The sequence below is a fragment of the Bacillus sp. GbtcB14 genome, assembly GCF_019091205.1.
GTDB classification, from domain to species: domain Bacteria; phylum Bacillota; class Bacilli; order Bacillales; family Bacillaceae_G; genus Bacillus_A; species Bacillus_A cereus_AG.
Genome location: NZ_JAGXJT010000004.1, coordinates 536882 through 594552 on the forward strand (window position 1 = coordinate 536882; position 57671 = coordinate 594552).

Sequence of the window (57671 nt, forward strand, 5' to 3'; positions counted from 1 at the left end):
CATTGCTGTATTCTTACCGCTTGGGCTAGTAAAAGGTATGATTGGTGAAATGTTCTTACCATTTGCCTTAACTATTGTCTTCGCTTTATTAGCATCGTTACTAGTAGCAGTTACAATCGTACCAATGCTAGCTCACTCTTTATTTAAGAAAGAGAGCATGAGGGAAAAAGAAGTACATCATGAAGAAAAACCAAGTAAATTAGCAAACGGGTATAAACGCATACTTGCATGGGCTTTAAATCACAAAATTATTACATCAAGTATCGCTGTCCTTCTATTAGTTGGTAGTCTTGCACTAGTGCCAATTATCGGTGTAAGTTTCTTACCATCTGAAGAAGAAAAGATGATCATTACAACATACAACCCTGAACCAGGGCAAACGTTAGAAGACGTTGGAAAAATTGCAACGAAAGCTGAGAAGCACTTCCAAGATAATAAAGACGTCAAAACAATTCAATTCTCATTAGGTGGCGAAAACCCAATGAGTCCTGGTCAATCCAACCAGGCAATGTTCTTCGTGCAATATGATAACGACACGAAAAACTTCGAAAAAGAGAAAGAACAAGTCGTTAAAGATTTACAGAAGATGTCTGGAAAAGGCGAATGGAAAAACCAAGATTTTGGAGCAAGTGGCGGTAGTAATGAAATTAAACTATACGTTTACGGAGATAGCTCGGAAGACATTAAGCCTGTCGTAAAAGATATTCAAACTATCATGAAAAAAAATAAAGACTTAAAAGATATAGACTCTAGTATTGCAAAAACGTACGCAGAGTATACTTTAGTCGCAGATCAAGAAAAACTAAGTAAAATGGGTCTAACGGCTGCACAAATTGGAATGGGACTCTCTAATCAACATGATCGCCCTGTTCTGACAACAATTAAAAAAGACGGTAAAGATGTCAATGTATATGTAGAAGCTGAAAAACAAAATTATGAAACAATCGATGACTTAACAAATCGAAAAATTACAACACCACTTGGTACTGAAGTGGCTGTGAAAGATGTTATGACTGTAAAAGAAGGTGAAACTTCTAATACAGTGAAACACCGCGATGGCCGCGTTTATGCGGAAGTAAGCGCAAAACTAATATCTGATGACGTTTCAAAAGCATCTGCCGCTGTTCAAAAAGAAGTAGATAAAATGGATCTTCCTTCGGGCGTAGATGTTTCTATGGGCGGCGTTACAAAAGATATTGAAGAATCATTCAAGCAACTTGGCTTAGCGATGTTAGCTGCGATTGCCATTGTATACTTCGTTCTTGTCGTTACATTTGGTGGTGCTCTTGCACCATTCGCAATTTTATTCTCGCTACCATTTACAATTATCGGAGCTCTTGTTGCCTTATTAATCTCTGGCGAAACGTTAAGTGTCTCTGCGATGATTGGTGCGCTTATGTTAATCGGTATTGTTGTAACAAACGCAATCGTGCTTATCGACCGCGTTATTCATAAAGAAAATGAAGGTCTATCAACACGTGAAGCTTTATTAGAGGCTGGTGCTACACGCCTTCGCCCAATTTTAATGACTGCAATTGCAACAATCGGGGCTCTTATCCCGCTTGCATTAGGATTTGAAGGTAGCGGCTTAATTTCTAAAGGCCTTGGTGTAACAGTAATTGGTGGATTAACAAGTTCAACGTTATTAACACTTCTTATTGTTCCAATCGTTTATGAAGTATTAAGCAAGTTCAAAAAGAAAAAAGAAAAATAACAAAAAAATAACCTCGCTAACTGCGAGGTTATTTTTTATTTCCAAACAAGATTAGGAAATCACCATAACCTTCTTTTTCTAATTCCTCTTTTGGAATAAATCGAAGAGCTGCGGAATTAATACAGTAACGAAGACCATTTGGTCCTGGACCGTCTGGAAATACGTGCCCCAGATGTGAATCTCCTTCCTTACTTCTCACTTCTGTACGCGTCATATTATGACTCACATCCATTTTTTCTTTCACACTTGCTGACATAACTGGCTTCATAAAACTAGGCCATCCACACCCGCTATCAAATTTATCTATAGAAGTAAACAAAGGCTCACCTGAAACGATGTCTACATAAAGACCTTCTTCTTTATGATTCCAATACTCATTTCGAAATGGTGGTTCTGTACCATTTTCCTGTGTTACATAAAACTGCATCTCATTGAGTTCTTCTTTTAAATGAGTATTATCTTTTGGCCAATGTTGTTTAATAAACGCATCTCGCCCTGAACCCTTACGGTATAACTCGTAACGAAATGTGTTTTTCTTATGATATCCTTGGTGATATTCCTCAGCCGGATAAAACGTAGTAGCTGATAATATTTGGGTCGCAATCGGCTTTGAAAAGCGTCCACTCTTTGCAAGCGCTTCTTTTGAAGTCTCTGCTTTTTTATGTTGTTCTTCATTATGATAAAAAATCACCGTTTCGTAAGACTGTCCGCGGTCGTGGAATTGCCCACCTATATCAGTCGGATCAATTTGTCTCCAATATATATTTAATAACTCTTCATACGGCATTTTATTTGCATCAAATGTAATTTGCACTGCCTCATAATGCCCCGTCGTTTCCGAGCATACTTCTTTATACGTTGGATTCTCTCTATGACCACCTGTATAGCCAGAAACAACCTTTATAATTCCTTCCATCTCTTCAAATGGCGAAACCATACACCAGAAGCACCCTCCAGCAAATGTAGCTAACTCTACCTTTTCATTTACAGCCATTATTTCACCCCTATTCTATCTTCTGCTTACAGTATGGCATAAAAAACATCATGTTATAAAAGAAAAAGCATCGAACATCGATGCTTTTTCTTTACTTCACCTTGTTTTTTTCCAAGTCCTGCTCCATTTCATCACTTGTCACATCTAAGACATCTAATAAGAAAATGAAGATTGGAATACCGATAATTAGTCCCCATACACCTAAGAAGTGTTCTGAGAAGATTAATACCATAAATGTATAGAAAATCGGTAAATTTGTTTTTTGCGACATAAACTTCGGATTTAGCACGTAACTTTCAAGTGCATGAATTACTGTTACGATAATTAAAATATAAACAACGTACATAATACCGCCGATATTGTAAGCAATCATACAAAGCGGGAATAACGAAATGATAACCCCAGCTACTGGAATTAAACCGAGCAAGAAGATCATTAACGCTAAACCTAATAATTGCGGAAATCCTAATATCCATAGTGCAATAACGGATAAAACACAGTTAACAACTGCAATTAAAAATTGTGCTTCGATTACTTTTCCGAATGAACGTGCAAATTTCTTACCGAAGTACTCAATTTCAGTATAGAAAATTGCAAGTCGGCTTTCTTTAAACTTTGCAGTAAAAGCAACGATACGAGCTTTCTCCAATAAGAAAAATAAACTTAAAATTAAAGAAAGTAACACTTGAAGGCCAAATTTCCCAACATTCGTAATCGATTTATACAAAATGTCAACGCCTTGTCCTACATATTTCGAAAGTTCCATATGATTAACAGCATTAACTGCATACTTAATTAATTCACTATCCGGTGGGTTTCTTAAAAATACGTTAAATTGATAAATCAATTGTGAAATTTGTATCGTTAATACTGGTAAATATTTAAATAGCGTAATAGCAATTCCACCAATTAACATTACATATAGAAATGCTATAATAATTTTTCGGTTAATGGGCATGAAATGATCTAATTTGCGGGAAATAAACTTTTGGAATCGATCCATTAAATACGTGAGAATAAACGTAATTAAAATTAAATTCAACATACTTTGCAGCCCGTATAACACGAGAGCAAGTATTACTAATACGAGAAACCTCTGAAATCCTTTGCTTTGAAACAGGTTTTTTATTTGCATAATCGACGAGTACTCTCTCCTGTCCTATAAAGTAAAACGTTAATAAGTAGATTTTTTCTCTCTTCTCTACCTTTAATTATTTATTCATATAAAGATTTTTACAAGCTTATTATAGATCTCCCTTAGCAGATCCTATAGTAGCTTACTTCTTATTTTACAATACAATGACCTAATTCAAAACGTATTCTACACAGTATTAATGAAGATTTAAGGAAACTTACATTTTATTAAAATAGGTCTTACCACTACTGTAACATAAAAAGCAAGCTATCAGTAGAAATCTGTCCTACAAATAGCTTGCTTTTCTCATTTTTTAAGTAAGTTTTACTAGCCAATGAATGGCATAAACATCGGTATGACAACTACAGTTACAACCCCTACTACTGTTACAGCAATACTTGCCATAGCTGCCTCTACTTCACCCATTTCAATTCCTACTGCCACTCCTAATGCGTGACCTGCTGTTCCAAGTGCTAAACCTTTTGCAATTGGATGCTTTACTCTAAATGTTTTTAAGAATAATGCTCCTAATGCGTATACAATAACCGCGTTAAAAATAACTGCAAACGATGTAATTGCTGGTATACCACCAATACTTTCAGAGATCGGTAACGCAATTGCTGTTGTTGCTGCTTGTGGTAACATTGAATTCATTACCGCTGTATCTAGACCAATTGCTTTTGCAACAATGAACACGACAATTACTGAGCAAATAGATCCAACCACAATAGCCGATAAAATTTGCCACCAATATTTTTTTAACTTGTCCACTTGTTTATATAATGGAATTGCAAACGCGATTGTTGCTGGTTCTAAGAAGAAACTAATCATTTTTCCGCCAGTATTATATTCTTCAAAAGTAAAGTTACCTACTTTTAGAAAGACAATCCCTAATACCATCGCTACGAATAATGGTGTGAATAAGAAGAATCCTTTTGAATGCTTAAATAATAATGTTCCGATTCCGTATGCAATTAATGAAACTACGATTCCGAAATATGGAGTCATTGTGCTTGCCATGTTCATTCCCTCCTAACAATATATACTAAATTGGTTACGCAACTTTTCCGTGCTTGCGTCCTTTATTTACTACTTTCAATTCTTTCGTATCTTCTATTTCTTTGTCATCTTTTCCTAAAATGAATTGTGCAAATAACCCTGTTACAGCGAGTAAAATAATTGTTGCAACAACAATTACAGTTAAAATTTGTACAAAATATTGTCCCATTACACCGAGAGAATTAATAACCGAAATACCTGATGGAACGAAAAGGAATCCGATAATACCTGTTAAAGCTGTTCCGAGTGATTCAACTTGTTCCAATTTAATAACTTTTAAACATAATAAGCTAAATAGAATAACTAATCCGATCACTGATGAAGGCATCGGAATTGGTAAATGTGTTGCAATAATATTAGAAACTAACATAATAGCTGAAAATATGAATGCTTGTGATAAGAAACTATATACTTTTTTCGTACTCATTTTGGCCACCTCTTTCGATTTGGTACCTTAATTGTATAAGATACAAACAAAACTGTAAGCGTTTACATAATAGAACGTCAAATATACAAAATTAGTTACAGAAATAGGCAGATGAAATACAAAAAGCTACTTCTTAAATACGAAGTAGCTTTTTGAGTTCTTTTGCATATGTACGGCTAACAGGTACTTTTGATCCTTCTTTCATAATTAAATTATATGTAGAATTGAACCATGGTTGTATTTCTGTAATATGATTAATATTTGCAATAAAACTACGATGGACACGCATAAAACTTGCTTGCGGCAACTTTTTTTCCAAAATGACAAGTGTATCGTGTGTTACATATGTTTCTCTCGTCGTTTTTACTGTCACCTTTCCGTCTACAAGTCCTACATATATAATATCTTCAATATTCACAAGTACAATCGATTCTTCAATTGGTAATGCTAATTTATGCATCTCGGTCGTTACGTCTATACTCTTTACTTCTTGTTTTGTTTCTAATTTTATTTGTTTTTGCTTTTTATATTTCTTTAATGTCTGTACGATACGTTCTTCATCAAATGGCTTTAAAATGTAGTCTAACGCATCTACTTCAAATGCTTGCAATGCATATTGATCATAGGCAGTAGCAAAGACAATTGCAGGGGGATTTTTCATCTTCTTTAATATATTTGCGATTTCAAATCCGTTATCATCAGATAATTGAATGTCTAGGAACACAATATCTGGCTTGTTTCTCATTAATTCCTCTAATGCATCCTCTACACAATCCGCCTCACCAATTATCTCTACTTCTTTCGTTTGCTCTAATAAATATTTCAATTCATCACGCGCTAACATTTCATCATCAACTACTAATACTTTTAACACTCCGTTTTTCCTCCCCTACTTTTTTCGGAATTACAAAGAGGATCTTTGTCCCTTGCTCTAATTCGCTTTCAATTTGAAGCATTGTCTCTTTCCCAAATAACCCGATAAGTCGTTCATTAATATTATATAAAGCCGTTCCAGTCCCTTTCTGTGATGGAACTACCATTTTTCCTAATTGTCCGAGACGTTCACTCTCAATCCCTTGTCCATTATCTTGGACTTCAAAATGCACCATCCCCTCCTTTTCAAACACATGTACCTCAACTTCGCACACTGGCTGCTTTTTCGGAAAAGCATGGCGCAATGCATTTTCAACTAATAGCTGCAGTACAAATGGTGGAACTAAAGTCGTCTTTAACTCTTCCTCAATGTACATCTTCACTTCATACTTATTTGGGAACCGTGCTTGTTCCAATGATAAATATGCATGTACATGGTTTAATTCTTGTTCTAGCGGAATCAATAACTGACGTGCCCCTTGCAAATTACAACGAAAATACACGCTAAGCTGTAATAATAACTTCCTTGCTTTTTCTACATCTGTTCGGCATAAAGCTGATACTGTATTAATCGCATTAAATAAAAAGTGCGGGTTAATTTGTGCTTGTAATGCCTTTATCTCTGCATCTTGTAATAATTTGCTTTGCAACTCAGCTTCACCTAATTCAAGCTGCGTGGAAAATATTTTTGCTAACCCTTCTGCTAGTTCCTCTTCAACACGACTTAACTGGTTAGGGTTCTTGAAATACAGTTTTAATGTCCCTATCGTATTTTCATGTGACGTTAATGGAATAACAATAGCTGCTTGCAGAGGACAGCCTTCATGTTGGCAATTAATAACCTCACGTGATTTCGCTTTCATTATTTTCCCTGTATGTAAAACCTCTTTCGATAAACCTGTTATTAAACTGTGTGAAGGAATATGATGATCTGATGCTAATCCAACGTGAGCTAATATTTTCTCTGTATCTGTTAAGGATACCGCATCTGTTCCCGTAAAACGGTGAATAATTTGTGCCACATGTTTACAAGACTCTTCTGTTAATCCTTGGCGAAAATATGGTAATGTCTTATCAGCAATTCGTAATACCTTATGTGTTTGCAAAGCTTTCGCATTTTCTTCCTGGCGTAAAATAGCTTGTATCATAGAAAGTAAAATAAAACTTCCGAAACTATTTACAAGGATCATTGGTATCGCAATTGTTTTCACGATACTAATTCCATCCTCTACGATTAATAGGATCATAATCATTTCTAAAGAAACGATAAACACGCTTAAAACTGCCGAAAACTTAGGCGTAATTGCACGATTATATTTTTTAAAAATGTATCCAATATACCCCGTTATAACACCTGCTAAAATTGACGAGATTGCACAACTTAGCGCTGTCGTCCCACCAAGCATATAACGGTGAATACCAGCAATCGATCCTACTCCAATTCCGACGATAGGACCACCAAGCAATCCACTAATCCCAACACCCATAATACGTGTATTCGCAATTGTACTCGATGATGAAACACCTTGTAGCCAATTTTCATTCATAATTGTATTCCCTGCAATTTCAATTCCCGTGTAATTACTTACAATTGTAAACACTGAAAAAATACAAATAAGCTTAAGCTTATCTACATATCCATCTTGTCTATGAAGAAGGCGCCTGAACGTTTTAATATGAGAAAGTAAAAATCCTAAAATAACAATAAGTCCGACACGTTCAATCATCATAAGTACTAAATTTAGCATCTGTGATTCATTCCTTTTTATATGAGTTAGTTTTATTATGGGAAAATAATGAAGTGGGCGTCAAGGAGAATGAAGTATCTTTTGAAATATTTTACACATAACAATACACTCTTTATTTGACAATCTAATAGAAGAGTGCTAAAAATAAGGTAATATAATACAGTCCTTTAACCCAACCCCGTGAGGTTGAGAAGGAAGTCGGAATATACTATACGTATGGTCTTTTTTAAGGATACGTATGCTTTTTTGGCCTTCTCATCATATCAGGTGAGAAGGCCTTTTGTTATTCTTCCATAGCGACTGTAGAAGAAAATAAGGAGGAGTAATGATGAACGTCACTACTGATGTACAATCAACAACAGAGGAGACGAAAGAGAAAAGATATAAAACATTATTTGGCTCTGCGCTAGGATATGCAGCAGAAGGTTTAGATATGTTGCTCTTATCTTTCGTACTCGTCTACATTTTAAAAGAATTTCATTTAAGCCCTGTTGAAGGTGGAAACTTAACATTAGCTACCACAATAGGAATGCTAATCGGGTCTTATTTATTTGGATTTATTGCTGATTTATTTGGGCGTATCCGTACGATGGCCTTTACAATCTTACTATTCTCACTAGCAACAGCACTTATTTATTTCGCAACAGATTATTGGCAATTATTAATTCTTCGCTTTTTAGTTGGAATGGGAGTTGGTGGTGAATTCGGGATTGGGATGGCCATCGTAACTGAAACCTGGTCTAAAGAAATGCGTGCTAAGGCGACATCCGTTGTTGCACTTGGATGGCAATTTGGCGTACTAGTCGCTTCACTCCTTCCAGCATTTATCGTCCCGCATTTCGGATGGAGAGCTGTTTTCTTATTTGGACTCATTCCCGCTTTACTAGCTGTCTATGTTCGCAAAAGTTTAAGTGAACCGAAAATATGGGAACAAAAACAACGATACAAAAAAGAATTGTTACAAAAAGAAGCTGAAGGGAATTTAACAACTACTGAGGCAGAACAACTAAAGCAAATGAAAAAGTTCCCACTTCGAAAGTTATTTGCCAATAAAAAAGTAACGATAACAACAATTGGTCTTATTATTATGTCATTCATCCAGAACTTCGGATATTATGGAATTTTCACATGGATGCCAACTATTTTAGCAAATAAATATAACTACACTTTAGCAAAAGCGAGCGGTTGGATGTTCATCTCTACGATCGGCATGCTAATTGGAATTGCGACTTTTGGTATTCTAGCCGATAAAATTGGTCGCCGTAAAACTTTTACAATCTATTATGTCGGTGGTACTATATACTGTCTCATTTACTTCTTCTTATTCACAGACTCAACATCATTGTTATGGGGAAGTGCATTGCTTGGATTCTTTGCCAATGGCATGATGGGAGGATTCGGAGCAGTTTTAGCTGAAAACTATCCTGCTGAAGCTCGCTCGACAGCAGAGAACTTTATTTTCGGAACAGGACGCGGTTTAGCTGGATTTGGGCCTGTTATTATCGGCTTACTTGCTGCAGGTGGAAATTTAATGGGAGCACTATCTCTCATCTTCATTATTTATCCAATCGGTTTAGTTACAATGCTACTATGTGTCCCAGAGACGAAAGATAAAGTATTAGAATAGATTGAAACTGTACAAAATATGATCCCCTTCGAGAAAAGTAGTTAAATAAATAGTAAAGAGGAAGCATCTCAAATGAAATGCTTCCTCTTTTTATATAACTACAATTATTTATTTTGATTTACTAGCTTTTTGGAACAAGAAGGAAGTTTTCTCTTCTTCTTTTACAATACCTTGTTTTAAGGCTAATTCGCCTGCAACTTTAGGCGCGAGCCATAGCATTGGGAATAACAGAATGGATACTGGGACAGCTGTTACTACGATGAATGATTGTAATGCGTTAATACTTCCCTCACCCATGTATAAAAGAATTGCTGCAACTGCTCCCATAATAAGCGACCAAAAAACTCGCAAGCTAATTCTAGGATCTCCATCTCCAGTCACTGCCATTGAAATCGAATAAGCCATTGAATCTCCTGTTGTTACTACAAATAAAATTGTTAATAAAAGAAATGCAGGTCCAATAATATTAGATAGTGGCAGTTGCTCTGTAATTGCAATCATAGCCGCTGGCATACCAGATTCACTTAATGCGGTCGAGATAGAACCAGGATTCATTAACTCATAAAATACACCCGATCCTCCCAAAATCGTAAACCAAAACGTTGTAATAATAGGTGCAATAATTCCAATTGCAACGATAATTTCTCGGATCGTTCTTCCTCTTGAAATACGGCTCACTAAAATTGCCATCATCGGTCCGTATCCAATAAACCATCCCCAGAAAAAGATTGTCCATGACCCTAACCAACCTGTATCACCACGATATGTGCTCATTGGAATAAATTCATTTATATAAAATCCAAACGAAGAAACAAATGAATCAATAATAAATCCACCTGGTCCAAACAGTAATACGAATACCATTAATAAAACTGCTAACCTAACATTTAAATTACTTATAATTTGGATCCCTTTATCAATTCCCGTTACCGCAGATATAGTAGAAACAGCTACTACACAAACAATAATGGCTAATTGAGTAGTAAACACATCAGGAATGTTAAACAATGCTTGTAACCCATAACTTGCTTGTAGTCCTAAAAATCCGATTGGACCAATTGTACCTGCAGCTACCGCAATAATGGCAAATACATCGATCATTGTTCCAAGCCAACTCTTTCGCAATTTCTCTCCAAAAATAGGATATAAAAGTGTTCGAGGTTTTAACGGCATACCTTTATGATAATGTCCGTACATCATAACTACCGCACTAATTGTACCTAAAATCGTCCAAGCGAGGAAACCCCAGTGCATATAGCTTTGTGCTAAAGCAGGCATTACCGCTTCTTTCGTTCCAGCAGTTATACCTTCATGTATTGGTGGAACCGTCATCAAATGGTACATCGGCTCTGCAGCTGCCCAAAAAACGCCACCTCCGGCAAGTAATGTAGACATAATAATAGCGAGCCATTTTGTCGTACTAATCTCAGGTTTTTCTAGCCCCCCAAGTTTAACTCTCCCATATTTTGAAAACGCCATGCACATTGCCACAATAAATGTACCAATTAATAAAACCTGCCAAAAGGCACCAAAATATTTAATTGAAGCTGCAAAACTGCTATTAATGACTCCCTCTACGTAACTTTTATTTAAAATAACTGCAATTACAAATAATAAAAGTGAGCCACCACTAATAAGAAATACAGGCCAATCCGTTTTTCGACTCTTCATTCTCATTTACACTTCCTCCTTCCTCAGCAATCTAAAAAAACAACTTTATTATGTTTTATCGTTTACACCCAAAACATAATGATTATATAAGCATAATAATTCATCGATTTTCTACACACTTATGTTGTCCCTAAAAATATGCTAAATCCCTTATTTAAAAGAAAATTTCTATTCCTATCACATAAAAAAGCAAAACAAAAGACCTTATATTTCTATAAGGTCTTCGAAACAGAAATTTGATTATAACATAAGGAACTCCTTGGTTCAAAAAGCTCCTTCCAAAAATAACCGAGAGTAAAGGCTTCCATTTGCTACGTAACAGTAATTAAAAAAAATTATATTTTGCATAAAAAACTATACTAAATATCATTTATGAAAGAAATTCGGCTTCAAAATTTCATTTGGATACGGTTTATGATAAATATGAGTGGTAGCTGGTGACAACGGTGGAATGAGCCACACCCAATTGCCTGTTACAACCCGTCCACATGCTGCTTCTTGCTTCTCGAATTGTTGAAATTGTTGTGCAGCTGTATGGTGATCCACAATACTAACTCCTTGTTTTTTGAAGGAATGTAAAACAGCTACGTTTAATTCAATTAATGCCTTATCTTTCCATAACGTACCGTTTCTCGATGTATCTAACTCCATCATCTCCGCAACAGCTGGAAGTAAATTATAACGATCATGATCCGCTAAGTTACGAGCCCCAATCTCGGTTCCCATATACCATCCATTGAACGGAGCTGCCGTATAGGAAATACCTCCAATTTCTAAGCGCATATCTGAAATCATTGGAACCCCATACCATTTTACCCCAAGCGACGAAATCGGGTATTCTGGATGTTCAATTGGTACTTCTTTCACTTCTTCTTTTGGAATATCTTTATATACAGGTGCATTTCCATCTATAGAAAACACAAGTGGTAATACATCGAAATTCGTACCTTCTCCTTGCCAGCCAAGTTCCTGACAAAAATCCGTAAATGCAGCGGCATGAGAGTCACCAATTACTCCCATTTCTGTTTTATATCCTGCATATCGAATCAATTGGTGATTATAAATTCGTATATTATTTTCTTCACCTTGATATTGCTTAAAAATCGTAATTGTCGGTTTAACTTTTCCGTCGTTCGTTGCATATTTAATATGATGAATTAATGCATTATATACACCTTCCTCATCATTTACTTCACGTGCATCTAATATGTGCATCTTACTCCAGAATAGTCTTCCGATACATCGATTACTATTGCGCCATGCCATTCGAGATCCATGAACAAGCTCTTCAAATGTATGCTCATACGTACCAGTTTTCTCTATCTCAACTTGAATTTCTTTCATGCGCTCTTCTATGAATTGTTCTTTATTCAGCTCTTTATAGCAAATCGTAATAAAATGACTCGCTTCCTCTATTAATTGTTTCGTTTTACTCATAAACGATCTCCTTCTATTTCAACAAAACGTTACTACTTTACAGTATAAGCAAAAAGAATAAGAGTCACAAATGAAAGTCGAAGTGTTACTTTTATTGTAATATTTTTCAGAAAATTAAAGAGATTACTATTGACTTGTATGAAAAACAGGTGTATTTTTGACTCAGGTAAAGTATTTTTACCTAGACCAACTTTTAGAAGAAAGGAGGGAATGTTATGTCTTCATTTCAATTGCCAAAGCTTTCATATGACTATGATGAACTAGAGCCATATATCGATAGCAACACGCTTTCTATTCATCATGGGAAGCACCATGCGACATACGTAAATAATTTGAATGCCGCTTTAGAAAACTATACGGAATTACATAATAAATCTTTAGAAGAATTACTATGTAATTTAGACACTTTACCAAAAGAAATTGTTACAGCTATCAGAAATAACGGTGGTGGACATTATTGTCATAGTCTTTTTTGGGAAGTAATGAGCCCGCGAGGTGGCGGCGATCCCAATGGAGACGTTGCAAAAGTAATTGATTATTATTTCAATACCTTTGACAACTTAAAAAATCAGCTGTCCAAAGCAGCTATTAGTCGTTTTGGAAGTGGATATGGATGGCTTGTCCTTGATGGTGAAGAACTTACTGTTATGAGTACACCTAATCAAGATACACCTTTGCAAGAAGGTAAAATTCCATTACTCGTCATCGACGTATGGGAACATGCCTATTATTTAAAGTATCAAAATCGGCGTCCAGAATTTGTTACCAACTGGTGGCATACAGTGAACTGGGACCGGGTAAATGAAAAGTATTTGCAAGCAATTCAATCACAAAAACATTAGTCGTGCGTATAAGGTAAGTTTGGTAATGTAAAATTAGTATTGTCGAAATCCTCCAGAATCCCCCGGATTGCCACCGGGGGATTTATGATTATTTCATTGCATGTATGTAATAACGTAATACTTGTTCTATTTCTATTTTCAACTCTCGGAACCGGTATCCTAATTCACTAGCTTTTCCATTATGTAATGTACAATTAATAACTTCATTATACGGCGCTACATTATCTCCTACTTCTTGAACGAGTGCTTTTATTCCCGTATTTTCTTCTATGAAATGAATAATTTCTCTAGTAGAAACTATCCCGTTGCTACAAGCATTAATTGGTCCTTCTATGCTTTCTGTCCCGCACCAGGCTAAAAACCCCCCCGCTGCTTCTTCATGTATAAATGACAACTCTCCATCTACATGAGTCACCGCGACAGGTTCTTGCCTCACAATATGTTCAACGTAAAATTGTAACCTTTTCGTATAATCGTTTTCTCCAATAACAACTGGAAAACGCACTGCAACGACTGGGAATGTTGCTTGTTGAAATAAAACCGATTCGGCTAATCGCTTGCCTTCACTATAATTGAAGCCATTTCTATCTCCATACGTAATAGCATACTCGTACGGATTAAAGTTCTCTTCTAACAAGCCTATCGCTGGCTCGTAAACAGCCATTGAAGATGTCATAATATACTTCTTTGTTTTTCCTTGTAACACTTCACATATTATCTTCGCTGCATTCGAGCTATAGCATAAATTATCGTATACGATATCATAACTTTTATCTTCTAGACGCTCTGCTAGTTGTTTTTCGTCTTCTCTATCTACAATAAATCTTTTTACCGTACTTCCAAAACAATCTTCCGTAATTCCTCTCGTCGCGATCGTTACATCGTGTCCATCTTGCAAAAGAGCTTCTACTAAATGTTTACCAAAAAATCTTGTTCCCCCTAGTACCAATACTTTTTTCAACTTCATCATCCCCATTTTGATAAATTGTAAAATACTACCTCTATATTATAAATGCTAATATATAAAAAGCATGGAATTAGTTTAACGATTCCATGCTTTTCTACAGAAAATATATTAACGTACTCGATATTTATAAATACAATAACAGAAGTATAAAATGGAAATTACGGATACATAAACCCATAGTTCATATACGAATCCCTCTCCCCATACTCCCATAAAATAAAAGAGTGAAGGCAATGTCAATGTTACCCATGATTGTACAAAAGCAATTCTGCCAAGGTATTGATTAATATTCTTTTTTTGCGCATTTAACACAAAGAATAAATACCAAAGTAATGCCCACATAAACCATGTTAACGCATTAACAATATCATGGAATTGAACAAATGAAACGACCATATAGAATAAAGCAATAATTGCTACCCACATACAGAACCAGCCTAGCCCACTACTATCCATTCCTTTAATAAACGTAACGCCTACATATAAATAAGTTAAACCAAATAAAAAAGTAGCTGCATATGAATATACCGTCCAATTACTTTGATCAGAAATCATAATTAAATAAAACGGTATAATAATTTGTAATGCCCCTACAAATAAATTAAAAACACCTGCGCTTTTCATCTCTACTTTTCCCAATATAACAAGACTATTTAAAAATAAAGCTGCACCTGAAAGTAATAATCCTACGTAACCCATATATCCTCATGTGAAAACCTTACATTTTCACACTGTCCCTCCCCATCTTGTAAAAATTATACTATTCCTTATTCTCTTTCTTACTTACAACTACATACAAAGTTTTTTCGAAAATAAGTCAGACTTCCTACCTTAAAAAACGATAAAAAAATCCCTTCGATACATGTCATACAGTAATCATGTCCATCGAAATGTATCACATAATAAAAACGCTTTCAATAATGTGTAACGCAATCAGAAAGCTAATAGGATTATTTGATTATAAACGCACTTTACCAATGATACAAGTACTGGAATATTATTCAATATTTCATTTTTTATTTCTATAAAAAATTACTAGAATAATGCATTTTCCCTATCTCATTCTATCAATGATCTGCATAGAATATTGTACAATCATATTAAATTAGAAAGGTCTGATATTTATGCCTCTTCATTATCCACATCAATCTGTTATTCATTCAACAGGTGTATTAACAAGAGAGCCTGCAACAGTTTCAGCAGTAATAAACATTGTAAATTTAGATGCATATTACGCACACTACGTAAATATAGAAGTGTGGGATTGGTCTAACTATTCTAATCCTGTAAAATTACCTGTACTAATTGGTGAAGATACAGTAGTAGAATTCCCCTACCTTTTACAAGGCAACAACCTAGCAGTATTTTATGCTAATTTAGATGAAGCTATTAATTTGTATGAAATTCGTATTTCTTATCCTACTCACTCCAATATTATTGCAAATTGTTTCGGACGAAGCGTACCGCCTTATACAAGCCAAGAAGGTAATACAGTATATCATAAACAACTTGTTCGCATTCATTAAAGGTCTCTTTTTCCTATCAACAATTTATAAATACATTCAATGGAGACGATTCTATTGAAATACTATGGTCAGTAATATTTCATTCATTTCTCTTTCCTAAAATGAGCATATTACTGACCTCAGGTAACATCATAAAAAACAGAATTCATTATATACATACAATAAAAATAAAGTATCCTATAAAAGAATACTTTACTAACTACCCTAAATCATTTGATAGCCATTTTTATTATTTACTTGCCATCTCCAAGAATCTACACACATCTCTTCTAACCCATATTCCGCTTCCCATCCTAATTCTCGTTTCGCTTTAGATACATCAGCGAAACAGATTGCTACATCACCAGGACGACGCCCTATCACTTTATAAGGTATTTTTTTACCCGAAACCTTTTCAAAAGCCTTTACCATCTCCAATACACTATACCCTTTACCTGTGCCAAGATTATATGCCTCTATTCCTTTCGTCTCAAGTACTTTTTTAAGTGCCTTTACATGTCCTTTTGCAAGGTCAACAACGTGAATATAATCACGGACACCTGTCCCGTCTTTTGTTGGATAATCGTTTCCGAATATATTTAGCTCCTTTAACTTGCCTACCGCCACCTGCGTTACATATGGCATTAAATTATTCGGAATCCCATTTGGATCTTCTCCAATACGGCCACTTTTATGTGCTCCAAATGGATTGAAATAACGAAGTAACGCAATACTCCATTCATCATCAGCTTTTGCTACATCACGCATAATTTGCTCAATCATTAATTTTGTTTGCCCATACGGATTTGTCACACTTAGCGGAAATTCCTCTGTAATTGGTGATGTTTTTGGAACTCCATATACAGTTGCAGATGAACTAAAAATAAATTTTTTAACATGATGTTTCTGCATCACATCACATAGTATAATCGCACTTATTATATTATTATAATAATATGTAATAGGAATTGCAGTCGATTCCCCTACTGCTTTAAATCCAGCAAAGTGTATAACCGCTTCAATGTTATTTTCCAAAAAAATCTCATTCATTTTTTCACGATTTAAAACACTTTCTTTATAAAATTCAAATTGTTTTCCTGTTATTTCTTTTACTCGGTTTAAAGACTCGATTGAACTATTTGAAAGATTATCTACGACTATAATTTTATAATTATTATTTAATAATTCTATACACGTATGACTACCAATATATCCTGCTCCACCCGTTATAAGTATCGCCATATATAGAGTCCCCCACTTATTATTAATTATAAAATTTTATAACCTCAATACACATCTATCCTACCACAAAAAGACTGATAATTTTAAAAATTTTTAAATTATTTTTTATATAAAAAAGAGCCACATAACCTTTACGTTATGTAACTCTTCAACATACATATGTGTCTATGTATTTATTTATTAATCAAGAAAAATAAAAATCACTCGGAAATTTCATATGGTTAAATTACATAGCAATATACACTTAAAAAGTGGGCAAGGCTTCCCAATAACACGAACACGTGAAAAATTTCATGATGCCCCATATGTTTAAACTCTAACCATTTTGGCTTTGTTCCATAAATAAATCCACCAATTGTATAAAGAATACCTCCAAACACTAGAAGCACGATACCTCCTGCACTTAGGTTAGCAGCCAACGGTGCAAAGAACAGAACAATTAACCAGCCCATTGTAATATAAATTGCTGTTGATAACCATCTCGGGCAACTAAACCAAAACATTTTAAAAACAATACCACAAATGGCAGTTGCATAAACTAAACAAAATAATAATAAACCGTTTGCGGAATGTAATGTAATTAAACAAAATGGTGCATATGTACCTGCAATCAATATAAAAATCATAGAGTGATCAAGCTTCCGAAAGAAATAAATAACACGTTCACTGGCTACAACGCTATGATATACAGCTGATGCTGTATACAGAACCATCATTCCGATGCCAAACAAAATAACAGCTGTAATTGCCGCAAAAGATGGCGTCTTAATAGAAACTTTTACAAGCATAGCTAATAATGCAATAAATGATAATACGGCTCCTCCCAAGTGGGTAAAAGCATTAACCGGTTCTCTTATATAAGCATTCATATATACACCCCTCATATAATTACATGTAGTTTTGATAACTACATGTAATTATATACGCATTATTATTAGAGGTCAACATTTACAATTCATTTGTTTCGTAATACCATATTTAGAGATACACTAAACATTATGCTCCACTAAGTTATAAAAGTGAGGGGTTCTACGTGGAAAATATAAATAAATTGCTTGAAACATTACATTTAGAAAAAAATATTACGCTTGAGGATATTCCAAATGTCGACTTGTATGTAGACCAGGTTGTCCAATTATTTGAAAATACTTATGCAGATACAAAAAGAACCGATGATGAAAAAGTATTAACAAAAACAATGATTAACAATTACGCAAAAGGTAAACTATTTATTCCAATCAAAAATAAAAAATACTCAAAAGAGCATATGATTTTAATTAGCTTAATTTATCAATTAAAAGGGGCCCTTTCCATTAATGACATAAAAAGCTCCTTAGCAAATATAAATGAATCCTTATTAAGCGATGATTCATTCGAATTAAATACGCTATATAAAGATTATCTTTCCCTTACCGAAAACAACGTCGAAAGCTTCACACAAGACGTAAATAACCGTATTTCAGAAGTAAGTGAGATTTCTTCCTTAGAAGATCCGAACTTAGAGAAATTTTTATTACTAACATCATTTGTGTCGATGAGTAATATGTATAGACGCTTAGCTGAGAAATTGATCGATGATTTAGAAGAAGCCTAATAACTATAAAACGCTACCTACTTTTAGGTAGCGTTTTATAGTTATTAGAATGAACTTCAACTATCCGAATGATTGTAGTATTTTAGAAATTATATTTTCTAAGTATCCTCTCCTGTTTATTTTTTCTATTGGGATTTTACTATTTCAATAGAAAAAAGCACATTCTGCATATTAGCAAAATGTACCTCCCCTTAAAATTATAATTTTTACTGTTTCTTTATTAGCAATTCAAAGCGATCATAATACTCTTTTACTAATAATTTACACATAGCGTAGAAAATGAAAACATTAATAATAACAATGAACATTCCCATATTCGTATTAGATCCCGCATACAGAACCATTACTATATTTAAAAAGATTGTTAACGTTAATCCTAGTGCTATTCCTGTCCACTTCATTTCATATATTAGTAAAAAGATGACAAATACTAATGCTGGGAAAGCATATCTCTCATGCATTTGCGTAGGTAACATAAAGAACGCAAAACTTATAAAAGTCGCTGCTTTTAATAGAACTGCCGTATTCATCTGACGATGGAAAAAGACATATAAACAAGTTAATGCCGCCGCAATAGACAAGAGTATTAATCCAACTGTTTTCAATGTAATATGCGGTAAAATTTGAATAGTATCCACTGTATTAGGATCCGTACCAATCGCGTAATACCAAATATTCATAGCAAATACAGTTACTGTTGGGAATGTACCCACCGCATTTAAATATGCTTGTTTTAACATCGTGATAAATGTTCCATGCGCTGCGAAATACAGGCCGAATATTAATAAAGGAATACAGAACCCCATTACAAATTTGGTTAATTGCTTGCCCTCTTTTTTTTCCCAAATGATTTTTAAGAAATACATAGCAAACACAGGCGCAATTACGATTGATTGGAATTTAGCTAGTAGCGCTATAGCGTAAATAGCACCAGACCAAGTTGGCTTAGACATTAGTAATAAAATAGAACTAACCATCAATATACTATGTAGCATATCTACTTGACCCCAAATAGTCCCATCCACTATAACCGCTGGGCTAAATGCAAAAAATGTTACTAATGCTGCTCTCATAATCGAATTGTCTATCCTTTTAGAAACTATAGCAAAAATAATTATAGCTACTACTTCAAATATAATGGATGGGACTCGAATTAAAACACCAGCAGCATCTACGTATATATTAAAAAATGACAATATTACTCCATAAATACCTAAAAGAGCTAAGAAAAACGGTGGGTAGTTTACTAAATCCCCATGTGCATACACATCACCTAATCCATATTTACCTACCGTATTCATCCAATCCACGAAAAATAGTTGATCTCGTTCATATCCTTCTAAATGAAATGCTAAATATATACGTAATAACAAAGATGCAACAACTACTACAATCAAATAAAAATGAAGCCATTTTAAACTCCACCTATCTTGAGTAAAATTCATTTAATAAAACACCGTCCTTACTTTTTATAGCTTACAACAATTAAAATTGATTTACTTATATAGAAATATACCCCTAAATGAATTAACAATTTCCCCATTCAATGGTAGAAAAAATTAAATAAAAATACTAACATACAAAAAAACAATCGTCAATCACGTATTAGTTAAAGTCCATTCAAATTGTCCGCTCTATAAGTAATCCTCAAAAAAATATCCACCTTTAGAGTGGATATTTTCATTTATTTAATTGCTTCATGAACTTTTAATTGTTTACCTTTTATCGTTGTATTTCTCATAACCTTTAAAACAAGTGGCCCTTTTCCGTTTAATATTTCAACATACGAAACATTATCTTGTATTGTAATAATACCTATATCATCAGCAGAAACACCTTGAATTTTAGCAATTGTACCAACAAAATCTACCGCCCTAATTTTCTTTTTCTTTCCGCCATTAAAGTACAATTTCATAATGCCTTTGTTTAGGTCTGCATTTTTATCTTTCTTTATAATTGGTTTAGCATATATCTTTTCTTCAAATACTGCTTTCCCTTTTATAACTTCTTCTTTTGAAGGTGCCAGTTCCTTTGGAATTTCAAATCCGATATATTCCTCAATCTCTTCTAAAAATCTATTTTCATAAGGCGTTATAAATGTAATAGCTTTTCCATTATTACCAGCTCTTCCTGTTCTTCCAGTACGGTGCACATAGCTTTCTTTTTCTAATGGAATGTCGTAATTAATAACATGTGTAATATTATCAATATCAATTCCTCTCGCAGCTACATCAGTTGCTACTAAATAACGGAACTTTCCTTTTCTAAAATCATCCATAACTTCAAAACGATCTTCCTGTACCATACCACCGTGTATTTTGTCACAAGGATAATTAACTCGTTTTAGCTGTCTATATACATGGTCTACGTTTTCTTGTGTACGACAAAAAATAATACAACTGTCTGGATTTTCAATCATAGTTACATCCTTAAGAAGTGAAAGCTTCTCTTCTTCCCTAACTTCAAAAAGGGTATGTTCGATTTTATCTGTTGTAATCCCAGCTGCTTTAATTTCAATATGAGTTGGTGCATTCATATATGTACGAGATAACTTTTCAACGTCTTTCGGTAGGGTTGCTGAAAATAGCATTGTCATTCTTTTTGTAGGTAATTCATCAATAATTGCCTCTACTTGATCAATAAAGCCCATATTTAGCATTTCATCTGCTTCATCAATCACTAAATATTTCAATCGCTCTAAAGAAAGGGTCCCTTTTTCAATATGATCCAACACACGTCCTGGGGTCCCCACTACAATATGCGTCTTTTGCTTTAACTCTAATTTTTGACGTGCAAATGGAGATTTACCATAAATTGCAGCAGCTTTAATTCTTTTGAATCGTCCTATATTCGTAATATCTTCTTTCACTTGAACAGCAAGTTCCCTCGTTGGTGTTAAAACTAATGCTTGTGGTTTATTCTCTTCCCACTCTACCATTTCACAAAGTGGTATTCCGAACGAAGCCGTTTTTCCACTTCCCGTTTGCGACTTTACAACAAGATCCTTCTTTTGCAATGCAACTGGAATAACCTCTCCTTGCACTTCTGTTGGATGCTCATATCCTAAACCAGTAAGTGCTCGTCTTACTTCTTTACTTAATGCATAATTACTAAAGCTTTTTTTACTCATATATTAACCTCATTTGATTTTTATATTTAACCTATTATGTTCTTCATACCTCACTTTAGACTATAGTAAGATACTATATTAATCCACTGTTTTCAATTCGGTTCAATCTAAATTTATCTAAGTATAACTTTAAAATAGGAAAGGGCAGCCTTAATAATAAGTCTGCCCCTTCTATACTATATTCATTTTTTACGGAACTAATTTTTTCACAACTGGTATTCTTTGCAATACTAACGTGATTATCAGACTAAGAACAATTGTAATCGTTACATTAATAGGTATTGCCAATATTGCATGTACACGCTCATTTACCTTAGGGAAAACCATGTACAACAAGTTATTTAACAAGAAGAAGTGAAGAATATAGATTCCAAGGCTTGCTTGATTTATAAAACGGAATAACAATGGTAATTCTCGTTCTGACTTTTGGAAAGCATATTTGAAAAATACAAATAATCCAATTGCCATCAGTACAACACCTGGTGCAAAATATCCGTACCAAAACTGCTCTAACTGTCCATTTGCTTTTACTGTATAGTAATATGTAATAAAGAATGTACTAATAAATCCTACAAGTCCTCCAACGTACGAAATATTTCTCCATTTTTTTGAAATATCGTAATTAGATAAATAATAACCAAGTAAGAAATACCCTACATAATTTGTAACGTAAAATAATTCAATGTTAAAGTTGATAGGATAATAATATTTCACTAAATTGACTACAACAGACGCATATAGCCATAAAATTAAAAAGTACTCTATCTCTCTTTTTTTAGCGTTCTTCACAAATATTTTCAGTAAAGGTGTAATTAAATATATCCCTACAATCATGTATAAGAACCATAAATGTCCACCAATAGTATCCGTTAAAAAGTGCTTTATCCCTTGCTTTAAAGATGCCGGGAAATATCCTGCATATGCTCCATATGTATAAAATATAGCGCTCCAAGCTACAAAAGGTATAATCACTTTACTTGCACGCTTCTGTAAAAATTCCCCGACTGAAATATCTTTCGTTCCTTTTAACAATAAAGCTCCACTAATCATCACAAAAATCGGGACACTCGCACGTGAAATCGATTCAAATAAGTTACCAGCCATCCAGCGTGATACGTTATTTGCATCTAACATAGAAACATAACCAGCAGAAACGTGAATTGTAACCACTGCGATTGTTGCTAATACACGCAACCAATCCATATATACTAAGCGCTTCATTAACAGCCCTCCTAAATTTACCTATTTAACTTTTCTTTTCCAAACATAATTTTACATCAAATAATGCTATGTTTAAACACATTTTAGTTATATGAACTTACAACATAGGCGGCTAAATTTTAATTTTAAAATATAAACATGAAAACCTTTGACTTATGGGTGAAAATAATGTAAATTATCTTTTGGACGAACATTTTTAAACAAACTGAATAAAATATTCGTATTTTAGGGGTGTAAATGATGGAAAACGTATTCGACTATGAAGATATTCAATTAATTCCTGCAAAATGTATTGTAAACAGCCGCTCTGAATGTGATACAACTGTCACTTTAGGTAAACATAAATTTAAATTACCTGTCGTACCTGCAAATATGCAAACGATTATCGATGAAAGAATCGCAACTTATTTAGCTGAAAACAATTACTTCTATATCATGCATCGTTTCCAACCAGAGAAACGTATCTCATTCATTAGAGATATGCAATCACGTGGATTAATCGCTTCTATTAGCGTTGGTGTAAAAGAGGACGAGTATGAATTCGTACAACAATTAGCTGCTGAGCAGCTTACACCTGAATACATCACGATTGATATTGCACACGGCCATTCTAATGCTGTAATCAACATGATTCAACATATTAAAAAGCATTTACCAGAAAGCTTCGTTATTGCTGGAAACGTTGGAACTCCAGAAGCGGTAAGAGAATTAGAAAACGCTGGTGCTGACGCAACAAAAGTTGGTATTGGACCTGGTAAAGTTTGTATTACTAAAATTAAAACAGGCTTTGGTACTGGTGGCTGGCAACTAGCTGCACTTCGCTGGTGCGCAAAAGCTGCAAGTAAGCCAATTATCGCTGACGGTGGTATTCGTACACACGGCGACGTAGCTAAATCTATTCGATTTGGGGCGACTATGGTTATGGTCGGTTCTCTATTCGCTGGTCATGAAGAGTCTCCAGGGGAAACAATCGAAAAAGACGGCAAACTTTATAAAGAGTACTTCGGTTCAGCTTCTGAATTCCAAAAAGGCGAGAAGAAAAACGTTGAAGGTAAGAAAATGTTCGTTGAGCATAAAGGTTCTTTAGAAGATACTTTAATCGAAATGGAACAAGATCTTCAATCTTCTATCTCTTATGCTGGTGGAACAAAATTAGATTCAATTCGTACTGTAGATTATGTAGTCGTGAAAAACTCTATTTTCAACGGTGATAAAGTATATTAATTTTTAAATTTAACTCGAAGGACAAGCATTTTTATGCTTGTCCTTCTTTTTCATATATAGAAATGTAAAATATTTTTATTTTACTGAATTTTCTAGTATCATGTTTTTAGATACTTATAATGAGGGGGATATAACAAATGAAAAATGTAATTGAGAAACGCCATATTCGCGCAGAAGTCCCTACTGAACTAACATGGGACCTCTCTGATTTATTCGAATCTGATAAAGATTGGGAAACTGCATTACGTGTATTAACAGACGATATAAAAAAACTTGATGCGTTTAAAGGACAATTACATACTAGCCCCACTACCTTATTACATTGCCTACTTTTAGAAGAAGAGCTTTTAATGAAGTTAACAAAACTATACTCCTATGCAAATTTAAAAGAATCAACTGATCGTACAAATCCAGTTATTCAAGCGAACTCTTCCAAAATTTCTGCTTTATGGACGAAAGTACATACTGCACTATCCTTTATCCATAATGAAATCCTCTCATTCGATGAAGGAACAATTGAAAAGTATTTACAAGAAGAAACAAAACTCGAACCTTTCCGTAAATCATTACTAGACATACTCAAAAAAAGGCAGCACACGCTCTCTCCTGAAACAGAAGAAGCCCTTGCTGCACTTGGCGAAGTACATAATTCTCCATACAAAATTTACGGTATGACTAAATTAGCCGATATGGATTTTACCTCCATACAAGATGAACAAGGAAACGAACTCCCTGTATCATTTGCATTATTTGAAAGCAAATATGAGTTCTCTCCAAGCGCAGACATACGTAGACAAGCATACTCATCATTTGTCTCCACCTTGAAACGATATAAAAATACAGTGGCAACAACATATGCGACTGAAGTAAAAAAACAAGTAACACTCTCTCGTTTACGCAAATTTGAATCTGTTACTCATATGCTTTTAGAACCTCAAAAAGTTCCACTTGAAATGTATAACAATCAACTTGATATTATTTATAAAGAATTAGCGCCTCATATGCGCCGTTTTGCAGATTTAAAAAAGAAAGTATTAGGACTCGATCAAATGCTGTTCTGCGACTTACATGCGCCTTTAGATCCTGAATTTAATCCAACCATCACATACGAAGAGGCTGGAAAACTCATTCAAGACTCTTTACAAGTATTGGGCGATGAATATGGTTCCATTATCGAAAAAGGATTTAAAGAGAGATGGGTCGATCTTGCAGATAATGTAGGGAAATCAACAGGGGCATTTTGTTCAAGTCCATATGGTTCCCATCCATACATTTTAATTACATGGCAAAATACGATGCGTGGATGCTTCACATTAGCCCATGAATTTGGGCATGCTGGTCATTTTTATTTAGCAAATAAAAACCAGCGTATTATGAATGTACGTCCATCTATGTACTTCGTTGAAGCACCATCTACGATGAACGAATTACTATTAGCCCAGCATTTATTAGCGACAACTGACGATAAGAGAATGCGTAGATGGGTAATTCTGCAACTACTCGGCACATATTATCATAACTTCGTTACTCACTTACTTGAGGGAGAATATCAAAGAAGAGTATACACGCTGGCAGAAGAAGGCGGAGCACTTACAGCTACAACTTTAACTGAAATAAAAACAAATGTACTTTCTACATTCTGGGGAAATTCTGTAGAAATTGACGAAGGCGCTGGCTTAACTTGGATGCGTCAACCTCATTACTATATGGGCTTATATTCTTACACCTATTCCGCAGGCCTCACTGCATCTACTGCGGTAGCTCAAATGATTAAAGAGGAAGGGCAACCTGCCGTTAATCGCTGGTTAGATGTACTTCGCGCTGGTGGTACAATGAAACCACTTGAATTAATGAAACATGCCGGAGTAGATATGTCAAAACCAGATGCAATCCGTAAAGCTGTTTCTTACGTTGGTTCCTTAATTGATGAATTAGAACGCTCTTATCAAGAATAAAAAATAAGCCCTCGCTTTATGAGGGCTTGTTTCATATTTATTTTCCAAATCTTTTACGGTATCCACATTTCCTGCATAGCTCTTCGACTGCAACTCTTTTCGAAAATCCATCGACAATATTTGTTGCTCTTTCACCTTCTATAATATTAGAAAATGAGTCATTATTAATATTCCCAAGGTTAATAATCCCCTCACCATCTAAACAACAAGGAATAACCGTTCCGTTCGCTAAAATACCTGCTTGATTTCGAAGACCATGACAGAATCCTTTTCCATCATCCTCTTCTTCATGTAATGCCGGCCACTGGAATTCATAGTCTTGATTAATAAAGACACGTTCCGCAATTTTTATACCTTTTCCTGGTGTAAGCTTCTCTTCGATTTGATAAGATAGACCAAACTCATTTTCAATGATAGATAATAAATCTCTATTTTTCTGGATTTCAGCATTCGTTTTATTATCTTGAGTTAAATTCCATAACCGTAGTGAAACAATTAAATCCGATTGACTTGTCGCCTCTCTAATAAAGGAAAGTATACTTCTTACATAACCCTCTTTATCTTGCGAACCTGGATGCCCATCAAAACTGTGCAGTGAAAAATTCATTTGTCTTAACGCAGGTTTATTTAACAGTCTATGCCTTCTCTTATTAATTAACGTTCCGTTCGTTGTAATATTAACTTTAAACCCTTTTTCATGGCTTAAATCTAACAATTGATCTATTTTTGGATGGAGCAATGGCTCACCCTTCACGTGCAAATAAATGTAGTCTGTGTGAGGTTTAATTTGGTCTAATCTTTTCGCAAAATCCTCCACAGAAATGAATTGCTTCTGCCTTTCCGTCGGCGGACAAAAGCTGCACGCAAGATTACATACACTCGTAATCTCCAAGTAAAACTTTTTAAACTTCTTCACCTTTAATTCCTCACTTCTATGACTACTTATACTTTTTTCCTCTTCATATTACATCACACTTTTTTAGAAATAGAAACATACTTATTTCAGGAAATAAAAGTTTACTACATAAAATACTTCTTTAACCTCTTTTTAATTTCCAGAAGTTGCATATAACCATCATGTTTTCTATCTTTAATCTCTTGAATACCTCTCTCAAGGATTTCTTTCGCTTTCTCTTCTTGCCCTGACATCATATAAAAATCACATACTTTTTCATAAAAAATAATCGGACTTCTTGTAGCATACTCTGCCGCAGTATTCCAATCATCAATTTGCGAATAATAGGGAATCCCAATATTCATTACATTCCCTACAAACACACTAAATTCCGTTTTATCACATTCTGAATTCGTGAGCTTCCAGTACTGGGCCTTCCCTTTCCATTCTGGAATATTCCACTCTGCATCTCCAGCTATTGCATCATTGACTGGTCTATCTCCCCATTGGTCTTTATACCATTTTGCATACTTTTTTGACGTAACATCCCACATAGTCCAAAACTCACAATAATTTTCAGAGTTCCATGTACTGAGCGAAAAGCTAAAGTTTAGTTCAAAGTCACCTTGTTTACGAGAAAATTTAGGTACACTCTTAGCATAACGAAAGCCCAATCTTTCTAGTTCATCCACTAAAAATTTTTCTATATGTAAACTTAGTAGTTGTTTTGGCTTCATACAGTTCCCCTATTACATATTATGAAATATAGAAAACGGCCACATCTGTAGCCGTTTGAATGTACTATTACTATTTATGATACGGTTCACCACGATTAATACGAAATGCCCTATACACTTGCTCAAGCAATACTAATCGCATTAATTGGTGTGGTAATGTCATCTTTGAAAAAGAAAGAGATTCATTTGAGCGCTTCATTACTTCTGAACTTAGTCCAAGTGATCCTCCAATTACAAATGCAACTTTACTCTTTCCATATGTAGCGAGACGATCTAAGCTTACTGCAAATTCTTCTGATGATTTTTGCTTTCCTTCTATTGCTAACGCAATGACATGCGTATCGTCAGAAATTTTATCCAGTATACGTATACCTTCTTTTTCTTTTACAATTAACATTTCTGCTTCACTTAAATTTTCTGGTGCCTTTTCATCCGGCAATTCAATTACTTCTACTTTTGCGTATGCAGATAATCGTTTTAAATATTCTGCTATACCTTGTTTTAAGTACTTTTCTTTTAATTTCCCAATTGAAATAATCGAGATATTCACATTTATTCCCCACCTTACAAACACGTTATCCACAGGACTTATCCACATATCCACAAATGTTACCCACATATTGTGTGAGAATCTGTGTTCGATACAACATATGTCGCCTCGTTTTGACAAAATTCACATGTTTTTTTCTCTTTTTTTGAGTTATCCACATTGTTGATAACCGGCGCGACTTCACACTCATCCACAATAATATCTAAAGCTAACTCAACATGCTCTAAACAACAAGGTAAATCCATATTCTTCACCTCACTTTTCTACAATAGAAAACAGGAGGTAGGCCCTCCTGTTTTTAATACTTTTGAATGCCTAGTTTAACCGTTGTTGTTGCTCGTTTTGTACCACGATAAAACGTAAGAGTCATTTTATCATTAATTTTTTTATCATATAAGGCCGTACGGAATCCGATAATATCGCGAACCGGTTTTCCATCTACTGCTACAATCACATCGTGTTCTCGTAAACCAGCATCTACACCTGGCGAAGGACTTTTCACATCTAAAATGCAAACTCCCTCTGTTACATTGCCTGGTAGATGCAATGTTTTTGCCCAATGGTAATTTGGAATCTCATTTAACGATCTAAGTTCAATTCCAATATACGGTCTCCTTACTTTTCCGTACTTCTCTAATTCATTCATAATTGGAACAGCCCTAGTAACTGGAATAGCTAGCCCAATTCCTTCTACTTCTTTTGCTGCAATTTTCATTGAGTTAATGCCAATTAATTGACCTGCCGCATTTACAAGCGCACCACCACTATTACCTGGATTAATTGCTGCGTCTGTTTGCAATACTTCTACTTGCCAATCGTAATGTCCATCTTGATCCAAATCTACAGGAACAATACGTTCCTTAGCCGAAATAATGCCTTGTGTGACGGTTCCAGAAAATTGCAGCCCGAGTGGGTTTCCAATCGCAATGACCGGTTCTCCTCTACGAACAGTATTAGAATCGCCAATCTCAATTATTTTTTTCACATGCTTTGCATCTATTTCTAGTACAGCCAAATCTGTGACTACATCGGTTCCTAATACTTTTCCCGGAACCTTCTTACCATCACTTAAACTTACTTCAATACGATTTGCTCCAGCAACAACATGATTATTCGTTACAATATAAGCTTGGCCATCTGCTTTTTTATAAATTACACCCGATCCTGTACCAGCTTCTGAATCTGCCTCTGAAAAATTATCTCGTTGAATATTAATAACACCAACAACAGCTTCAGATGCACGATCAACAGCATCAACAAAGCTAATCTGTTTAATTCCTTGAGCTTCGGCCATATTACTTCCACTTGCTTCAGCTTGCGGAAGCGCGCCCCCATCATTTGCAAATAAAGGGGCTCCAAATGCAAATAACGAAGCTCCTACAATTGTTCCTGCTATGCTAGAAATAACAATACCTTTATGCTTCTTTTTCCCTGCACGTTTCATACGATAATTTTCTTCATCAATAAAGGACATATTTGTTCACCCATCTTCCTGAAAACAACTATATTCACCTTTATTGTTTACTAAAATGAAGAATTATACGTATTGAATTTTTGTAGGCATTTTTGGATCGGTATCATGGATTTCAAAGGCTTCTCCTACTCCGAACCCTTTTTCCTCTAACACTTGTGATACTGACATACGCGCTAGTTCCTTCATGTTATTATCTAAACTTAAATGGGCTAAATAAATATGTTTTGTCTCATCTGTAATTACATCTGCCATCGCTAATGCAGCGTCTTCATTACAAACGTGCCCCACATCACTTAAAATACGTCGCTTAATACTCCACGGATAACGTCCCATACGAAGCATTTCCACGTCATGATTACTTTCAAACACGAAAGCATTAGCCCCCTTAATCACACCTTTCATACGGTCACTCACGTATCCCGTATCTGTAATAAGGGCTAACTTTCTATTATTGTTATGAAAAGCATAGAACATCGGCTCTGCCGCATCATGAGAAACCCCAAATGATTCAACCTCAATATCACCGAATGTTTTCACATCCCCAACTGAGAAAATAAACTTTTGCTCAGTTGGGATATTTCCTATTAAATGTTCCATTGCATTCCATGTTTTCTCATTTGCATAAACAGGTAAATCATATTTACGTGCCAATACACCTAAACCTTTAATATGATCACTATGTTCATGTGTTACAAGAATACCCGATACATCATTTATATTTAGTTCTGCCTGTTTAAATAAAGCCTCTGTTGCTTTACCACTTAAACCTGCATCGACAAGTAATTTTTTTTCATCTGTTCCTACATATAGCATATTCCCTGTACTTCCACTTGCAAGTACGCTAAAGTGCAAACCCATTCTTTCTCACTCCAGTATGTTCATCAACCACTTGATTTTCCCTTTCCCCTAATTCCATAACTTGTCCTTCAATTGCATTTACAAAGAAGTCCTGCTTCTGCTCCGTTTTTAAATTCCATGTTGGAGCGAGCACTTGATTATTAGAAGTAGATGCGGTAAGGGTCGCATAACCAATTTGTGCTTCTTTTACATGTGTATTCCCATGAACTTTATTTTTTAAATACAGATTTTCTAAAGCCGTTTGGGCAGTAATAATTTCTTGCTGTTTCGTTTTTTCACTTTCGCCCATTTCTTTTAAATCAGTTAGCATCGTCTGCGTGTACGACACAAGTTCATTTTTTTCATTTAAGTCCACAACAATCATTGCCTGATCGTTATAGAAAATAGGCTTATCTTTATATTTTTGGAAGAAGTAAATTTTGGAGTCTTTCATCGCCCCATACTCATACTTTTGTCCATCCAATACATAGTTCTTCAAAAAATCACTATACTTATCTTTAGATAATGATTTTGTATTTAAAAAGGGCTCTTTTAGCTTACTTTCTATCTTGTACATATTTTGTATATGCGCCGTTTGATTCTTTAAAGACTGTACATCTTCTTCTTTAAATGCCTTGTTTTCCGCTCTAATAAATGACTCTTTTTTCGGTTCTTTAGGGAAATTACCCATAGTAATTTTGTTTGCTTTTAATTCTTGATCTATCTTTGTTTCTGCAATAAGCTCCAATTGATTACTATCTTGCTTTTGAATGAATTGAAAAATGAGAAAGAGGTCCAAAACAAAAAAGGTCACAATAAATATGGTTTTAATCCGATCCCAATCCATTTAGTCCTCCCTCACTCCACTCATATATTTTTTGTTTGCCAGCTTCATCTTCAACAAACTTTACATACCAAATTGGCTCTAGTCGAGCTACCTGCCCATCTAGTGATAATTTGTATCCAATACCAACGTCTTTAATGAATCGTTTATCTACCGCGGCATTATTTTCTAAGGATGCTATTACAACGTGACCTGACGGAAGAGTAACCTTCTGTTCTATGCCTTTCGTATTTAAAGACAACAACGGTCTTTCATATTCCATTACTTCTTCTGATCCCCATACTTGTCTCAGTTCAGCTAATCCATCTGTATTGAATACGGAGTATCCATCTTCATGTAAACGGAATACCGTCTGTCCTTTATTCATATAGTCCAAACGATATGAATCCAAACTCCCACTGTGACCATTTACAAAATCAAAGCTTTTTTGTAAAAGCATTAAATTATCTGTCGTTTTCTCACTTGAAACAGAAGAATTTTTATACTTTAACATATGCTGGTCGTTTTCAATCTCCATGGACCTAATACCATCTGTAAATGTTTCTTTTGATTTCTCAGTAATAGGGCTTAAATAGCGTGGGTCACTAAAAAGGGCATTCTTAAATGTATCCACCGCTAAATTAGATGAAATATATGTTATATTACTTAATTCTGTCGTTCCATCTGGTAAAAATAGCTTTTTCATATCATTAATTTGATAGTCAAAATAAGGTTTTGCCGATACTATAAATTGATTTTGTGCATTTACAATATCTTTTAAATACACACCACTTAATTTTGCTTCATATATTCTAGAGTTATCACCATCAGAAACAAAATTAATTTTAATTTCTTGATCTCTACTTCTAGACGGATCAAGAATAATCCGATTAAAATGTTTAGGTTTATCTATACTTTTTGCTTTCATATTAAACATAGATTTAACTGCATCAAATGGGATGTTGGTAGGAAAAATAAGTTCAATTTTCCCTTCACCATGCACATAAGAAAGGAAATCAGCTTTAGCAATCGATATCTCTTTGAAATCATATAATTCCCCTGCTTCCAAAGGTTTATAGATTGATTCTATATCTCCCTCTCTTTTGCTCCCGTAATGATTTTTATCTTTATGCACGATGATAGAAGTAGGGCGGACAACATCAGCGATTTTAGTTTGAGTAGTTCCTTCATTCCCCTGCACAAATTTTGCGTTTTGCATGGACGTGGAATCTGGCACATACGTCCATAAGTTAAAAGTAAGAAATAGACTAATTACAACTAAATTAATTAAAACTATCGTTTTAACATTTTCCATACTCATTCCCAATCGTCCTCTTCATCCGCTGCCATTGGCAATGTGAAGTAAATAGTTGTCCCTTTTCCTTCCTCACTCTTTGCCCAAATCGAGCCGCCATGTGCCTCAATCATTTCTTTCGCAATTGCTAATCCAAGTCCTGTACCACCCATTTGTCTTGAACGTGCTTTATCTACGCGATAAAAACGTTCAAAGATTTTATCGACGTTTTCTTTTGGAATACCCATTCCTTGGTCACTTACACTAATCTCTAATAATTCCCCGCGATCACGTAAGCGATATGTTACTGTTCCACCTTCTGGTGAATACTTTAATGCATTCGAAATAATGTTATACAAAACTTGCGTAATTTTATCCGTATCCATATCAATAAATCGGGATTTCTTAGAGAAAGATCGTTTAAAACTTACGTTTTGCTCTTTAGACATTTCAAAACGATCAATAATGTTATTAAAGAAGTCAGTAAAGTCGACCCATTCTTTCATTAAACGATGCTCTGTACTATCGAGTTTAGAAAGTTGCAATAACGCATTTACAAGTCTAATCATTCTTTCGGTTTCTTCTTGTGTAACTGTTAAAAATTGCGGTGCAATATTCGGATCTTGCCACGCGCCATCTGTAAGTGCCTCTAAGTAACTGCGCATAGTTGTTAATGGCGTTCTTAATTCATGGGAAACGTTTGCTACAAACTCACGGCGTTCCCTTTCTATACGCTCCTGCTCAGTTACGTCATATAATACGGCTATTAAACCATTTGCTTTCCCTGTCTCTTTTTGAATAACAGAGAAACTAGCACGTAAAATATATGGTTCATTTCTCGTACTAAAATCTAACAAAACAGAATCAGGCTCTTCGTATAAATGATCGAGCGTAAACTCTTCTTGTATCCCTAATACTTCTAAAACAGATTGATCGAGCGCCGTTTCACGCGAAACATTTAGCATCTTTTCCGCAGGATCATTTAATAAAATAATGTCCCCTTTTCGGTCAGTAGCAATTACTCCATCTGTCATATGTGATAAAACGGATGATAATTTACGTCTTTCACTTTCCGTTGAAGAACGAGCTTGTTGTAATTTTTTTGATAAATTATTGAAAGATAATGCTAATTGTCCAATTTCATCATGGCTATGCACTTTTACTTTTCTTGAATAATTCCCTTTTGCCATTTCAATCGCTTGTCTTCGCATATCTGATATTGGTCTCGTAATCGTTTGAGCTAACAAAATTCCAAGTACAGCTGTTACGAGTAATGCAATAACAGTTCCAGTCGCAAAAATTTGATTAATATCCTTCATCTGTTTATAGACATCTTCCATAGATGCAACAATGTAAATAACACCAAGTGCATCTTTGCCGTTATCATCTATAATAGGCGTAAGCATAACTTGTACACGATGGCCTGTACGACCATCCTTCTCAATTTTCACTTCTGGCTTTTTCTGTACCAATACCCGCTGAACAGCTATATCAGTTGATGTTCTATTTACCTTGTTTTGCTTTGACTCATCTGAAATAGCAAGTAACTTTCTATTCGAATCAAATACTCTTACCTCTTGGATATCTTTCTTTCGATCAGAGGCAAATTTTCGAATTGAATTCTTAATCGTTTCATCTGTTGATTCTGTTTCTGCTTTTGTATGACTTTTTTTAAACTCTTGTTTCAAGTTATACGCTAATAAGTTCGTTTGCTGCGTTAAAGAATCCCTAAAGCCCTGTACAAGACTCTTTTCTAACTCCCTTACGAAATATACCCCAATAACTTGCATAGCTATTAATATTAATAGCATATATATGAGTACAAATTTTAAATGAATAGATTGAAAAAAACCGACTTTCTTCATATACTATTCCTGCTCTGGGTCACGCAAGTAATACCCTACTCCACGTCTAGTTACAATTAAAGTGGGGTGACTTGGATTATCTTCAATTTTTTCACGTAAACGACGCACTGTTACATCCACTGTACGTACATCTCCAAAATAGTCATAACCCCAAACTGTTTGCAATAAATGTTCACGAGTCATAACTTGTCCTAAATGTTTTGCTAAATAATGTAGTAGCTCAAATTCACGATGTGTAAGTTCAATATTTTCCTCACGTTTCGTTACACTATACGCATTTGGATTGATAACTATTGGTCCAATAACCATTTCCGTATTTTCTTCTTTTTCTGCAGCACCACCTTGTTGATGGCGACGTAAATTCGCCTTCACACGAGCAAGTAATTCCCTCGTACTAAATGGCTTCGTTACATAATCATCTGCTCCAAGCTCAAGCCCTAATACTTTATCAATTTCAGAGTCCTTTGCTGTAAGCATAATAATCGGCATTTCTGAGCTTTTACGTATTTCACGGCAAACCTCTAAGCCATCCTTACCTGGTAGCATAATATCTAATAAAACCATATCTGGCTGCTCTTCATTCGCTTTTTCAATCGCTTCATCACCATCATGCGCCATTACAATTTCAAAACCTTCTTTTTCTAGGTTGAACTTCAAAATATCCGCAATCGGCTTTTCATCATCAACTACTAAAATTTTCTTTCCCATCATCGTCTATTTCCTCCTTATAAAGTGAAACTTTAATCGGTGGTGGGGGCTTCATCCCCCACTGATTATTAGCCCGCATCAATCGGGCATTTACGGGCAGTTGATCCCGCACCTAACTTCTTTACCACCGCTGAATTTTAAGTTAGGGTCTTACTGCCCGTTGATGCGGTTGAAAAATATGGTCAATATCCCTAAACACATTGATGTCTACATAGTATGTCCCCATATGACCGCATCTTTTGCTTAAGTACTTTCTCCTCTATTCTCACAGACTCATGTATAATCCACTTTTACACGGAATCCTATACGATCTATAGAAAAACCTCTAGCTTCAACTGCTAGAGGCTCCTCGTTCTATTTTAAAATAACTACTCAGTTTTGTAAAATTACATAAATAAAAAGGATATTAAGTGGGCCCACTTAATATCCTGAGAGTGGCTCGGGACGGAATCGAACCGCCGACACGAGGATTTTCAGTCCTCTGCTCTACCGACTGAGCTACCGAGCCAAAACTATATATAAAACCACTAATGGTGGTATAAACAAAAGTGGCGGTCCCGACCGGGGTCGAACCGGCGATCTCCTGCGTGACAGGCAGGCATGTTAACCACTACACCACGGGACCAAAAATAAGCATAAAAAAACATGACCCGTACGGGATTCGAACCCGTGTTACCGCCGTGAAAGGGCGGTGTCTTAACCACTTGACCAACGGGCCACGAAAAATAAAATGGTGAGCCATGAAGGATTCGAACCTTCGACCCTCTGATTAAAAGTCAGATGCTCTACCAACTGAGCTAATGGCTCATACTCACCAACGTCATATTTTCGTGACGACAAGATGTATCATAACATGTTTTCTTTATTTTTTGCAACATCTTTTTTTATTTTTTTTATAAAAGATAAGAAAAAACTCATGCGGACATGAGTTTTTTCTCAAAAATATCAATTAAGCTTCGTATACGTTACGAACGATATTTGTTTGGTTACGATCTGGTCCAACTGAGAACATAGATAATTGAATTCCTGTTAACTCAGAAACACGTTCTACGTATTTGCGTGCATTTTCAGGAAGCTCGTCTAATGATTTTACACCAGTAATATCTTCTGTCCAACCTGGAAGTTCTTCATATACAGGCTCACATTTTGCTAAAATGTTTAAGTTTGCTGGAACTTCATCGATAACTTCGCCATTGTATTTGTAAGCAACACAAATTTTAAGAGTCGGAATACCCGTTAGAACGTCGATAGAATTTAACGATAGATCTGTTAAACCACTAACACGACGTGCATGTCTTACAACAACGCTATCGAACCAACCTACGCGGCGTGGACGACCAGTTGTCGTTCCGTACTCACGACCAACTTCACGAATTTGATGACCAATTTCATCATTAAGTTCAGTAGGGAATGGACCGTCACCTACGCGGCTTGTATATGCTTTACATACACCTACAACGCGAGTAACTTTCGCAGGGCCAACTCCAGTTCCAACTGTTACACCACCAGCAATCGGGTTAGAAGATGTAACGAATGGGTACGTACCGTGGTCGATATCAAGCATAACACCTTGTGCACCTTCAAATAATACACGGTGATTGTTATCTAGTGCATCATTTAATACAACAGATGTGTCGCATACATATTGTGCGATTTGTTGTCCGTACTCGAAGTACTCTTCGAAGATTTCTTCTACACTGAAACCTTCTGTATCGTACATTTTTTCAAATAAACGATTTTTTTCTACTAAATTGCGCTCAAGCTTTTCTTTAAATGCTTCACGGTCTAAAAGATCAGCCATACGAATACCAATACGAGCAGCTTTATCCATATATGCAGGACCGATACCTTTTTTCGTTGTACCGATTTTGTTATCACCTTTACTCGCTTCTTCTAACTCATCTTGTTTTAAGTGATAAGGTAAAATAACGTGCGCACGGTTACTTACACGTAAATTATCAGTACTTACACCACGATCATGTAAGTATTTTAACTCTTCAAGTAATGCTTTCGGATCTACTACTAAGCCATTTCCGATTACACAAATTTTCTCTTTATAGAAAATACCAGATGGAATTAAGTGTAATTTATATTTAACTCCGCCGAAAACAATTGTATGTCCCGCGTTATTTCCACCTTGATATCTTGCAACTACTTCCGCATGCTCAGAAAGAAAATCAGTGATTTTACCTTTTCCTTCGTCGCCCCATTGTGTTCCTACAACTACTACTGAAGACATTATTAAAGCACCTCCGCGATTTTCAAACGATCTATTCAAACAATATAATTGTACCAAAACCGAAAGAGAAGTCAACCAAAAAGCGAACATTTTTTTATTAAAAATCATTTTCGTTCGTAAGAATTATATTTTCACCTTATGAAAGCCTTATCTTTACCCCATAAAAAAAGAAACACATCTTATTATAAGAAATGCGTTTCTTTTTTATACTGCCTTTATGCCCCATCCTCAAAGCGTCGTTCTAAATTGACGAATTTATTAAATTCTTTAACAAACGCAAGCTCTACTGAACCTACCGGACCATTACGTTGTTTTGCAATGATAATTTCAATCGTATTTTTATTTTCCGTTTCACGGTCATAGTAATCTTCACGATATAGGAAAGCTACAATATCAGCATCCTGCTCAATACTTCCAGATTCACGAATATCAGACATCATCGGGCGTTTATCCTGACGAGATTCTACACCACGAGATAACTGTGATAAGGCAATAACAGGCACTTGCAATTCACGCGCAATTCCTTTTAATGTACGAGAAATCTCAGATACTTCCTGCTGACGGTTTTCTCCTGATTTCCCGCTTCCTTGAATAAGCTGTAAATAGTCAATCAAAACCATCCCAAGACCTTGTTCTTGCTTTAATCTACGACATTTCGCTCGAATCTCATTTACTTTAATCCCTGGTGTATCATCAATATAAATACCAGCATTAGAAAGGCTACCCATCGCCATCGTTAATTTCGCCCAATCATCAGAAGTCAATGAACCGGTACGAAGTCTTTGTGCATCAATATTTCCTTCCGCACAAAGCATACGCATAACAAGTTGATCAGAGCCCATCTCTAGACTAAAAATCGCTACATTTTCATCCGTTTTCGTCGCTACGTTTTGTGCGATATTTAATGAAAATGCAGTTTTCCCTACTGATGGACGTGCCGCTACGATGATTAAATCATTTCGCTGGAAACCTGCGGTCATCTTATCTAATTCAGTAAATCCAGTTGGTATCCCAGTAACTTCACCTTTTTGATTATGCAAAAGTTCAATTTTATCGTAAGCATCTACAAGAACATCTTTAATGTTTTGGAATGCTTTTGCATTCGTTTGGTGAGATACTTCTAATATTTTTTTCTCAGCCTCATTTAAAAGGCCATCCACGTCATCTTCTCTCTCATACCCATCAGACACGATATGAGTCGCTGTTCGAATCAAACGACGTAACAGCGCCTTTTCAGCGATGATTCGTGCATAATATTCTACGTTAGCAGCGGTTGGAACAACTTCTGCTAATTCTGCTAAATAAGACACTCCACCAACTTCTTCTAGTAATCCTTGATCAGCCATCGCTGATGTCATTATTACTAAGTCGATCGGTTCTCCTTTATCAGATAACCCAAGCATGACTTCAAAAATCTTTTGATGTTTCGTTCGATAGAATGAATCAGGTACCAATAACTCCGATGCTGACGTTAACGCATCTTGATCAATTAATATGGCCCCTAAAACCGCCTGCTCGGCCTCTATATTATGCGGAGGGGTACGATCAGCCATTACATCACTCATACGCAATCCTCCTTGCTTAACTTATTTTTATTGTTCACTAACATGAACTTTTACTGTTGCTGTTACTTGCGGATGCAATTTCACAGTAACGTTTGTATAGCCTAATGCACGAATTGCATCATCCATTTCAAATTTACGTTTATCAAGTTTAATTTTATGTGATTTTTGCATTGCATCTACAATTTGTTTACTTGTGATTGAACCAAATAGACGGCCACCTTCTCCAGATTTCGCCTTTACTTCTACAGTTAGTTTCTCTAACGTTTCTTTCAATTCTTTTGCATTTTCAACCTCTGCTGCTGCATCTTTTTCTTCTTTTCGCTTTTGAGCTTCTAAAGTTTTCATACTGCTATTTGTCGCTTCAGCAGCTAATCCTTGTTTTAGTAAGAAGTTATTTGCATAGCCATCTGGTACGTTTTTTATTTCCCCTTTTTTCCCTTTACCTTTTACGTCTTTTAGAAAAATTACTTTCATGATTGTGTGCCTCCCTGTAAATAGTCATCAATAACAAATCGAAGCTTCTCCTCAGCTTCATCTACTGTAACATTTTTCATTTGTGTGGCTGCATTCGTTAAATGCCCGCCACCACCTAAATTTTCCATAATTAGCTGCACGTTCACTTCACCTAAAGACCTGCCGCTAATTCCAATGAAATTCTCGCCACGTTTTGCAATAACAAATGACGCAATAATTCCTGTCATCGTTAATAATGTGTCCGCTGATTGCGCAATAAGCACTTGATCGTAGTAATCATCACTATCAACTTTCGCAATCGCAATTCCATTTGTATAAATGTACGCATTTTTAATAGCTTTTGCAACCCGCAAGTACTGATCCATATCTTCTTTTAAAAGCTCTTGTACAAGTACAGTATCTGCACCATGTGAGCGTAAATAAGAAGCAGCATCAAAAGTACGAGCACCTGTCCGGAATGTAAAGCTTTTCGTATCAACAATAATACCCGCTAACAATGCTGTTGCTTCTAACATTGTCATTTTTAAATTTTTTGGCTGGTATTCAAGTAATTCTGTAACAAGTTCCGCCGTAGAAGAAGCATATGGCTCCATGTAAACAAGCAATGGATCTTCAATAAAATCTTCTCCTCGGCGATGATGGTCAATAACAACTACATTTTCAATTTTGTGTAACAGCTTTTCTTCCATCACCATTGAAGGTTTATGCGTATCAACAACAACAAGTAAAGAATCATCATTTGCAAATTCCATCGCTTGTCCTGGTGTAATAAAGTGAGACCATAACTCTTCGTTTTGTTTCACTTTATCCATCAAACGCTTAATTCCCTTATCAGAATCATTTTCATCTAACACAATATATCCTTTGCGCTCATTTAATTGCGCTACCTTTAAAATACCAATCGCAGCACCAATTGCGTCCATATCAGGAGCCCTATGCCCCATTATAATGACGTTACTACTTTCTAATACTAAATCCTTTAATGCATGCGAAATAACTCTGGCACGTACACGAGTACGTTTTTCAACTGGATTTGTCTTACCACCATAAAACTTAACTTTACCTGTCGCTTGTTTAATAGCTACTTGATCTCCACCACGGCCAAGCGCAAGGTCTAAACCGGACTGAGCCATTGCTCCAAGCTCTGATAAAGGTAAATCACCTGATCCAACACCTACACTTAAGGTGAGTGGTATATTCCTTTTGGATGTTTCCTCACGCACCTGATCTAAAATGCTAAATTTACCTTTCTCCATTTGTGCTAAAATACTCTCATTTAGTACAACGAAGAATCTTTCTGAAGATGCACGTTTTAAATATGCCCCATACTTAACGGCCCATTCATTTAATCGTGACGTTACAAGACTTGTTATATTCGTGCGTAATTGATCATCTAGCCCTTGTGTAACTTCATCATAATTATCTAAATAAATGACAGCTAAAACAGTGCGTTGATCCTCGTACATTTTTTCAATCTCTGTTTGTTCCGTTACATCAAAGAAATAAATTAACTTTTCTTCTTTCCTTACAAAAACGCGAAACTTTCGGTTATTTAAAGAAACTATATCGTCGGAAGTTTCTCCCTTAATAAAAAGAAGTAACGTTTCTGATACATCATAAAGGTGCCATCCAGCTAATGCATGCTGTCCTAGACATGAAGATAAATAAGGATTCGCCCAATCAATCCCATAATCCTTATTGTATAACAAAATACCAATCGGCATTTGGTTAAATGCTTCATTACTCACTTTCTTTACTCTTGTAATCATATCTGTCGTATACTTTTCGAAATTCCTTTGAAAGGTCAGTTCAAAGCGTATAACAACAAAAAGTACAATGCAAAAAATAAAAAATGTGGATATCCCCATAATTAAATGAAAATAACAGAGGATCGCAATGAGCACAAACACGAAAAATGCCAATACATAAACAGGATATAAAAACCACTGTTTCTTATAAAATTCAGGCATGTATACAACTCCTATAAAGTAAAACTAACTCTCCTTCCAGTTAGTTAAACAGATTAAAATAGTATAAGGAATATTACTTTATCCTCCTATTTTAGAACGCAATGAAATCCCTAAATCAATTATACCTAAGATTGTCACAAGAGGAAACAGCATCGGAATAAACATGCAGACAATAAAACTAATAATAGGAACCCCTTTCGTAAAACCTTTGCTATGCGCTATAAAAGCGATAAATGTCAGACCTTGCAGTACTAGTAGTAAAGCAAATATGACATATAGGTTAGAAAATACCATATGTAAATATGATGTCGGTTCTACTTTTATAAAAGTTGATAGCAAAATAAATATAACGTAATACCAAACAATACTCTTTGGTAATTGTATATCTTTAAATTTAGGCCAAGGTATAACATCATGCTTTAGTTTTCTCAAAACACTACCTGATATCATAACTGTAATCCAAGAAAAACATACCGAGACCATTACAAGCAAACTTGGGAATAACGTTTGTAACACATCATTAAATTGTGCAAATAATTCTTTTTGCTCTTTACTAATAGGCATACCAGCAGCAGTGACTATCTTTTCACTTTGCGCCATACTTTCAGTAAGCATATTTTGCATTTGCTTCATTAAATCTATGTTAAAAAACTTTATACTTGCAACATAAATGAGCATAATACCAATTAAGTAAGCAAGTGTCCCCGCCATCAAAATTTCTACCGGTTTTTTTTGTTTTTTATACATATATCCTAAAACGATACCTATCAATCCAAACATAGTTGTCTTCACTAGGTTCATCGGTTGACTGACAATAACAGTAATAAAAAGCGCCGCCGTAAAAATTACAAAGGCGTTAGATAATCTATATCTTATCGTTAGCAATATAAACGGCAATGGCAATGCAAACGTTACAACTGTACCTAAAATTGGAACATACATAGATATAAGTAATAACATTGCATATATCGCTAACAGCGCTGCACCCTCAGTAATAAATTTCGTATTTTTCATCATCTAACCTCTCTTTCAAAAAAGAAAAGCATAGCAAAATGCACAGTAGAGTCCGACTCTACTGTGCATTTCATACGCTATTATTCACCAACATATGGTAAAAGTGCCATTTGACGAGCACGTTTAATTGCAACTGTAAGTTTGCGTTGGTATTTTGCGCTTGTTCCTGTTACACGACGAGGTAAAATTTTACCACGCTCAGAAACGAAACGTTTTAATAAATCAACATCTTTATAGTCAATGCGAGTGATGCCGTTAGATGTGAAGAAACACACCTTACGACGCTTCGCACGTCCACCTTTGCGTCCTGCCATGTCTATTCCCTCCATTCTTTGTTAAAACTAACTAATTTACTGTATTAGAACGGTAAATCGTCGTCGGAAATGTCGATCGGTTGACCTACATTTGAAAATGGATCGTCATTCTTCGTAAATCCAGAGTTACCTTGGTTACCTTGGTTACCTTGGTTGCCTGAATTACTAGATTGACCAAATGGGTTAGAGCTTTGGTTACCGAAACCAGCTCCTGATGGTTGCTGATTAAATGAACCACGTTGCTCCCCACCGCCATTACGCGGCTCTAAAAATTGTACGCTTTCCGCAAGAACTTCTGTTACATATACACGTTTACCATCTTGTCCATCGTAATTACGAGTTTGAAGACGTCCATCTACGCCTGCTAAGCTACCTTTTTTCAAATAATTTGCTACGTTTTCTGCTTGTTTACGCCATATTACACAATTAATAAAGTCAGCTTCACGCTCACCTTGTTGATTCGCAAATGCGCGATTCACAGCTAACGTAAAAGTAGCTACTGCAACACCATTGGGCGTGTAACGTAAGTCAGGGTCCTTAGTTAAACGACCAACGAGGATAACACGATTCATCAATCGAACCACTCTCCCTTATATATCAATTATTTTTCTTCTTCTTTAACAACGATATGACGAAGGATGTCTTCGTTGATCTTAGCTAAACGGTCGAATTCGTTAATCGCTTCTGCGTTAGAGTTCACGTTTAAGATCATGTAGAAACCTTCACGTAAGTCGTTGATTTCGTAAGCTAAACGACGCTTACCCCACTCTTTCGTGTTAATGATTTCTGCACCATTGTTTGTTAAAACACCTGCGAAACGTTCAACTAAAGCTTTTTGAGCTTCTTCTTCAACGCCAGGACGAATGATGTACATAATTTCGTACTTTCTCATTACACTTTCACCTCCTTTTGGTCTAAACGGCCCATAATGGGCAAGGAGCAATTAATTTATAGTAATTACTCACGAGTTTAGATTATATCATAGTAAGTTAGATGAATCAACTCACCCATGCATAAAAAACTTGGCAAACACATAATATATTCGCCAAGCTCATATCTTTATTTTTCCTAGGAAATATTAAATTAAACGTTGAAGCGGAAGTGCATAACGTCTCCGTCTTTTACGATATACTCTTTTCCTTCTAAACGAACTTTACCAGCTTCTTTTGCAGCTGTCATAGAACCGTTTGTCATTAAGTCTTCGTAAGAAACTGTTTCCGCACGAATAAATCCACGCTCAAAGTCTGTATGAATTACGCCCGCACATTGTGGTGCTTTCATACCTTGTTTAAACGTCCATGCACGTACTTCTTGCACACCTGCTGTGAAGTAAGTAGCAAGTCCTAATAAATCATATGCAGCACGAATTAATTGATCTAAACCAGATTCTTCAATGCCTAGTTCTTCAAGGAATACTTTTTTCTCTTCCTCGTCTAGCTCAGCGATTTCTTCTTCGATTTTTGCACATACAACGATTACTTGAGAATTTTCATTTGCAGCAAATTCTTTTACCATTTGTACGTATTTGTTTTCAGAAGGATCGATAATATCGTCCTCACTTACGTTTGCTACGTACAACATTTCTTTCGTTGTAAGTAAATGAAGACCTTTAACAATCTTCATTTGCTCTTCTGTAAATTCAACAGTACGAGCTGGTTTTCCCTCTTCAAAAGCTTCTTTTAAGCGAACTAAAATTTCATGCTCATATACTGCTTCTTTATCTTTTTGTCTTGCTAATTTCGCAACACGTTCGATACGTTTATCAACAGATTCCAAATCCGCTAAGATTAGCTCTAAGTTGATTGTTTCAATATCATCGATTGGATCTACTTTCCCTGAAACGTGTGTAATATTTTCGTCTTCAAAACAACGAACAACTTGGCAAATTGCATCTACTTGGCGAATGTGAGATAAGAATTTATTACCTAAACCTTCACCTTTACTAGCACCTTTTACGATACCTGCAATATCAGTAAATTCAAATACAGTCGGAACAGTTTTTTTCGGTTCTACTAATTCCGTTAATTTATTTAAACGCTCATCTGGTACTTCTACAATTCCTACGTTTGGATCAATTGTACAGAATGGATAGTTTGCAGATTCTGCTCCTGCTTGTGTAATTGCATTAAATAAAGTGGACTTCCCTACGTTAGGTAATCCAACAATCCCAGCCGTTAATCCCATATTTTTCACTCCTATGTCTTAATCTTTCATCATTATAGATAGTAACGAAAAAAATGACAAGTTTCCTCCAAACGAAAAAAAGTAACAGCTACCCACTGCAACTGTTACTTTCTCTCTATTCTTCGTGCTTCACAAGTATTTTTTTCACCTTACGATCAAACTCTCTTCGAGGAATCATTACTGAATGGTCACATCCCTCGCACTTAATGCGGATATCCATTCCCATACGAATAATCTTCCAGCGATTCTCACCACATGGGTGGGCTTTCTTCATTTCCACAACATCGTACAAGTTATACTGCTTTTGCTCCATTCTCCAAACCCCTCTCCATACTAAAGTGCTTTTCCACTCACCAATTCTTCACGATTATATAAAACCATACGTGGATATGGAATTTCAATACCATGTAAATCTAGACGATTTTTAATTTCTTTACGAAGTGCTCTTGCAATAACTGCATGTTGCATCGGTTCTACCTCAGCAATAACACGTAATACAACTTCCGATGCAGCTAATGTTTGCACACCTAATAGTTGAGGCGTCGTTATCATTTTCTCGTATTTTTCAGGTAATTCTACTAATAAATCTTCAATAACTTGCTCTGCTTTTGCTATGTCACCTTCATACGAAATAGATACATCAACAAATGCTACACTATTACTAACTGAATAGTTCGTAACTTGAATGATACTTCCGTTTGGTAAAGTATGAATTTCGCCTGTCCAGCTCTTTACTTTTGTTGTACGAAGTCCAATTTCTAGAACGACACCTTCAAACTGACCAATTTTTACATAGTCACCTACTGAAAATTGATCTTCTAGCAAAATAAATAACCCCGTAATAACATCTTTCACTAAACTTTGAGCACCAAATCCGACTGCTAAACCAATTACCCCCGCACCCGCTAATAAACCAGATGCATTAATATTAAACACACCCAAAATCGCAATTAACATAATGAACATAACAACGTATGCCACAATATTTTCAAGTAACTTCGCTACTGTAACTGTACGCCGTTCTGAAATTTGAATTGGCGAACGGCTTCCCATACGAAACGCATTTCGTACAATTGCACGCGCAACTCGCACAATAATTGCACCAAGTATTAAAATAACGACTATTTTTAGTGATTTCACACCTATATTCGTCCAATCAATGGACTCAAACCATTTCAACGCTAAATCCATGTACCTCTACCTCTCCAGCTAAAATTCCTTTTTAATTATCCTTCTCATTGTATCAGAAGTCACCCTGATTTCCGCAAAGTTTTTATGACTTTAATTGTATTTGTTAACTTCTGTGCAGGTATAAAATGGAACGAATATATATATACTAGTACTATTATTTCCGTTTTCACTCAAGTTTTACAGGAAATACGCACTTATAGTTTTCCATTTTACTCACCATATAACATATTTTGAAAATTTATTAAAAGGATGGATGCTTCATGAATATTGGAAGTTTTCGCTTACCCTTTTTCGAAAAAGAAACTCAAAATGTTATGCACCAAGACGTAGAAGCCTCCGAGACAATTAGTAACTTCTTACTTTCCCATATCCCTATTAAAACAACTATACCGATTATTCTCGTTTGTATCGGAACAGATCGTTCTACAGGCGATGCACTCGGTCCGTTAGTCGGTACGAAACTAGAACAAGTAGGAATTACAAACTTCCAAGTGTTCGGCACACTAGATGAGCCAGTGCATGCGCTAAATTTAGAAGAAAGAATTCAGAATATACAGAAAGATAATCCTACTTCATTTATAATTGCGGTTGATGCCTGTTTAGGAAAGTCTCAAAGTATCGGTTCCATCACTACCGGAATGGGGCCTAGTAAACCTGGAGCTGCTATGAATAAAAAATTACCTGCAGTTGGTGATTTACATATTCATGGCATCGTAAATCTAAATGGTTTTATGGAGTTTTTCGTCCTGCAAAATACAAGATTAAGTTTAGTCATGAAAATGGCTGATGTAATTGCACAAAGTATAAAAGAAACAGACCAAAAATTATCTGTATTAAAAAAAGCAAACCATCTATAAATAATAAGATGGTTTGCTTTTTAGTTTTTCTGCGCTAATAATTCTAAAATACGATTTAAATCTTCTTTATTGAAAAATTCAATTTCGATTTTACCTTTTTCTCTTTTTGTTTCTTTAATTTTCACATCTGTGCCAAACTTTTCTCTTAAGAACGTTTCGCGTTCTACAAAAAATATGTTTCTCTCTTTTTTCACTTGTTTTGTTTCACGTGAAACGCGTTGATTAATCTCCTGAACAATTTTCTCTAATTGACGAACATTTAATCCTTCTTTTTCGATTCGTTTCAATAAAGATTTCAATTGTTCTTCATCTTTTATCGTAAGCAAAGTTCTCCCATGAGCCATTGAAAGTTGCCCATTTGCAATCATATCTTGCACAAATGGAGGGAGGCTTAATAAACGCGTATAATTTGCAATGTAAGGTCTGCTCTTACCAAGACGTTTTGCTAATTGTTCTTGCGTTACATTTAGCTCATTCATTAACATTTGATATGCCATTGCTTCTTCCATTGGGTTTAAATCTTCTCGTTGTAAGTTTTCAAGCAATGCAAACTCCATCATTTGCTGCTCATTTAATTGTCTTACAACGGCAGGTACCTTCTCGAGCCCCGCCTCTTTGGCAGCACGATATCTTCTTTCACCTGCAACAATTTCATATCCTTTAATACTCTTCCTAGCAATTAACGGTTGCAATATGCCATGCTCTTTAATAGAAGCCGATAATTCTTGAATTGCCTCTTTATTAAAGTGTTTACGTGGTTGATATGGATTCGGTCTTAATTCAGTTATCATAATCTCCTGAATTGCCTCTTCTTCTTTCACATCTAAATCAGGAAAAAACACATTAATTCCTCTTCCTAATCCTTTAGCCACCTGCAATCACTTCCTCTGCTAAATCTATATATACTTCTGCCCCTCTTGATTTAGCGTCATACTGCATAATTGGTTTCCCATGACTTGGCGCTTCACTTAAACGAACATTACGAGGAATAATCGAACGGTATACTTTATCCCTAAAGTATTTTTTCACTTCATCTATAACCTGAATCCCTAAATTTGTACGGGCATCCAACATCGTTAGCAATACACCTTGAATTGCTAGATTTTTATTTAAGTGCTTTTGCACAAGTCGAACTGTATTTAATAGCTGACTTAATCCTTCTAGTGCGTAATATTCGCATTGAACAGGAATAATAACAGAATCTGCTGCGGTTAATGCATTAATCGTTAATAACCCTAAGGACGGGGGACAGTCGATAATAATATAGTCATATTCATCACGAACCGGCTGTAATGCCCTTTGCAAACGTACTTCCCGGGAAATAGTCGGTACCAATTCAATTTCAGCACCTGCCAATTGAATTGTAGCGGGTAGAACATCTAAGTTTTCAGTTGCGGTTTTCCGTATAACCCCTTGAACATCTGCATCTTCCACAAGAACGTTGTAAATACATTGATCTAATTCGGATTTTTCAATTCCCACACCAGTCGTTGCATTTCCTTGAGCATCAATATCTACAAGAAGGACCTTTTTACCTACTTGTGCCAATCCAGCCCCTAAATTAACAGATGTTGTTGTTTTTCCAACGCCACCTTTTTGATTGGCAATAGCAATGATTTTTCCCATGATGTCACCTACTTTCAACCTTTCTATCTTATTCTAGTAACAATTACGTTTATTGTAACATGAAATAAAAGTTTTTCTTTTACGTCCTTATTAAACTTCAAAATTTATTTCTAAACTCCTTCTTCATCTAACAAGAAAATATAGTAAAAGAGACCTATCCAATAGGATAAGGTCTCTAACACGCCATTATTATTTTTTCTTCGGAATTTTTATCGTAATTTGATAGTACTCATCAAATTCTTCTTCCTCAGAGTTAACATTTAAACCACTATCAGCAACCATTTGTAAGGACTGCCTAATTGTATTCATGGCAATTCTCGTATCTCTACTTACTGCTTTTTGCTTTGCCTTACGCTTCGGTTTTGCTTCCTCTAGTAATTTCGCAATTCGTTCCTCTGTTTGCTTTACATTCAGTTGCTTCTCCACAATCTCTTGTAAAACCTTCAGTTGCAATTCCTCATTTTTCAAAGGAATAAGGGCACGAGCATGCCGTTCTGTAATACTTTTTTCTAATAATGCACGTTTTATTTCTTCAGGCAACTTTAACAATCGCAACTTATTTGCGATTGTAGATTGTCCTTTTCCAAGTCGTTGTGCCAATGCTTCTTGTGTTAAATTATGTAACTCAATTAGCTTTTGATATGCCACAGCTTCCTCGATTGCTGTTAGTTCCTCACGTTGCAAGTTTTCAATTAAAGCTACAGAAGCTGTCTCTGTATCATTTAAGTTCTTTATAATTGCAGGAACCTTTTCCCACCCTAACTTTGTCGCCGCACGGAAGCGCCTTTCTCCAGCGATAATCTCGTACTTATCATCCTCATATTGCCTCACAACAATTGGCTGAATCAGTCCGTGTGTACGAATCGTTAATGCTAGCTCTTCAATACGCGCATCATCAAAAACTGTTCGTGGTTGATAACGATTAGGGGTAATATTTACTATCGGAATTTCTTGTATTTCTTCATATACCTTTTTATCTATTTCTTCATGGCTTTCGTCTTGTAATTCGAATTCGCTCTCTTTATCTCCAAAGCCAAATAAACGAGAAAACGTATTTTTCATACATATTCCACCACCTTTTAGGCCTATTGACTATTCTCCATAAAATGTTTCCTATGAAACATTTACGTTTTCATTTATATAATTTAATCTTACGTCTAATAAGATTTATTTTTCAATAGGTAATTTATTGGGTGTTCCCGGTTTGCGTGGATATTTCTTTGGTGTCTTGCGCTTTTTCTCGATTAATAAAATATTACGTTCGCTTTCTTCAAACGGTAATTGGAACGTAGACATTTCTTTTAAATTCCCGCCTAGCACCTCTAAAGCATACTTGCCATTTTCAATTTCTTCATTTGCTGCGGCACCTTTCATTGCAATGAATGTCCCCCCAACTTTTACAAGTGGTAAACATAGCTCACTCAATACCGAAAGACGGGCAACTGCACGTGCCATTACAATATCGTACGATTCACGCACATCTTCTTTTTTCCCAAATGTTTCAGCACGATCATGACAAAAGGCAACATCACTTAACTCTAATTTTTGCGCTAAGTGATTTAAGAAATTAATACGTTTTTGTAATGAATCTACAATTGTTACTTTTAAATGTGGGAAACAGATTTTCAGCGGAATACTTGGGAATCCAGCTCCTGCGCCAACATCACAAATAGAGAATGGTTTCGAAAAATCATAATAAAAAGCAGCTGTAATAGAATCAAAAAAGTGTTTTAAATATACTTCTTCCTTCTCCGTAATAGCTGTTAAATTCATTTTTTCATTCCACTCTACTAACGTTTCAAAGTAGATTTTGAACTGCTCTAATTGTCTAGAAGAGAGGGTGATACCCTTCTCTTCTAGCATAGATTGAAATTGTTCTATGTTCATCTAGCAATATCTCCTTACTATTTATTGGTTCGATACTCGTGCAATTTTTCCTTGTTCAATATACACAAGCAAAATGGAAACATCAGCTGGATTTACGCCAGAAATACGTGAAGCCTGCCCCATTGAAAGTGGACGAACATCTTTCAATTTCTGTCTCGCTTCTGAGGCAAGACTAGAAATCGCATCATAATCAATATCCACAGGGATTTTTTTATTTTCCATTTTCTTCATACGCTCTACTTGTTGTAAAGATTTTTCGATATATCCTTCGTACTTAATCTGAATTTCAACTTGTTCTGTAATTTCATCACTTAATTCTACTTCACTTGGTACTAAAAGATGAATATGCTCATATGTCATCTCTGGACGGCGTAATAGGTCACTTGCACGTATTCCATCTTTCAATTCACTTCCACCAATACTACGAATTAATTCTTGAACTTCAGGACGTGGTTTAATAATAATGCTACCTAAACGTTCCTTTTCCTGTTCAATTTTTAATTTTTTATTTGTAAATCGCTCATAGCGCTCTTCTTTAATTAATCCAATTTCACGACCAACCTCAGTTAAACGAAGATCAGCATTATCATGGCGTAATAATAGGCGATATTCTGCACGAGACGTTAATAAACGATATGGTTCATTTGTACCTTTCGTTACAAGATCATCAATTAAGACACCAATATAAGCATCCGCGCGACCTAAAATAACTTCTTTTTTACCTAAAGAACGACATGCTGCATTAATCCCAGCCATAAGCCCTTGTCCTGCCGCCTCTTCGTAACCAGAAGTTCCGTTAATTTGTCCTGCTGTATATAAATTTTTAATTTTTTTCGTTTCAAGTGTTGGCCATAGTTGTGTTGGCACAATTGCATCATATTCAATTGCATAACCTGTACGCATCATTTCAACATTTTCTAAGCCAGGTATTGTTCTAAGCATATCACGTTGCACATCTTCTGGTAAGCTTGTGGATAAACCTTGTACATACACTTCTTGTGTATTACGTCCTTCTGGCTCTAAGAAAATTTGATGACGTGGTTTATCATTAAACCTTACTACCTTGTCTTCAATTGAAGGACAATATCTAGGTCCTGTTCCCTTAATCATACCAGAATACATAGCTGAGCGATGTAGGTTTTCATCTATTAAACGATGTGTTTCCGTACTTGTATATGTCAACCAACATGGAATTTGATCCATAATAAATTTTGTCGTTTCAAAAGAGAAAGCTCGTGGTTTATCATCACCTGGTTGAATTTCTGTTTTACTGTAATCAATCGTATTACTATTTACGCGCGGAGGTGTACCTGTTTTAAATCTAACAAGATCAAATCCAAGCTCCTCTAAATGTTCGGATAAAGTAATAGATGGTTGTTGATTATTCGGACCGCTCGAATATTTTAAATCTCCCATAATAATCTCACCGCGTAAAAATGTTCCAGTCGTAATTACAACTGTTTTTGCTGTATATTCAGCACCAGCTTGCGTAATTACCCCTTTACATTCGCCATCTTCAACGATTAAACGCTCAACCATTCCTTGGAACAACGTTAAGTTTGGTGTTTCTTCAATTGTTTTTTTTAATTCATGCTGGTAAGAGAACTTATCTGCTTGTGCTCGAAGTGCGCGTACAGCTGGCCCTTTACCTGTATTTAACATACGCATTTGAATATACGTTTTATCAATGTTGCGTCCCATTTCTCCGCCTAATGCATCAATTTCACGAACAACAATCCCTTTTGCTGGTCCACCAACAGAAGGGTTACATGGCATAAACGCTACCATATCTAAATTAATTGTTAACATTAATGTGTTGGAGCCCATTCGTGCTGCCGCAAGACCAGCTTCACATCCTGCATGACCTGCACCGATCACTATGACATCGTATGAACCGGCATTGTATCCCATTGTTTATTCCTCCTAATAATCTCTATCTTTCTAAAACATCACTATATTATTTTCCTAAACAAAATTGAGAGAACAACTGGTCAATTAGGCTTTCATGGACAGTATCACCAGTAATTTCACCAAGTATTTCCCACGTTCTTGTTAAATCAATTTGCACCATATCAATTGGAACACCATTTTCTATCGCCTCGATTGCATCTCCAATTGTTTTTCCTGCTTGTGTTAATAATCCAATATGTCTCGCGTTAGAAACATATGTCACATCTGCAGAATCAATCGTTCCTTCAAAGAATAAATCAGCTATTGCCTTTTCAAGCTCATCTATTCCTTGTTCCTCAATTAACGACGTTGTAATAACACGATTTCCCGCTGCCAATTCTATAACACGTTCCATATCGATTGTTTGCGATAAATCTGTCTTATTTACAATAACAATGAAATCTTTTCCTTGTACCGCACGGAATAGATCTTCATCCTCATGCGTTAAAGCCTCGCTATAATTAACGACAACTAACACTAAATCAGCTTGGCTCATCATTTCTTTTGAACGCTCTACACCAATTCGTTCAACAACATCTTCTGTTTCACGAATACCGGCTGTATCTATAAGCTTAAGTGGTACACCACGCACATTAACGTACTCTTCAATAACATCACGAGTTGTTCCTGCAATATCAGTTACAATTGCCTTTTTCTCCTGAACGAGACTATTTAATAGCGATGATTTCCCAACGTTAGGTCTACCGATAATTGCAGTAGCAATACCTTCACGTAAAATCTTTCCTTGCTTGGATGTTTCTAATATTTTTGCAATTTCCGCACGAACATGTGTCGCTTTCTCAATTAAAATATTATGTGTCATTTCTTCCACATCATCATATTCCGGGTAATCTATGTTTACCTCAACATGAGCCAACGTTTCTAATATCTCCTGACGCAGACGGCCGATTAATTTAGATAATCGTCCTTCCATTTGGTTAATTGCTACGTTCATTGCACGATCTGTTTTTGCACGGATTAGGTCCATAACAGCTTCTGCTTGTGATAAATCAATACGGCCATTTAAAAAAGCACGTTTTGTAAATTCACCAGGCTCCGCTAATCGTACTCCTTGCGCTAAAATAAGCTGCAACACTTTATTTACCGAAACAAGTCCACCGTGGCAGTTAATTTCCACTATATTTTCACGTGTAAAAGTCCTTGGTGCACGCAGAATAGATACCATCACTTCTTCAATAACTTGATTTGTATCTAAATCGACAATATGACCATAATGAATTGTGTGAGAAGGAACCTCTGTTAAATCCTTCCCTTTAAAAATACGATTAACTTTTTCAACCGCATCATCCCCACTTACTCGAACAATGGCAATTGCACCTTCTCCAAGTGCTGTGGAAATCGCGGCAATTGTATCAAATTCCATGTCCTTTCACCTCACTTGCTTATTTATCTCTATTTCAACATGATTATTTTCTTCACTAAATTATTAGAATACCATAACGAACCTATCTACAAAAGAAGAATAACTCATTTTATTATGTCCTCATGTAAAAAACACTAAACTTATTCACAGTGGATAAGTTTAGTGTTTTTCAGTTATCCACACCTGTTTTCCCCTCAAAAAAACCGGCACTCAATTGAGTAACCGGTCACTTGGAAGATATTACAACATGTCGATGTGGTTCTTTTCCTTCAGAAGTTGTAATGATATTTCGATGATTAGATAATGCTTGGTGGATAATCTTTCGTTCAAAAGATGGCATAGGCTCTAACACAACTCTTTTTTTCGTACTTACCACTTGTTTTGCTAATCGATAAGAAAGTGCTTCTAATGTACCTTTTCTTTTACTACGATAATTTTCAGCATCTAGTGTGATACCAATATACTGCTTCGTATTACGATTCGCCACAAGTTTTGTTAAATACTGTAAAGAATTCAAGGTGTTCCCTCTTTTTCCAATCAAAACACCTATATTTTCGCCAGAAATTGTAAATTCAACTTCGCGTCCTTTTACAATTTTACTAATCTCAGCTTCCACACCCATATCGTGAATAACATTTTTTAAATATTCTTCACATTCTTGAATCGGATCTTTCTTCAATACAACTTCTACTACTGCAGGTCGATTCCCAAATAAACCTAGGAACCCTCTTTTACCCTCATCGATAATATTTATATCTACTCGGTCTTTCGGAACATTTAGTTGCCTTAAAGCATCTTGTACTGCCAGATCGACTGTTTGTCCTTTAGCAGTAATTACACTCACTTGCTTGATCCTCCTGCCTTACTAGCCTTAATTTCTGGCCCCTTGATCAAGTACATTTGAGCGATACCAAAGATATTACCAACAACCCAGTAAAGTGATAATGCAGCTGGGAAGTTAATTGCAAAGACTAAAATCATAATTGGCATAAGCCAAATCATCATTGCCATTTGCGGGTTTTGACCAGCTGTTCCTGCCATTGCAAGCTTTTGCTGAATAAATGTCGTAATTGCCGCGACAACCGGTAAGATATAGTACGGATCTGCCTGCCCTAAGTCGAACCATAAAAATGTATGCTTACTAATTTCTGCTGTTCTCATAATCGCATGGTAAAACGCGAATAAAATAGGCATCTGAACAAATATCGGTAAACATCCTGCTAATGGGTTTACACCATTTTTTTGATATAACTGCATCATTTCTTGTTGTAGTTTTTGCTGTGTTGCTTGATCTTTAGAACTATATTTCTCTTTTAACTTCACCATTTCTGGTTGTAACGCCTGCATTGCTTTCGTACTCTTCGTTTGTTTAATCATTAATGGTAATAATGCAAAACGAATGATAAGAGTTGTAACAACGATTGCTAAACCGTAATTACTACCAAATAAATTGGCAAAATACGTAATTAACTGAGAAAGCGGATATACGAAATATTCATTCCAAATTCCAGTACTTTTCGGTGTAATCGGCTGATTCACTTCACTACAGCCAGTAGCAATTGCCATTAATGCAATAACCATGGCTAGTAAACCTATTTTCTTTTTCAAAGCCTGCTCCTCCTTGTATCGGTATGTATATAGTGTAATTCATTTCCTTACGCTACTTTTTTATTCTTTTCATACCAGAGCGTTTAAAGACATGAATTAAGCTTTTCTTTAATTCTTCATATGTCATCTCTGCACAAGGCTTCCTTGCTATTATAACAAAATCTTTTCCAGAATCTATCTCATCTTTTAATTCTGTGATCGACTGGCGAATCATACGTTTAATTCGGTTACGCACTACTGCATTTCCTATTTTCTTGCTGACAGAAAGACCAATACGAAAGTTTGGCTGCTCTGCCTTATCTAGTTGATAGACAACAAGCTGACGATTCGCATTTGATTTTCCTTTTTGAAAAACCGTCTGGAATTCATCATTCTTTTTTATACGATGTGTTTTCTTCATATCAATTGACACTCCTGTAGTTCATCAGTGGAAATTCACTATTATTAGAAAAAAAGACCACTGAACGATCAGTGGTCTACGCAGATAATACTTTTCTTCCTTTACGACGACGAGCTGCTAGCACTTTACGTCCGTTCGCTGTGCTCATACGGCTGCGGAAACCATGTACTTTGCTGCGCTTACGTTTATTTGGTTGGTAAGTTCTTTTCATTATATGACACCTCCCTGAGGAATATCTGTTAAAGACAGTCCTATAAATTATAGTTAATCAACTAGGAAAATGTCAATGGTTCTCGAAATTTTCATCAAATATTCATTTTGAACCTATTCACATACTTTTTCACAGACCCTATATTTCCTTGTGGATAAATGTTTTTTCTTGTTTTTTATATCCACAAACTCTTTTCGTACTTTTACACAGTATATCGTGTTGTGGACAAGTTTATTCCACAAGGTATTGATTTTGTGGATAACTTTCTTAAATTCATTGCTATAGCTACTTTTTTTTGATATTATAGTTGTGTTTTCACTTTGAATAAGTTTTCCACATCTTTATCTTATCCACAATTTGTGTATAACATGTGGACAGTTTTAATCACATGTGGGTAAATGATTATCCACATTTGCTTTTTTTGTCGAAAACCCTATCTCATATACAAACGACGTTTTTAGGTTTTAAAATACGTTTCGTATAAATATACATTTTATATTTATTTAGGTTGTACATTTGTTGCGCAACCTTATTCTTTTACCATCTTAGTAAAGGAGGGACACCTTTGGAAAACATCTCTGATTTATGGAACAGCGCCTTAAAAGAACTAGAAAAAAAGGTCAGTAAACCAAGTTATGAAACATGGTTAAAATCAACAACCGCACATAATTTAAAAAAAGACGTATTAACAATTACGGCTCCAAATGAATTCGCTCGTGATTGGTTAGAATCTCATTATTCAGAGCTAATTTCGGAAACACTTTATGATTTAACGGGGGCAAAATTAGCTATTCGCTTTATTATTCCCCAAAGTCAGGCTGAAGAGGAGATTGATCTTCCTCCTTCTAAACCAAATTCAGCACAAGATGATTCTAATCATTTACCACAGAGTATGCTAAATCCAAAATATACGTTTGATACATTTGTTATTGGCTCTGGTAACCGTTTTGCTCATGCTGCTTCATTGGCCGTAGCCGAAGCGCCAGCTAAAGCATATAATCCCCTCTTTATTTACGGGGGAGTTGGACTTGGAAAGACCCATTTAATGCATGCAATTGGTCATTATGTAATTGAACATAACCCAAACGCGAAGGTTGTATATTTATCATCAGAAAAATTTACAAATGAATTCATTAATTCTATTCGTGATAATAAAGCGGTCGATTTTCGTAATAAATACCGTAATGTAGATGTTTTATTGATAGATGATATTCAATTTCTAGCAGGAAAAGAACAAACTCAAGAGGAG

General features: G+C 35.5%; 55 protein-coding genes and 4 tRNA genes (2 of these 59 running past the window's edge). 9 read left to right on the top strand and 50 right to left on the bottom strand.

Annotated features, from left to right (window positions below):
- On the top strand, window positions 1–1714 hold the 3' portion of the coding sequence (locus tag KVT31_RS15260) for an efflux RND transporter permease subunit (protein WP_088098578.1). The gene continues 1403 nt to the left of window position 1, outside the view; only the last 1714 of its 3117 coding nucleotides appear in the window; the start codon falls outside the window, past its left edge; the stop codon is at window positions 1712–1714.
- Window positions 1715–1742: 28 nt separating this feature from the next.
- On the opposite strand, the gene msrB is transcribed toward KVT31_RS15260, so the two are convergent.
- The 6 genes from msrB to lytS all read right to left on the bottom strand — a co-directional run bounded on the left by msrB (window position 1743) and on the right by lytS (window position 7950).
- The gene (gene msrB, locus KVT31_RS15265) at window positions 1743–2708 is read right to left on the bottom strand and encodes a peptide-methionine (R)-S-oxide reductase MsrB (RefSeq protein WP_088098579.1); all 966 of its coding nucleotides are present in this window, start codon (window positions 2706–2708) and stop codon (window positions 1743–1745) included.
- A gap of 91 nt (window positions 2709–2799) precedes the next feature.
- Entirely contained in the window at window positions 2800–3843 is a 1044-nt protein-coding gene (locus KVT31_RS15270; protein ID WP_088098580.1) for an AI-2E family transporter, read from the bottom strand.
- Between the two features lie 327 nt (window positions 3844–4170).
- Window positions 4171–4863: an antiholin-like protein LrgB gene (gene lrgB / locus KVT31_RS15275; RefSeq protein WP_000168869.1), complete on the bottom strand. Its 693-nt coding sequence runs from the start codon at window positions 4861–4863 to the stop codon at window positions 4171–4173.
- Between the two features lie 34 nt (window positions 4864–4897).
- Window positions 4898–5329 (bottom strand): antiholin-like murein hydrolase modulator LrgA, encoded by a 432-nt coding sequence (lrgA, locus tag KVT31_RS15280; RefSeq protein WP_000104908.1) that lies wholly within the window; start codon window positions 5327–5329, stop codon window positions 4898–4900.
- Window positions 5330–5462: 133 nt separating this feature from the next.
- Window positions 5463–6203: a LytR/AlgR family response regulator transcription factor gene (locus tag KVT31_RS15285; protein ID WP_088098581.1), complete on the bottom strand. Its 741-nt coding sequence runs from the start codon at window positions 6201–6203 to the stop codon at window positions 5463–5465.
- Window positions 6181–7950: a two-component system sensor histidine kinase LytS gene (lytS, locus tag KVT31_RS15290; RefSeq protein ID WP_098342273.1), complete on the bottom strand. Its 1770-nt coding sequence runs from the start codon at window positions 7948–7950 to the stop codon at window positions 6181–6183. Before lytS ends, KVT31_RS15285 begins: the two co-directional genes overlap by 23 nt.
- Before the next feature lie 328 nt (window positions 7951–8278).
- On the opposite strand from lytS, the gene KVT31_RS15295 reads away from it, so the two are divergent.
- Complete coding sequence (locus tag KVT31_RS15295) at window positions 8279–9577, top strand: MFS transporter (RefSeq protein WP_088098586.1); 1299 nt, start codon at window positions 8279–8281, stop codon at window positions 9575–9577.
- A 108-nt stretch (window positions 9578–9685) separates the two neighbouring features.
- Here the strand turns inward: KVT31_RS15295 and KVT31_RS15300 are convergent, their stop codons facing one another.
- Both KVT31_RS15300 and KVT31_RS15305 read right to left on the bottom strand, forming a co-directional pair.
- On the bottom strand, window positions 9686–11254 hold the full coding sequence (locus tag KVT31_RS15300; RefSeq protein ID WP_088098587.1) for a BCCT family transporter: 1569 nt from the start codon (window positions 11252–11254) through the stop codon (window positions 9686–9688).
- 360 nt (window positions 11255–11614) lie between these two features.
- Window positions 11615–12685: a nitric oxide synthase oxygenase gene (locus tag KVT31_RS15305; RefSeq protein WP_088098588.1), complete on the bottom strand. Its 1071-nt coding sequence runs from the start codon at window positions 12683–12685 to the stop codon at window positions 11615–11617.
- A 215-nt stretch (window positions 12686–12900) separates the two neighbouring features.
- On the opposite strand from KVT31_RS15305, the gene sodA reads away from it, so the two are divergent.
- Entirely contained in the window at window positions 12901–13527 is a 627-nt protein-coding gene (sodA, locus tag KVT31_RS15310; RefSeq protein ID WP_088098589.1) for a superoxide dismutase [Mn], read from the top strand.
- 88 nt (window positions 13528–13615) lie between these two features.
- Here sodA and KVT31_RS15315 read toward each other — a convergent pair whose 3' ends face one another.
- Window positions 13616–14497 carry an NAD-dependent epimerase/dehydratase family protein gene (locus tag KVT31_RS15315; protein WP_088098615.1) on the bottom strand — a complete coding sequence of 294 codons (882 nt, stop codon included), beginning with the start codon at window positions 14495–14497 and terminating at the stop codon, window positions 13616–13618.
- A gap of 105 nt (window positions 14498–14602) precedes the next feature.
- A complete protein-coding gene (locus KVT31_RS15320) occupies window positions 14603–15193 on the bottom strand; it encodes an AmiS/UreI family transporter (RefSeq protein ID WP_088098590.1) in 591 nt (196 codons plus the stop codon).
- A gap of 425 nt (window positions 15194–15618) precedes the next feature.
- Between KVT31_RS15320 and KVT31_RS15325 the strand changes: the two genes are divergently transcribed.
- Window positions 15619–16020 carry a hypothetical protein gene (locus KVT31_RS15325; protein ID WP_088098591.1) on the top strand — a complete coding sequence of 134 codons (402 nt, stop codon included), beginning with the start codon at window positions 15619–15621 and terminating at the stop codon, window positions 16018–16020.
- 204 nt (window positions 16021–16224) lie between these two features.
- Here the strand turns inward: KVT31_RS15325 and galE are convergent, their stop codons facing one another.
- Window positions 16225–17241 carry a UDP-glucose 4-epimerase GalE gene (galE, locus tag KVT31_RS15330; RefSeq protein ID WP_088098592.1) on the bottom strand — a complete coding sequence of 339 codons (1017 nt, stop codon included), beginning with the start codon at window positions 17239–17241 and terminating at the stop codon, window positions 16225–16227.
- A gap of 221 nt (window positions 17242–17462) precedes the next feature.
- On the bottom strand, window positions 17463–18110 hold the full coding sequence (gene trhA, locus KVT31_RS15335) for a PAQR family membrane homeostasis protein TrhA (RefSeq protein WP_088098593.1): 648 nt from the start codon (window positions 18108–18110) through the stop codon (window positions 17463–17465).
- Between the two features lie 164 nt (window positions 18111–18274).
- Here trhA and KVT31_RS15340 point away from each other — a divergent pair, with 164 nt between their 5' ends.
- A complete protein-coding gene (locus KVT31_RS15340) occupies window positions 18275–18835 on the top strand; it encodes a DUF1836 domain-containing protein (RefSeq protein WP_088098594.1) in 561 nt (186 codons plus the stop codon).
- 206 nt (window positions 18836–19041) lie between these two features.
- On the opposite strand, the gene KVT31_RS15345 is transcribed toward KVT31_RS15340, so the two are convergent.
- The 3 genes from KVT31_RS15345 to KVT31_RS15355 form a co-directional block, all read right to left on the bottom strand.
- A complete protein-coding gene (locus tag KVT31_RS15345) occupies window positions 19042–20280 on the bottom strand; it encodes a hypothetical protein (RefSeq protein ID WP_088098595.1) in 1239 nt (412 codons plus the stop codon).
- 239 nt (window positions 20281–20519) lie between these two features.
- The gene (gene dbpA / locus KVT31_RS15350) at window positions 20520–21965 is read right to left on the bottom strand and encodes an ATP-dependent RNA helicase DbpA (RefSeq protein ID WP_088098596.1); all 1446 of its coding nucleotides are present in this window, start codon (window positions 21963–21965) and stop codon (window positions 20520–20522) included.
- A 189-nt stretch (window positions 21966–22154) separates the two neighbouring features.
- The gene (locus tag KVT31_RS15355) at window positions 22155–23186 is read right to left on the bottom strand and encodes an acyltransferase (RefSeq protein WP_088098597.1); all 1032 of its coding nucleotides are present in this window, start codon (window positions 23184–23186) and stop codon (window positions 22155–22157) included.
- Window positions 23187–23426: 240 nt separating this feature from the next.
- Between KVT31_RS15355 and guaC the strand changes: the two genes are divergently transcribed.
- Both guaC and pepF read left to right on the top strand, forming a co-directional pair.
- The gene (guaC, locus tag KVT31_RS15360; RefSeq protein ID WP_087983463.1) at window positions 23427–24410 is read left to right on the top strand and encodes a GMP reductase; all 984 of its coding nucleotides are present in this window, start codon (window positions 23427–23429) and stop codon (window positions 24408–24410) included.
- A gap of 137 nt (window positions 24411–24547) precedes the next feature.
- A complete protein-coding gene (gene pepF / locus KVT31_RS15365; RefSeq protein ID WP_088098598.1) occupies window positions 24548–26365 on the top strand; it encodes an oligoendopeptidase F in 1818 nt (605 codons plus the stop codon).
- Between the two features lie 37 nt (window positions 26366–26402).
- Here the strand turns inward: pepF and KVT31_RS15370 are convergent, their stop codons facing one another.
- The 25 genes from KVT31_RS15370 to KVT31_RS15490 all read right to left on the bottom strand — a co-directional run bounded on the left by KVT31_RS15370 (window position 26403) and on the right by KVT31_RS15490 (window position 46499).
- Window positions 26403–27281 carry a radical SAM/SPASM domain-containing protein gene (locus KVT31_RS15370; RefSeq protein WP_000713629.1) on the bottom strand — a complete coding sequence of 293 codons (879 nt, stop codon included), beginning with the start codon at window positions 27279–27281 and terminating at the stop codon, window positions 26403–26405.
- A gap of 104 nt (window positions 27282–27385) precedes the next feature.
- Complete coding sequence (locus KVT31_RS15375; RefSeq protein WP_088098599.1) at window positions 27386–27997, bottom strand: hypothetical protein; 612 nt, start codon at window positions 27995–27997, stop codon at window positions 27386–27388.
- Between the two features lie 70 nt (window positions 27998–28067).
- Complete coding sequence (rlmH, locus tag KVT31_RS15380) at window positions 28068–28547, bottom strand: 23S rRNA (pseudouridine(1915)-N(3))-methyltransferase RlmH (protein ID WP_001027003.1); 480 nt, start codon at window positions 28545–28547, stop codon at window positions 28068–28070.
- Window positions 28548–28606: 59 nt separating this feature from the next.
- Complete coding sequence (locus tag KVT31_RS15385; protein ID WP_088098616.1) at window positions 28607–28792, bottom strand: CxxH/CxxC protein; 186 nt, start codon at window positions 28790–28792, stop codon at window positions 28607–28609.
- Window positions 28793–28845: 53 nt separating this feature from the next.
- The gene (locus tag KVT31_RS15390) at window positions 28846–30021 is read right to left on the bottom strand and encodes a S1C family serine protease (RefSeq protein WP_088098600.1); all 1176 of its coding nucleotides are present in this window, start codon (window positions 30019–30021) and stop codon (window positions 28846–28848) included.
- A gap of 63 nt (window positions 30022–30084) precedes the next feature.
- A complete protein-coding gene (locus KVT31_RS15395) occupies window positions 30085–30879 on the bottom strand; it encodes an MBL fold metallo-hydrolase (RefSeq protein ID WP_000522836.1) in 795 nt (264 codons plus the stop codon).
- Window positions 30863–31705: a two-component system regulatory protein YycI gene (locus tag KVT31_RS15400; RefSeq protein WP_088098601.1), complete on the bottom strand. Its 843-nt coding sequence runs from the start codon at window positions 31703–31705 to the stop codon at window positions 30863–30865. The genes KVT31_RS15395 and KVT31_RS15400 overlap by 17 nt, the downstream gene beginning before the upstream one ends.
- Entirely contained in the window at window positions 31686–33002 is a 1317-nt protein-coding gene (locus tag KVT31_RS15405) for a YycH family regulatory protein (RefSeq protein ID WP_088098602.1), read from the bottom strand. The genes KVT31_RS15400 and KVT31_RS15405 overlap by 20 nt, the downstream gene beginning before the upstream one ends.
- Complete coding sequence (walK, locus tag KVT31_RS15410; RefSeq protein WP_088098603.1) at window positions 32999–34840, bottom strand: cell wall metabolism sensor histidine kinase WalK; 1842 nt, start codon at window positions 34838–34840, stop codon at window positions 32999–33001. Before walK ends, KVT31_RS15405 begins: the two co-directional genes overlap by 4 nt.
- Window positions 34841–34843: 3 nt before the next feature.
- The gene (gene walR, locus KVT31_RS15415; protein WP_000971865.1) at window positions 34844–35551 is read right to left on the bottom strand and encodes a cell wall metabolism DNA-binding response regulator WalR; all 708 of its coding nucleotides are present in this window, start codon (window positions 35549–35551) and stop codon (window positions 34844–34846) included.
- A gap of 432 nt (window positions 35552–35983) precedes the next feature.
- A tRNA-Phe gene (locus tag KVT31_RS15420) sits at window positions 35984–36056 on the bottom strand.
- Window positions 36057–36097: 41 nt separating this feature from the next.
- Window positions 36098–36173 (bottom strand) — tRNA-Asp (locus KVT31_RS15425).
- A gap of 21 nt (window positions 36174–36194) precedes the next feature.
- Window positions 36195–36266, bottom strand: a tRNA-Glu gene (locus tag KVT31_RS15430).
- Between the two features lie 13 nt (window positions 36267–36279).
- Window positions 36280–36355, bottom strand: a tRNA-Lys gene (locus KVT31_RS15435).
- Window positions 36356–36497: 142 nt separating this feature from the next.
- Window positions 36498–37787, bottom strand: coding sequence for an adenylosuccinate synthase (locus KVT31_RS15440; protein ID WP_000100233.1), 1290 nt, complete (start codon window positions 37785–37787; stop codon window positions 36498–36500).
- 215 nt (window positions 37788–38002) lie between these two features.
- On the bottom strand, window positions 38003–39352 hold the full coding sequence (gene dnaB, locus KVT31_RS15445) for a replicative DNA helicase (RefSeq protein WP_001286241.1): 1350 nt from the start codon (window positions 39350–39352) through the stop codon (window positions 38003–38005).
- 27 nt (window positions 39353–39379) lie between these two features.
- A complete protein-coding gene (rplI, locus tag KVT31_RS15450) occupies window positions 39380–39826 on the bottom strand; it encodes a 50S ribosomal protein L9 (protein ID WP_000864225.1) in 447 nt (148 codons plus the stop codon).
- Complete coding sequence (locus KVT31_RS15455; RefSeq protein WP_001113891.1) at window positions 39823–41796, bottom strand: DHH family phosphoesterase; 1974 nt, start codon at window positions 41794–41796, stop codon at window positions 39823–39825. The genes rplI and KVT31_RS15455 overlap by 4 nt, the downstream gene beginning before the upstream one ends.
- A gap of 78 nt (window positions 41797–41874) precedes the next feature.
- Window positions 41875–42810, bottom strand: a complete 936-nt coding sequence (locus tag KVT31_RS15460; RefSeq protein WP_140392615.1) for a YybS family protein — start codon at window positions 42808–42810, stop codon at window positions 41875–41877.
- 80 nt (window positions 42811–42890) lie between these two features.
- Entirely contained in the window at window positions 42891–43124 is a 234-nt protein-coding gene (gene rpsR / locus KVT31_RS15465) for a 30S ribosomal protein S18 (protein ID WP_000918874.1), read from the bottom strand.
- 44 nt (window positions 43125–43168) lie between these two features.
- On the bottom strand, window positions 43169–43699 hold the full coding sequence (ssb, locus tag KVT31_RS15470; RefSeq protein ID WP_002108911.1) for a single-stranded DNA-binding protein: 531 nt from the start codon (window positions 43697–43699) through the stop codon (window positions 43169–43171).
- Window positions 43700–43725: 26 nt separating this feature from the next.
- Entirely contained in the window at window positions 43726–44016 is a 291-nt protein-coding gene (gene rpsF, locus KVT31_RS15475; protein ID WP_001233781.1) for a 30S ribosomal protein S6, read from the bottom strand.
- Between the two features lie 191 nt (window positions 44017–44207).
- A complete protein-coding gene (ychF, locus tag KVT31_RS15480) occupies window positions 44208–45308 on the bottom strand; it encodes a redox-regulated ATPase YchF (RefSeq protein ID WP_000524656.1) in 1101 nt (366 codons plus the stop codon).
- A gap of 115 nt (window positions 45309–45423) precedes the next feature.
- A complete protein-coding gene (locus tag KVT31_RS15485; protein ID WP_000436051.1) occupies window positions 45424–45621 on the bottom strand; it encodes a DUF951 domain-containing protein in 198 nt (65 codons plus the stop codon).
- A 20-nt stretch (window positions 45622–45641) separates the two neighbouring features.
- Window positions 45642–46499 (bottom strand): mechanosensitive ion channel family protein, encoded by an 858-nt coding sequence (locus tag KVT31_RS15490; protein WP_088098605.1) that lies wholly within the window; start codon window positions 46497–46499, stop codon window positions 45642–45644.
- Window positions 46500–46759: 260 nt separating this feature from the next.
- Between KVT31_RS15490 and yyaC the strand changes: the two genes are divergently transcribed.
- Entirely contained in the window at window positions 46760–47356 is a 597-nt protein-coding gene (gene yyaC, locus KVT31_RS15495) for a spore protease YyaC (protein ID WP_088098606.1), read from the top strand.
- A 20-nt stretch (window positions 47357–47376) separates the two neighbouring features.
- Here yyaC and spo0J read toward each other — a convergent pair whose 3' ends face one another.
- From spo0J to rpmH, 10 genes are all read right to left on the bottom strand, one after another.
- On the bottom strand, window positions 47377–48228 hold the full coding sequence (gene spo0J / locus KVT31_RS15500; protein ID WP_088098607.1) for a stage 0 sporulation protein Spo0J: 852 nt from the start codon (window positions 48226–48228) through the stop codon (window positions 47377–47379).
- On the bottom strand, window positions 48221–48982 hold the full coding sequence (gene soj / locus KVT31_RS15505) for a sporulation initiation inhibitor protein Soj (RefSeq protein WP_000516117.1): 762 nt from the start codon (window positions 48980–48982) through the stop codon (window positions 48221–48223). The genes spo0J and soj overlap by 8 nt, the downstream gene beginning before the upstream one ends.
- A 189-nt stretch (window positions 48983–49171) precedes the next feature.
- A complete protein-coding gene (gene noc, locus KVT31_RS15510; protein ID WP_076541195.1) occupies window positions 49172–50044 on the bottom strand; it encodes a nucleoid occlusion protein in 873 nt (290 codons plus the stop codon).
- A 105-nt stretch (window positions 50045–50149) separates the two neighbouring features.
- Window positions 50150–50869 carry a 16S rRNA (guanine(527)-N(7))-methyltransferase RsmG gene (gene rsmG / locus KVT31_RS15515; RefSeq protein WP_088098608.1) on the bottom strand — a complete coding sequence of 240 codons (720 nt, stop codon included), beginning with the start codon at window positions 50867–50869 and terminating at the stop codon, window positions 50150–50152.
- Between the two features lie 21 nt (window positions 50870–50890).
- Entirely contained in the window at window positions 50891–52780 is a 1890-nt protein-coding gene (mnmG, locus tag KVT31_RS15520) for a tRNA uridine-5-carboxymethylaminomethyl(34) synthesis enzyme MnmG (RefSeq protein ID WP_088098609.1), read from the bottom strand.
- 46 nt (window positions 52781–52826) lie between these two features.
- On the bottom strand, window positions 52827–54203 hold the full coding sequence (mnmE, locus tag KVT31_RS15525) for a tRNA uridine-5-carboxymethylaminomethyl(34) synthesis GTPase MnmE (RefSeq protein ID WP_088098610.1): 1377 nt from the start codon (window positions 54201–54203) through the stop codon (window positions 52827–52829).
- A gap of 226 nt (window positions 54204–54429) precedes the next feature.
- Window positions 54430–55047 carry an RNA-binding cell elongation regulator Jag/EloR gene (jag, locus tag KVT31_RS15530; protein WP_088098611.1) on the bottom strand — a complete coding sequence of 206 codons (618 nt, stop codon included), beginning with the start codon at window positions 55045–55047 and terminating at the stop codon, window positions 54430–54432.
- Window positions 55044–55811: a YidC family membrane integrase SpoIIIJ gene (gene spoIIIJ, locus KVT31_RS15535; protein WP_000726760.1), complete on the bottom strand. Its 768-nt coding sequence runs from the start codon at window positions 55809–55811 to the stop codon at window positions 55044–55046. Before spoIIIJ ends, jag begins: the two co-directional genes overlap by 4 nt.
- Before the next feature lie 52 nt (window positions 55812–55863).
- On the bottom strand, window positions 55864–56211 hold the full coding sequence (gene rnpA / locus KVT31_RS15540) for a ribonuclease P protein component (RefSeq protein WP_000750813.1): 348 nt from the start codon (window positions 56209–56211) through the stop codon (window positions 55864–55866).
- Window positions 56212–56287: 76 nt separating this feature from the next.
- On the bottom strand, window positions 56288–56422 hold the full coding sequence (gene rpmH / locus KVT31_RS15545) for a 50S ribosomal protein L34 (RefSeq protein ID WP_000831901.1): 135 nt from the start codon (window positions 56420–56422) through the stop codon (window positions 56288–56290).
- Between the two features lie 565 nt (window positions 56423–56987).
- Here rpmH and dnaA point away from each other — a divergent pair.
- On the top strand, window positions 56988–57671 hold the 5' portion of the coding sequence (gene dnaA / locus KVT31_RS15550) for a chromosomal replication initiator protein DnaA (RefSeq protein ID WP_000428027.1). The gene runs 657 nt beyond the window's last position; 684 of the gene's 1341 nt are visible here — the first part of the coding sequence; the start codon lies at window positions 56988–56990; the stop codon falls past the right edge of the window.

Bases quoted from the DNA above. Each gene is read 5' to 3' on its own strand.
- KVT31_RS15375 (WP_088098599.1), bottom strand. From the start codon at position 27,997: ATGAAGCCAAAACAACTACTAAGTTTACATATAGAAAAATTTTTAGTG.
- msrB (WP_088098579.1), bottom strand. From the start codon at position 2,708: ATGGCTGTAAATGAAAAGGTAGAGTTAGCTACATTTGCTGGAGGGTGC.
- KVT31_RS15305 (WP_088098588.1), bottom strand. From the start codon at position 12,685: ATGAGTAAAACGAAACAATTAATAGAGGAAGCGAGTCATTTTATTACG.
- KVT31_RS15405 (WP_088098602.1), bottom strand. From the start codon at position 33,002: ATGAGTATGGAAAATGTTAAAACGATAGTTTTAATTAATTTAGTTGTA.
- KVT31_RS15345 (WP_088098595.1), bottom strand. From the start codon at position 20,280: ATGAATTTTACTCAAGATAGGTGGAGTTTAAAATGGCTTCATTTTTAT.
- rpmH (WP_000831901.1), bottom strand. From the start codon at position 56,422: ATGAAAAGAACTTACCAACCAAATAAACGTAAGCGCAGCAAAGTACAT.
- rnpA (WP_000750813.1), bottom strand. From the start codon at position 56,211: ATGAAGAAAACACATCGTATAAAAAAGAATGATGAATTCCAGACGGTT.
- rsmG (WP_088098608.1), bottom strand. From the start codon at position 50,869: ATGAACATAGAACAATTTCAATCTATGCTAGAAGAGAAGGGTATCACC.
- KVT31_RS15490 (WP_088098605.1), bottom strand. From the start codon at position 46,499: ATGGATTTAGCGTTGAAATGGTTTGAGTCCATTGATTGGACGAATATA.
- lytS (WP_098342273.1), bottom strand. From the start codon at position 7,950: ATGCTAAATTTAGTACTTATGATGATTGAACGTGTCGGACTTATTGTT.
- walR (WP_000971865.1), bottom strand. From the start codon at position 35,551: ATGATGGGAAAGAAAATTTTAGTAGTTGATGATGAAAAGCCGATTGCG.
- KVT31_RS15400 (WP_088098601.1), bottom strand. From the start codon at position 31,705: ATGGATTGGGATCGGATTAAAACCATATTTATTGTGACCTTTTTTGTT.
- trhA (WP_088098593.1), bottom strand. From the start codon at position 18,110: ATGAATGCTTATATAAGAGAACCGGTTAATGCTTTTACCCACTTGGGA.
- lrgA (WP_000104908.1), bottom strand. From the start codon at position 5,329: ATGAGTACGAAAAAAGTATATAGTTTCTTATCACAAGCATTCATATTT.
- KVT31_RS15485 (WP_000436051.1), bottom strand. From the start codon at position 45,621: ATGGAGCAAAAGCAGTATAACTTGTACGATGTTGTGGAAATGAAGAAA.
- guaC (WP_087983463.1), top strand. From the start codon at position 23,427: ATGGAAAACGTATTCGACTATGAAGATATTCAATTAATTCCTGCAAAA.
- rpsF (WP_001233781.1), bottom strand. From the start codon at position 44,016: ATGAGAAAGTACGAAATTATGTACATCATTCGTCCTGGCGTTGAAGAA.
- galE (WP_088098592.1), bottom strand. From the start codon at position 17,241: ATGGCGATACTTATAACGGGTGGAGCAGGATATATTGGTAGTCATACG.
- ychF (WP_000524656.1), bottom strand. From the start codon at position 45,308: ATGGGATTAACGGCTGGGATTGTTGGATTACCTAACGTAGGGAAGTCC.
- KVT31_RS15455 (WP_001113891.1), bottom strand. From the start codon at position 41,796: ATGCCTGAATTTTATAAGAAACAGTGGTTTTTATATCCTGTTTATGTA.
- KVT31_RS15460 (WP_140392615.1), bottom strand. From the start codon at position 42,810: ATGAAAAATACGAAATTTATTACTGAGGGTGCAGCGCTGTTAGCGATA.
- KVT31_RS15385 (WP_088098616.1), bottom strand. From the start codon at position 28,792: ATGGATTTACCTTGTTGTTTAGAGCATGTTGAGTTAGCTTTAGATATT.
- KVT31_RS15325 (WP_088098591.1), top strand. From the start codon at position 15,619: ATGCCTCTTCATTATCCACATCAATCTGTTATTCATTCAACAGGTGTA.
- rpsR (WP_000918874.1), bottom strand. From the start codon at position 43,124: ATGGCAGGACGCAAAGGTGGACGTGCGAAGCGTCGTAAGGTGTGTTTC.
- pepF (WP_088098598.1), top strand. From the start codon at position 24,548: ATGAAAAATGTAATTGAGAAACGCCATATTCGCGCAGAAGTCCCTACT.
- KVT31_RS15315 (WP_088098615.1), bottom strand. From the start codon at position 14,497: ATGATGAAGTTGAAAAAAGTATTGGTACTAGGGGGAACAAGATTTTTT.
- dnaB (WP_001286241.1), bottom strand. From the start codon at position 39,352: ATGAGTGATGTAATGGCTGATCGTACCCCTCCGCATAATATAGAGGCC.
- KVT31_RS15320 (WP_088098590.1), bottom strand. From the start codon at position 15,193: ATGGGTTACGTAGGATTATTACTTTCAGGTGCAGCTTTATTTTTAAAT.
- noc (WP_076541195.1), bottom strand. From the start codon at position 50,044: ATGAAAAATACGTTTTCTCGTTTATTTGGCTTTGGAGATAAAGAGAGC.
- lrgB (WP_000168869.1), bottom strand. From the start codon at position 4,863: ATGGCAAGCACAATGACTCCATATTTCGGAATCGTAGTTTCATTAATT.
- KVT31_RS15390 (WP_088098600.1), bottom strand. From the start codon at position 30,021: ATGTCCTTTATTGATGAAGAAAATTATCGTATGAAACGTGCAGGGAAA.
- rplI (WP_000864225.1), bottom strand. From the start codon at position 39,826: ATGAAAGTAATTTTTCTAAAAGACGTAAAAGGTAAAGGGAAAAAAGGG.
- KVT31_RS15270 (WP_088098580.1), bottom strand. From the start codon at position 3,843: ATGCAAATAAAAAACCTGTTTCAAAGCAAAGGATTTCAGAGGTTTCTC.
- dbpA (WP_088098596.1), bottom strand. From the start codon at position 21,965: ATGAGTAAAAAAAGCTTTAGTAATTATGCATTAAGTAAAGAAGTAAGA.
- KVT31_RS15300 (WP_088098587.1), bottom strand. From the start codon at position 11,254: ATGAGAATGAAGAGTCGAAAAACGGATTGGCCTGTATTTCTTATTAGT.
- mnmE (WP_088098610.1), bottom strand. From the start codon at position 54,203: ATGGAATTTGATACAATTGCCGCGATTTCCACAGCACTTGGAGAAGGT.
- KVT31_RS15395 (WP_000522836.1), bottom strand. From the start codon at position 30,879: ATGGGTTTGCACTTTAGCGTACTTGCAAGTGGAAGTACAGGGAATATG.
- KVT31_RS15295 (WP_088098586.1), top strand. From the start codon at position 8,279: ATGAACGTCACTACTGATGTACAATCAACAACAGAGGAGACGAAAGAG.
- sodA (WP_088098589.1), top strand. From the start codon at position 12,901: ATGTCTTCATTTCAATTGCCAAAGCTTTCATATGACTATGATGAACTA.
- yyaC (WP_088098606.1), top strand. From the start codon at position 46,760: ATGAATATTGGAAGTTTTCGCTTACCCTTTTTCGAAAAAGAAACTCAA.
- KVT31_RS15355 (WP_088098597.1), bottom strand. From the start codon at position 23,186: ATGAAGCGCTTAGTATATATGGATTGGTTGCGTGTATTAGCAACAATC.
- KVT31_RS15440 (WP_000100233.1), bottom strand. From the start codon at position 37,787: ATGTCTTCAGTAGTAGTTGTAGGAACACAATGGGGCGACGAAGGAAAA.
- mnmG (WP_088098609.1), bottom strand. From the start codon at position 52,780: ATGGGATACAATGCCGGTTCATACGATGTCATAGTGATCGGTGCAGGT.
- walK (WP_088098603.1), bottom strand. From the start codon at position 34,840: ATGAAGAAAGTCGGTTTTTTTCAATCTATTCATTTAAAATTTGTACTC.
- soj (WP_000516117.1), bottom strand. From the start codon at position 48,982: ATGGGAAAAATCATTGCTATTGCCAATCAAAAAGGTGGCGTTGGAAAA.